The following is a 57,671-nucleotide window of genomic DNA, read 5'->3' as shown; positions in this document are numbered from 1 at the left end:
TCACTACCGCTGACTTTAATAGCCAGCGGGGTTTTAACACCGGTTGCCAGCATCTCAATGCGAGTACGAATGGGCTGAACCCAGGCGTTGGTCACGCCGGGTATCTGCACCCGTTCATCCAACTCAGCGATAATGTCGTCCACTGTTACTCCCTCACGCCATTCGCTTTCGGGTTTGAGGGTAATGCTGGTTTCTATCATCGTCATTGGTGCCGGATCGGTAGCAGTGTCAGCACGACCGACTTTACCAAACACACGCTCAACCTCGGGCTGCTCTGCAATGAGTTTATCGGTTTGCTGTAACAACTCACCGGCGCTTTCAACACTGATACCCGGCAGTGTGGTCGGCATGTACATGAGGTCACCCTCATGCAGCGGCGGCATCAGCTCGTAATTGAGCTCTTTATACGGGTGCCAGGCAGAAGCTGTGATTAGAAGGGCCAGCACAATAATGGTTTTAGGGAACTTAAGTGTAAAAGCCAGCAGTGGACGGTAAAGGGCAATTAAGCCGCGCGACAACCAGTTCTTTTCTTCGGCGGGTATTTTGCCTCGCACCAACAACGCAATAAGTACCGGTATCAGCGTTACCGCAATAATCGCGGCGGCGGCCATTGCCAGAGTTTTGGTATAGGCTAAGGGTTCGAACAGACGCCCTTGCTGGCCTTGCAGCACAAACACCGGAACAAAACTGACAGTAATGACCAACAACGAGAAGAATAGGGATGGGCCCACTTCACGACAGGCCTCATTAACGATTTTCAGCCGCGCAGAGCCTTTAGCGACTATCTGATGCCGTTCCTGATAGTTCTGCAGATGCTTATGGGTGTTTTCGATCATGACAATGGCGGCATCCACCAGCGCGCCAATGGCAATGGCGATCCCCCCCAGGCTCATAATGTTGGCGCTGATACCCAGCATGTTCATTACCCAGACAGCGAACAGGACTGATAGCGGCAAACTGATAATGGCCACCACCGCTGAGCGTGCGTGCCAGAGAAACAAAATGCACACCACAGCAACAAAAAACATTTCTTCTATCAGCTTGGTTGTGAGGTTGTCTGTCGATGCCTGAATCAGGCTTGAACGGTCATAGGTCGGAACTACCTTAACGCCCTCGGGCAGGCCTTGCTTCAACTCTTCCAGTTTGTCTTTAACTGCGGCAATGGTTTGTAGGGCATTTTCGCCATGACGCATGACCACAATACCACCCACGACTTCGCCGTCGCCATTGAGCTCGGTAATACCACGACGTACCTGGGGTCCAATACGAATATCCGCCACTTCCTCCAACAACACAGTACCCTGCTGCTCTGAGGTGAGCGGCAAGGGAATTTTGCGAATGTCTTCGACACTTTTCAAATACCCCAGGCCGCGCACCATGTATTCAGCTTCGCCCATTTCAACCACAGAGCCGCCCACTTCGTTATTGGCCTGCTGAATGCTTTGCTTTACCTGATTCAGGGTAAGGTTATAACGATGCAAGGCTTCCGGCTGCAGCACCACTTGGTAGGTTTCAACCATACCGCCGACGGTGGCAATTTCTGCTACCCCCTGCACACTTTGCAGTTCCTGTTTTAAAAACCAGTTTTGCAGGCGGGTTAGCTCGCCCAGGTTGAGCTGGTTGGTTTCGTCGACCAATGCGTATTGATACACCCAGCCAATACCGGATGCATCGGGGCCTAACTCCGGCCGAACCTGGTCCGGTAGCTGGCTTTGTGCTTGATCCAGGTACTCGTTCACACGGCTTCTGGCCCAGTAAGGGTCGGTACCGTCTTCAAAAATAACGTAAACGTAGGAGTCGCCGAAGAACGAGAAACCGCGTACGGAGGTGGCTTTAGGTACGGACAGCATCACACTCGAAAGCGGATACGTCACCTGCTCTTCCACTACCGCCGGCGCTTGTCCCGGGTAATTGGTTTTGACGATAACCTGAACTTCCGACAAGTCCGGTATTGCGTCCAGTTTGGTCTGCTGCAGCGACTGCCAGGCCCAGAAAGCCAGACCCAAGAACAGCAGTAACACCATCCACGAGTTGCGTATGGAGGTTTCGATGATACGAGCTAACATAAAACCTCCTAGTGGTTATGTTGTGGCGCAGGAGCGTCGTCGCGGCTATTCAGTCCAAGCCCTTGCAAGCTGGCCTCGGAATCCAAAAGGAACTGACCCGAAGTCACCACTGACTCACCTTCCTGCAGACCTTCTTCAATGGCAATTTCGTTACCAACCCTGAGACCGGTAGTTACTTCACGCACTTCAAATTCGCGCTCACCGAATTTAACCACCACACGATTATTCATGCCTGTAACAATTAAGCTGGCAACCGGCACAACCACAGTGTCTTTTACTGGCTTTAGTTCAATATGCGCCGTTGCCCATAAACCTTCGCGTAGCCGGTCAATGGAGTCGTTAACCGGAATGCGTACTTTGATGGTCTGGGTTACCGGGTCAACTTGTGGATAAATGTAGTCAATGGTGTTCATCCATTGGCCGCCGGGAAAGTGCTCAGAAGAAATATGTGCCATTTGCCCGGTTTTTAACTGTTTGCTGTAACGCGCCGGGACATCGGCAAAGAACCACAGCTGATTGTCCTGAGTCAGGGTCAGTAATTTTAGACCGGGTGAAACGTACATGCCTTCCTGAATATCCAGGCTGGTAATATAACCGGACTCAGGTGCGTAATAGTCCACCACATATTCGGTTTCGCCACCTTGCTCCAGCGCTTTAATCTGTGCTTCAGTCATGCCTAGCAACCTCAGACGCTGCTGCCCGCGGCGTTTAAAGCTTTGCTGACGGTCACCGTTGCGGATATCTGAGAGTGAATCAAGTAACTGCAGGTAGTCGTCCTGTGCCACAACCAAGTCCGGTGCGTACAGACTGTAGAGTTTGTCGCCCTTCTCCACCCACTGACCTTCAACGTCGGCGTGCAGTTCTTCTACCCAGCCTTCTGCACGACTATGGATATGCCGCTGCGCAGATTCCTGCCAGCGCACCTGAGCCTGCGCCATGAGTTGCGGCTGTAAGTCTTTGCGAACTGCTTTTGCGGTGGTTACCCGAATGGCCTGCTGACTCGACTCTGACACGGTGAAGCTTTTTTCACTTTTGGCCTCACTCTCATTAGCCTCGCCCTTTTCATCATGCCCGGCGTGGTCCTGTTTAGGCTCTTTCTTAACCAGATCCATACCGCAAATTGGGCAGGTTCCCGGCTCGTCACGAACCACCTGGCTGTGCATAGGGCAGACGTATTCGGTGCTCTGCTCGAACGGATTTTGATTTTCTGAATGATTATGATTGTGTTCCTGAGCCAAAGTTAGCAATGGGATCAGGATGAATATAGCTATCCAATAACGCATGGTATTTCCTCGAAAACGGTTTAAGACGTAAAAACTGGGCTTAAACTGCGTGTTTCGGCGGACGTATCAGCGTGTCAGTAATAACCGGAAGATTTGAATAAAGGGGGTCGGCAGCGTGCGTGGATTCCGCCGGCGAAAGTTGTTTAAACGGATTTATCAACGCAAGTTGACCGGCACAATGTTGTTCGCACTGCTGGCAAAAAGAGCTTTCGCTGTCGCAGTTCGACTGTTCCATCGACCTATCGGACTCATCACAGCAGTCATGCTGTGGCATATCATGAGGTAGTGAAGCACTAACGGTGTCTGACATCGGCATAGCATGAACTGCTGGTGAAGAGTAACTCCCCACCAGCAATGCTGTAACCAATATCCAGATGACCGTTAGTGTTTTCATAGCCCGCTATACTACCAGATAGTAACGCGGTTTTCAGGTGCAACGTACAATTCGTCACCTTCTTCAACATCAAAGGCTTCGTAAAACGCCGGAACGTTCACAACGGTACCGTTGACTCGATACACCGCTGGTGAATGCGGGTCACTCATAACCTGCTCGCGAATCGCGTCTTCGCGATACTTGCCACGCCATACCTGAGCCCAGCCAATAAATACGCGCTGTTCACCGGTAAAGCCATCAAGAACTGGCGCTTCTTCGCCGTCTAATGACATTTTGTACGCTTCGTACGCAATTGTCAGGCCGGCTAAATCGCCAATATTTTCGCCCAGAGTCAGGTCGCCGTTAACGTTAAGGCCGTCGATAGGTTCGTACTCGCTGTACTGTGCAGACAATTGCTGAGTCCGTTCCTCGAACGCTTTTTTATCCGCATCGGTCCACCAGCTTTGCAGGTTACCGTCGCCATCGTATTTAGCACCCTGGTCATCAAAACCGTGTCCCATTTCGTGACCGATTACCGCACCGATACCACCGTAGTTAACCGCCATTTCGGCGTCCATATCAAAGAATGGAGGCTGCAGAATGCCGGCCGGGAATACGATTTCGTTACGTACTGGGCTGTAGTAAGCGTTGACGGTTTGCGGCGTCATTCCCCAGTCTTCTTCATCAACAGGACCGCCAATTTTGGCAATTTCTTCCTGATAATTGAACTCAGCGTAAGCTTTGTAGTTAGCAACTAAGTCAGTTGACGAAATTTCCAGTTCGCTGTAGTCACGCCACTTGCTTGGATAGCCTACTTTCGGATCAAACTTTTCCAGCTTCTCTAAGGCTTTTTCTTTGGTTTCGTCCGTCATCCATTCCAGGTTGCGAATAGATTGACCGTAAGCATCACGCAGGTTTTCAATCAAACCTTCCATTTTCTCTTTCGCTTCTGGCGGAAAGTACTCTTTAACGTAAACCTGACCCAGCACTTCACCTAATACGCTATTGGTTGCGTCTACTGCACGTTTCCAGCGAGGTTCCTGCTCTGGCGTACCACGTAAGGTTTTTCCATAAAATTCAAAACGACGCTGGCTGATGTCTTCGCTCAGCGCAGAAGCGTACTCGTTCACCAGACGGAAACTTAAATAGTCTTTCCAGGCCTGTAAATCAACGTCGTTAAATAATTCACCAAACTCTTCAAAGTAAGATGGCTGACGAATTACCATTTCTTCAACGTCAGATAAGTCGGACGTATCAATGAAACGTTTGAAATCAAAGTCTGCCAACATGTCAGCAACTTCATCGGCTGATTTTTTATTATAGGTTTTATTCGCATCGCGGCTTTCTACGCGGCTCCACTGAATATCAGCCAACTGAGTCTCTAATTTAAGAATACGCTCCGCGGCGTCATCGGCATTTTCAACGCCGACCATTGTCAGAATGTCCTCGGCGTATTCCTGGTAAGCGTCACGAAACTCTTCAAATTTTTCGTCGTCTTTCAGGTAATAATCGCGGTCCGGCAGACCAAGGCCTGACTGTGAAACATACATCGCGTTAATTTGTGGGTCTTTTGCATCCGGGTAGACATAAAAGCCAAATGGAATTGAAACGCCACCACGGAACATGCGTGCCATATGTTCGGCAACTGAGTCATAGTCTTCCAGTGCCTGAATAGCGTCTAAGTCGCTCGCAATTGGCTTTGCGCCCAGCTCGTTAAGCGTTTCAACATCCATATAAGCGTTGAAGAAGTCGCCAATTTTACGCTCGTTTGTGCCTGGTTCAGGGTTGGAAGAGGCAGCTGATTCAATGATGTCGCGTAAGCGCTTCTGATTTTGTTCACGCAAATCGAAAAACGAACCTACCGATGAACGGTCAGAAGGAATTTCTGTTTTATCAATCCAGGTACCGTTTACATAACGGAATAAGTCGTTCTGCGGTTTAACGCTGTGATCAAAGTTCTCAAGTACAACGCCCGAGCTCAGTTCTTGTTTTGCTTCTTCGGCTTGCTGGGTTTGTTTTTTTGACTCTTCCTGTTGCGGAGAACAGGCGCCCAGAGTTAATGCCATAGATACGCCAAGCGCTACAGCGGTTAATTTTTTCATCGGTTATTACCCTTTCTTTAGTGTTCGTTATTTTAACCCCACTAAACTAGCGCATTGTGAAATTCAGCGCAAAAAAAACGGCTGCATTCGCGATGAATGCAGCCGTTTTACCGATGATTTATCGTAACAAAATGTTACTTCTTCTTTTTCGCCTTAGGATTCGGCATATCGGTAATTGAACCTTCATGAAGTTCTGCGGCTAAGCCAACAGATTCATGCAAGGTTGGGTGTGCGTGGACCGTCAGCGCGATGTCTTCTGCATCACAGCCCATTTCAATGGCAAGGCAAACTTCACCCAGCAATTCACCGGCGTTAGTACCACACATGGCACCACCGATAATGCGATTGCTCTTATCAAAGATAAGCTTGGTCATGCCTTGCTGTGCGTTTGACGCAATAGCGCGGCCCGAAGCTGACCAGGGGAAAGTCACTGCATCGTATTCGATGCCCTGTTCTTTCGCTTCTTTCTCAGTAACACCGGCCCATGCAACTTCTGGATTGGTGTACATGATAGAAGGAATCACTTTCGGTTCGAAGAAGTGCTTCTTACCAGAGATGACTTCTGCCGCCACATGCGATTCATGTACCGCTTTGTGCGCCAGCATAGGCTGACCGACGACATCGCCAATAGCGAAAATGTGGTCTACGTTAGTGCGCATCTGGCTGTCCACTTTGATAAAGCCACGGTCGTCAACGTTCACGCCGGCTTTGTCGGCGTCAATCTTATTACCATTTGGTGCACGGCCTACAGCTACCAGAACCGCGTCGTATTTGACCGGATCTTTTGGCGCTTTATCACCTTCAAAGGTGACGTAAACACCGTCTTTTTTCGCTTCAACGTTGGTTGCTTTAGTGCTTAACATCACGTTTTCAAAGCGGCCTTTGATCTGTTTGTTGAAGTTTTTAATGATGTCAGCGTCAGCTGGCGGTACTAACTGATCGGTCATCTCAACGACATCAACTTTAGATCCCAGAGAGGCGTATACCTGGCCCATCTCCAGAGCGATGATACCACCACCTAATAACAACATTTTCTCAGGAATTTCTTTCAGTTCCAGTGCGTCGGTGGAATCCCATACGCGGTCGTCGTCATGTGGAATGAACGGCAATTTAATGGCTTGAGAACCTGCAGCGATAATAGCGTTATCAAATTTAACTTCGGTTTCGCCGTCGTCGCCTTCAACTTTAATGGTGTTGCTGCCGGTAAATTTGCCGTAACCGTTAACCACTTTTACCTTGCGCATTTTTGACATCTGGCCAAGGCCACCGGTTAACTGGCCAACCACTTTTTCTTTGTGTTTGCGCAGTTTATCCAGGTCAATTTTTGGCTCGCCAAACTCAATACCTTCTTCCGCCAAGTGCTGAGCTTCTTCAATGTGCTTGGTCATATGCAGCAATGCTTTTGACGGAATACAGCCAACGTTCAGGCAAACACCGCCTAAGGTGCTGTAACGCTCAATCAAAACAACGTCCAGACCCAAGTCAGCCGCACGGAAAGCTGCTGAATATCCGCCCGGGCCCGAACCTAACACCACTACCTGTGTTGTAATTTTGTCGCTCATGTTAACCCCTTTTTTGTCACAGCCAGTTGAGCCACCGGCTGCGCTCAGTCAACGCTAAATGTGACGCTATTGTAGCGCGAATTTTTTCGTATTTCCTACCCCAATTGGTGCTTAAAGCACCAATTTGCGGATATCTCCCAGTACACCACTTAAATAGGCGGTGAAACGCGCGGCCTCAGCACCATCAATGACACGGTGATCATAGGACAGCGACAATGGCAGAGTCAGGCGTGGTTCAAACTCTTTGCCGTTCCATTTCGGTTTCATCTCGTTACGAGAGACCCCAAGAATGGCAACGTCGGGAGCATTCACGATAGGTGTAAAGGCTGTACCGCCAATACCACCCAAGCTGGAAATTGAGAAGCACCCGCCTTGCATATCGGTTGCTTTCAACTTACCGTCACGCGCTTTCGAGCTAATTTCCACCAGCTCTTCCGAGAGTTCGTAAATGCCTTTTTTGTCGACATCACGAATAACCGGAACCACCAGACCATTTGGCGTATCAACCGCCACGCCAATGTTCACGTACTTTTTCATGTACAGTGACTCACCGGATTCTGACAAAGACGAATTAAAGGTCGGGAACTCTCGCAGGCCTTTGGCACACGCTTTCAAAATAAACACTAACGGCGTTATCTTGAAACCCAAATCTTTCTTCTTAGCTACTTCGTTTTCTGACTTACGGAAGTTTTCCAGCTCAGTTATGTCGGCCTCATCGAACTGCGTTACGTGAGGGATAGTCACCCAGTTACGGTGTAAGTTAGGTCCAGATTTACGCTGAATGCGCGACAACTGAACTTCTTCCACTTCACCGAACTTGCTGAAGTCGACCTTCGGCGGATCAATTACCTGCAATCCACCGCCGCCCTGGCCAGTTGCGCCCGCAACGGCTTTCGGACGAGAGAGCTCGTATTTAACGAAATCTTGTACGTCTTCTTTCAGTATACGGTCTTTAGGACCTGAACCTTTAACTTGCGATAAGTCGACACCAAACTCACGCGCGACACGGCGTACCGCAGGCGACGCATGAAGAACACCTTCTTTACGGTCGCTACGCTGGCTTGGGTGATCAGGCACCGGAGGCTGGCGTTCACTGCTTGGCTTAACGCTGCTGCCACTGTCTTTCTCTTTGTCTTTTTTCTGGTCTTTGTCGTCAGACTTTTTATCCGACTTATCTGATTCTTTACCGGAGTCTTCACCAGATTCTGATTTCTCTTCTTTCGCTGAGTCTTCCTCTTCAGCTTCAGAGTCATCAGCGCCACCAGAAACTTTCAGCTTGGCAATAACCGAGCCCTGCGACACCTTGTCGCCGACTTCAACCAGCATTTCTTCAATTTCACCGTCTTCCGGGCAAGGCACATCCATGGTGGCCTTATCGGTTTCTAGTGTAATTAAACCGTCTTCAGCAGACACTGAATCGCCTTTGGACACCAGAATTTCGATGATTTCAACATCTTCTTCATCACCAATATCCGGCACTTCCACGTCTATGACTTTGCTGCTACCACCAGAAGATTTTTTCTCAGATTCAGAGTCTTTGTCTTTCTCCTCTTCCTCTTTCTCTTCCGATTCTTCAGCCTCGTCATCGGCTTCTTTATCGTCGCTTTCTTCCTCGTCGGCTTTATCGCTGGCTTCTTCAGAGTCTTCACTGTCAGAGTCATCCGACTCTTCCGAGTCACCGGAAGCTTCGATCATAGCCAGCACGTCGCCTTCACTGATGGTATCGCCAACTTTTACTTTCAGCTCGGTAATTTTACCGCCTGAAGATGCCGGAATATCCATGGAAGCTTTGTCACTTTCGACAGTGACGATACCGTCTTCCTGCTCAACGGTATCGCCTTCACTGACCAAAATTTCAATAACTTCTACTTCTTCGCCGCCCACGTCGGGGACTTTGAGTTCGATTTGATCGGCCATCTCAGTACCTCCTTATGCTAAACGCGGGTTCAGCTTGTCAGTGTCGATATCGTAGTCTTTGATAGCTTTAGCTACCACTTTCTTATCGATATCACCTTGGTCTGCCAGCTCTTTAAGTGCTGCAACCACAATATAATGCGGATTCACTTCAAAGTGCTTACGCAAGTTAGCGCGGCTGTCTGAGCGTCCAAAGCCGTCAGTACCTAATACCCGGTAAGAGGTTGGTACCCAGGCACGAACCTGATCAGCGTACAACTTAACGTAGTCAGTTGCTGCTACTGCCGGTCCTTTTGCCTTTTTCATGACTTGCGTAATGTAGGCTTCTTTTTCTTTCTTCTCAGGATTCAGCATGTTCCAGCGGTCAGTATCCAGACCGTCACGTGCCAGCTCATTGAATGAAGTTACGCTGTAAACCGTTGAGTTCACGTCATACTCTTCAGACAAGATTGTCGCGGCTTCACGTACTTGCTGCAAAATGGTGCCACTGCCTAACAACTGAACGTCGCCTTTGGCCTTATTCTTGGCCTTCACTTTATCCAGTTCGTAAATACCTTTGATGATGCCTTCTTCGACACCTTCCGGCATTTCAGGTTGATGGTAGTTTTCATTCATTACAGTGAGGTAATAGAAAACATTCTCCTGGTCGCCAAACATGCGTTTCAGGCCATCGTGCACGATAACTGCAATTTCATAACCGTATGTCGGATCATAGCTAATGCAGTTTGGCACCGTGCCAAAGTGAACCATGCTGTGTCCGTCCTGGTGCTGCAGACCTTCACCGTTAAGCGTTGTGCGACCGGCAGTACCTCCGACCAGGAAGCCGCGGGTCTGACTGTCACCTGCGGCCCAGACTAAGTCACCGACTCGCTGGAAACCGAACATTGAGTAGTAAATGTAGAACGGAATCATCGGCTCGTTATTTAACGAGTAACTGGTACCCGCTGCAATCCAGGACGCCATAGCACCGAGTTCGTTGATGCCTTCCTGAATCACCTGGCCTTTTTTATCTTCACGATAATAGGCAACCTGGTCTTTATCCTGCGGCGTGTATTTCTGGCCATGGTGCGAATAAATACCCACCTGACGGAACAAGCCTTCCATACCAAAGGTACGAGCTTCATCCGGAATAATTGGCACAATACGTTTACCAATTTTCTTGTCTTTCAGCAGCGCTGTCAGTACACGAACAAAGGCCATAGTTGAGGAAATTTCACGATCCCCTGAACCTTTCAGAACCGCATCAAAAGCTTTCAGTGCGGGCAGCTCAAGCTCAACATCGCTTTCCGGACGACGCACTGGCATATAACCACCGAGCTTCTCGCGACGCTCGTTCAAATACTTCATTTCATCGCTGTCGTCGTCAAACTTGTAGTAAGGCAGGTCTTCCAGCTCTTTGTCTTCAAACGGGATATTGAAACGGTCACGCATGTGCTTAACCGCGTCTAAATCCATTTTCTTAACCTGGTGGGCAATGTTTTTACCTTCGCCCGCAGCACCCATGCCATAACCTTTTACGGTTTTCGCTAAAATAACCTGTGGCCGACCTTTGGTATTAGCGGCTTTATGGTACGCCGAGTAGACTTTTACCGGGTCATGCCCGCCACGGTTTAAGCGCCAGATGTCTTCGTCAGACAAGTTGGCGACCATTTCTTCGGTTTCAGGGTACTTACCAAAAAAGTTTTCACGGGTGAACTTGCCACCTTTGGCTTTAAAGTTCTGGTAATCACCGTCAACGGTTTCTTCCATTAACTGCTGCAATTTACCTTCGGTGTCGCGGTACAACAGCGGATCCCAGTAGCGCCCCCAGATAACTTTAATCACTTCCCAGCCGGCGCCATGGAAGTTACCCTCCAGTTCCTGAATGATTTTACCGTTACCACGTACCGGCCCGTCTAAGCGCTGCAGGTTACAGTTAATAACGAAAGTCAGATTGTCCAGCTCCTCGCGAGCAGCCAGACCAATAGCACCTAAGCTTTCTGGCTCATCGGTTTCACCGTCACCTAAGAAGCAGTAAACACGTTGTTTTGAACAGTCTTTAATGCCACGGTCAGTCAGGTACTTAAGGAAGCGGGCTAAATAGATAGCCTGAATTGGGCCTAAGCCCATAGAGACCGTCGGGAACTGCCAAAAGTCCGGCATTAAGTTCGGGTGCGGATAAGAAGGTAAGCCTTTACCGTCGACTTCCTGACGAAAGTTATTCAATTGCTCTTCGGTCAAACGTCCTTCAATGAAGGCCCGGCCGTAGATACCAGGTGACACATGCCCCTGGATAAACAGGAAGTCACCACCATCGTCTTCATTTGGCGCACGGAAGAAATGGTTAAAGCCAACATCGTATAACATCGCCGAAGAAGCAAAACTGGCAAGGTGGCCACCTAACTCTTCGCCTTTTTGCGATGCACGCAACACCATCATGGCGGCATTCCAGCGAATGGCTGAACGAATGCGCGATTCCAGCGTCTGGTTACCCGGCATAGTGGGTTCCTGACTGGCAGGAATGGTATTCAGATATGCCGTGGTTGGCTTATACGGTAAATAAGCGCCATTGCGACGAGCTTTGTCGACCAGTTGTTCTAACAGATAGTGCGCTCTTTCCGGGCCTTCAGCCTCAAGCACCCCCTCAAGAGCGTCTAACCACTCTTGAGTTTCCTGCTGGTCGACATCTTTGTTTAATTCTTCACTCATAGCTATTCCTTACCTTTTTATCAATTCAGGAACGTCGTAGCGAACGTTGAATGCGTGACTGTTCTTTGCCTAAGTTTAACAATGTCTGTTCAATATAGGCTAAATGTTGATGACACGCATCCCGCGCTTGCTCCGGTTTACCGGCAACAATGGCACTAACCAGCTGCTGACGGTGTTGATTCAGTTTTCCCAGCAAGTCGTCACGACCCGCCAGTATTTCCAGGTTCTGCCTAATATTTTCGGCCAGTAATTCCTGCATGCCATGAATGACATGCAACAAAATAACGTTGTGCGAAGCCTCGGCAATGCGGTGGTAAAACTCCACTATTGCGTTGACCTGATCGTCGATACTGTTAGCCCGGCTATTCTCTAAGTCTTTTATACTCTCGGAAATCCGATCCAGATCGGCGTCGGTGCCTCTTAACGCCGCATAAAAAGATGAGATGCCCTCCAATGCATGACGGAACTCAAGCAAATCAAATTGCGACTCTGGGTGTTTGGCCAGTAACTCAAATAAAGGTTCGGTCAGTTGCTCATTCATGCTGTTAATAACATAAGTGCCTCCGCCCTGCCGACGCTCTAAAACACCTTTTGCTTCCAGTTTTTGAATGGCCTCACGCAACGATGGCCGTGACACATTGAACTGCTGAGCCAACTGACGTTCTGACGGAAGTTTTTGCCCGGCACCGAGCCGCCCATCCACGATCATCTGCTCAAGATGAGCGACAATAGTGTCAGATAATTTCGTTTGTTTTATGGGTAAATCCGGCATAACGGTAAATTGGTCAGACCAAATGATGCGGTTATTCTAAATCATTTACCCACTGAGCCCAAATTTTTCTCAGCTGGTACAACCTCTAGTTTACCCAACCCGTTAAGGTTAAGGCGGCAATAACACACACCCAGAAAACCTGCTGGCGACGCATTAAGCGCAACTGACAAGCAATGTGCTCGGTTCTGTCGTCGGGATGCTGAGGGCTGTCTTCTGCTTTGCTGGCGACATTAAAAAGCAGTTTATCCGGATCGGTCTGCGGGTTCAGACAGTGCTTGGCCCAAACCGGAAACGCCCGTGAAAAATGCCCCACAATTAATAAGCCAAACCCGGCTAAGCGAGCCGGAACCCAGTCTGCGAACCACATAAATTGCTGCCAGGGTTTAGCCGATTTCTGTTTATTTATTAATTGCTTCTCGGCATAACGCAGACTGGCGTATACCAGAGCGCCAAAACTGCCAAACAGCACAAAATAAAACATCACCGCAATATATTGCCGATAATTGATCCAGATTAACGTGTCACTTAACTGTTTTGGCTGATGATGCCCGGCAAATTCACTTAATGCCTGTTGATGTTCATTTACCTGTTGTTCATCGCCTCGGTTTGCCGCTTTTAAATACGCTTTATAGCTTTTGCGGGCGGGCTGGCAATTCATTGCCAGCAGTAAAGACAAAATACTGACAATGAAGGTGACCATCAGGTTGTCCAGCAACACCACCAAAAAGCCGACAGCCAAAGCAGGAACCAGCAGGCGAACCAGTTGCAGTGGCTCACTTTCCCACTTTTCGTTTGTCAGCCGTGCCGCACTCCAGTGTTGCCAGCGTTCCAGAAAAAACGACCAGTGCAAAAAGGCCGGGCTGTGATACAAACGCTCAACGCTTAAAGCAATCAGCAACGCAATGAGAACCATTCATGACTCCTTATAAGGCATTTAAATAGGTTTGCCAGTCAAATTCACTGCCCGGGTCCGTTTTACGACCCGGGGCGATATCCTGATGGCCGACAATACGCCGGCGGTTTAGATTGGGATAAGTACCGATTAACGCCTTAGTGACTGCAATTAATTGTTCGTATTGCTCTTGAGTATAAGCACTGTGGTCGGTTCCTTCGAGTTCAATACCTATACTGAAATCGTTGCATCGTCTGCGCCCGCAATAACGGGACATACCGGCGTGCCAGGCACGTTTATCAAAAGGCACGTATTGCTCCAGCGTACCGTCCCGGCGGATCACACAATGGGCCGACACCCTCAGCCCTTTCAGGATAGCAAAGTCCGGGTGCGCATCGGGTTCCAGGTCGCCCATAAACAACTGGCGAATATAAGGTGTACCATATTGCCCTTCCGGCAGGCTAATACAGTGAATGACCAGCAGACTGACTTCAGCGCTTTGTGGGCGCTCATCGTAATGCGGGGACGGATGCTGCGCCGCAGTCGTTATTTTATGATTTTTTATCGGGTCGCTTTTCACAGGCTCAACAAAACGGTAAAGTTTGCCCCCTAGTATCCGTATTGTCTGTTAAAAGGTAAAGCCATCTATGAGCCAGCCCGAGCTGCAACTTGCTATTCAGGACGGTGTGCGCGCCGCATTGAAAGAAGATTTATTCGGCGAAGATGCCCGTTTAGATATTACTGCGCAACTGATCCCGGAACAAAGCCAGTCCCGTGCCAGCATTATTACCCGTGAAGACGCTGTCATTTGTGGTTGTGCCTGGGTTGAACAGGTGTTTCGCCAAATGGGAAATCAGGTGGAAATTGAATGGCTGGTCAAAGACGGCGATAAGGTAAAAGCCAATACGGAGCTGTGCCGCTTAAAGGGCCCCAGCCGTATTTTGCTGACCGGTGAACGCACGGCACTTAACTTTTTACAGACGCTATCTGCTACCGCGACCACCACTTATCACTACAGCAAATTGCTCGACGGTTATAAAACGAAACTACTGGACACCCGAAAAACCCTGCCTGGTATGCGTTTAGCACAGAAATACGCGGTGCGCTGCGGTGGCGGTGTGAACCACCGCATTGGTTTATTTGATGCTTACCTAATTAAAGAAAATCACATTTTTGCCTGTGGTGGCATTGCTCAGGCTGTAGCTACAGCAAGACGCCTGAACCCGGGTAAAACGGTGGAAGTTGAAGTTGAGAGTTTGGATGAATTCGCACAGGCCCTGAAGGCCGGAGCCGACGTCATTATGCTGGATAACTTCAGTATTGAAGACATTCAGCAGGTGGTACAGCAAAACCATGATAATGCCGGGCACAACGCGCAACTGGAAGTCTCGGGTAATATCACCGATGAGCGTTTGCCGGAACTGGCTGCCACCGGCGTTGATTTTATCTCCTCCGGCGCTTTGACAAAGAACGTCCAGGCAATTGATTTATCAATGAGAATTTCAGAAGATAGCTAAAAAATGATCATAGATAGCCAATAACTTACAGAAAAATAGAATTTACTAATTCGCTCGGGTGAACCACAGTTCTGCTGTTCTTAAACAGGGAGCTGAATTATGCAGGAAGTACATTTTCACCGTTTGCCCGTTCGTCGTTTATCCGTTCTTCGTTTTCCAGGTAAGGGTTTTAGTCTTATTGAGATGATGGTCGTGGTGGCCATCATTGCCATCCTCTCGGCCATTGCCGTTCCGTCGTACACCTATTACACCCAGCAGGCCAAAGTCAGTAAAGCCTTAGCCCATGCTCAGCCGTTACAGTTGGGTATCGCTTTATGCTGGCAAATTGAGGGGCAGTTAAACCAATGCAATCAGGCCGGAAATAAAGGCATTCCCGGCTTATCGTCACCTTTACCCGATGAGCTCAGTGATCTCAGTCTGACCGAATCAGCCGCGGTGCGCTTAACTCTTAACTCGGTGAGTATTAACAATCAGCCACTGCAAATTGAACTGACACCCAACGCCACGAATACGCATTTAGACTGGAGCGTTTCCTGTTCCGATTACAGCGAAATGCGCTCAGTGGTGCAAAACTGTGAACAGCAGGTAAGCTACTAATGACTGATTTCGCCTGTTGTTCACTCACCCACCTGCCCGGGCAGATGAGTTCGTCGGAGAATGAGCACGACCCTTTTCTGCAGCAACATGGTTTGCTGCTGTTTGCTCAGGGGAAAACATGGCTCATTTTAGTACAACAACCCGGATTTGCACCGGTCGACGAGGTATTGCTCAGCTTTTACAGTGATAAAAAAGTATTGCTGATTCGTGGCAAAGGCAAGCGACCCGGTATTCAACTGCCAAAGGACTCGGCTATCGAGTACGTTAATCAACTGCTGCTCTATTGCTCAGAGAGAGGGTTATCTGACCTGCATCTGCAACCTCTGAATCAAGGTGTTGTTGTCAGAGGCCGCGAAGCCGGACAGCTGCGCCGTTTAGATTTTATTCCGCGAGAGTTCGCACAGCAGATTTATTCGCGCATTAAAGTGCAGGCCAACCTTGACTTAACCGAGCAACGTCAGCCTCAGGACGGACGCTTGTCGGTGCAATCCGGTGATAATATGCAACTGGAATTCAGATTAAACTGCTGTCCGGTTATCGGTGGAGAAAAACTGGTGCTGCGGTGCTTACAGCCCACACGCAACATTCCCCCCTTACAGCAAACTGGGCTGCTGGAACAACAGTATCGTTGGTTTGCCCGCTGTTTAGGTCAGAAGCAAGGCTTAATTCTGGTGACCGGCCCAACCGGTAGCGGTAAAACTTCCACGTTGTACAGCGCAATTAGTCAGCTGGATACTGAGCGCAGCAACGTTTGCAGTGTTGAAGATCCGGTAGAGGTCCCGCTGCCGGGCTGCAGTCAGGTGATGGTCAATGCGCGCCAGGGGCTGACCTTCGCATCAATTCTCCGCGCCCTCCTCCGGCAAGACCCCGATGTCATCCTTATTGGTGAAATCCGCGATGCAGAGACAGCTAAAATTGCAGTTCAGGCAGCGCAAACGGGGCATTTAGTTCTTAGTTCATTGCACACCAACAGCTGCCTGGATACGTTAAAGCGTTTGCACTCCCTGGGCGTTAACCCGCTGGATATTCGCAGCTCATTAAAGCTTATCGTCAGCCAACGCTTACTGCCGGTAGCCGAAAGCTACAACAGAACCGAGAAAAAGCGGCAGGCAGTGTTTGAGATTGTGCCCTGGTTAGATACAGCAGAAAGGCTAATTGAGACATTAACCAGCTCACGAGCCTCCATTGACGATTTGCGTCATTATCTTAGCCAGTTCAACCTTCCCGACTTTTCGCAAGCGCTACAGCATTATATCGATAGCGGCTTAATCAGCCCTGCAGAAAAGGAGCGACTCAGTTATGAAAACGCTTAATTACTGCTGGCAGTGGCAGGCTGATAAGGCGTCCGGGCTGGTTCATGCAGACTCACTTTTGCAGGCTAAACAGTTGCTATCGCAACATCATATCCGTTGTACAAAAATAAAACGCTTATCTAAGCGCCAGAGAAAACTGAATAAACCTAAATTATCGCTCTGGTACACCTTGCTGCAACAAACCGCCAGTTTACTGGAGAGCGGACTGCCACTTTCAGAAGCTCTGAGGCACAGTATTTGCGAAACTAAGTCCAGAAGCCTGCGCTGGTTAATTGAAGATTGTATTCGCAATATTGAGCACGGCTTCTCGTTCAGTCGCAATTTGGACTATTACGAAAACTGGCTTCCCAAAGCTGACATTGACGCCATAGCCTGGGCCGAACAAAACGGACAGCTTGCCGATGCGTTACAGCAGTTACAAGAACTGGAAAAACGCCAGCATCAACTGAGAAAGCAATTAACCAAAGCACTGCGTTATCCCGTCATTGTATTAATAGTGGCTGCTGGTGTTTGCTTCATGATGATGGGCTGGGTTTTGCCAGCCTTTGCTGAACTCTTTGGTGAAGGCGAACTCCCATGGCTAACCGCTGTTTTATTGAATTCATCAGCACTTTTGAAAGAGCAGGCAGTTGTCATTTTCAGTGCGATATTCGTTGCGGCAGTTACTCTTTTTGCCGTTAAAAGCAAAGCTCCCCTGTTCTTTCAACGAACACTAGCGCAATTACCCGTTATTGGGCAATTACTTCAGGATATTAGACTGCAACAACTGTTTCACCGGCTCGCGGTAGCTTTGCGAGCTGGTATTGAAACCCGGCAAGCTATTCTCAGCACCGAGTCATCTTTGAGCTGGTTACCCCATAAGGCAGCTTTGCGTCACATTCATAAACAGCTAGAGTCCGGTAATGGTTGGGTCGACAGCTTCCGCTCCAGTACGCTGAACGAACCCCGCACTCTCAGTTTTCTTAAAGTTGGCGAGCAAAATGGTAAAATCGATAACGCCTTCGCCGCACTTGCCAATTTCAAGCGACAACGTTTTGAGGAAAACTGTGAGCGCCTGGTTGCGCTGGCAGAGCCCTTGCTGATGGTCGTTTTAGGCGGCATTATAGGTACTCTTTTGATCGCTATGTATTTACCGCTGTTTTCTATGGGGCAGCAGTTTCAATAACTAAGGAATAGAAGTATGGAATACTTGCTTGCTGCCGAGTCATTACCAACGCTGGTGGTCGCGCTGGCGCTGGGCGCCGTTATCGGTAGCTTCCTGAACGTAGTGATCACCCGACTGCCAATACAACTGGAACGCCAGTGGCAACATGAATGTGCCGAAATGAACGGTACGCCGGTTACCGAGCAGGACCGCTTTTCCATCGCGTTTCCGGGGTCACATTGCCCTGAGTGCAAGACCTCTATTGCCTGGTACGATAATATTCCGCTGTTGAGCTATCTGGTTTTGCACGCTCGCTGCCGCCATTGCCAAACCCCCATTCCGGTTACCTACTGGCTGGTTGAAATTATCAGTTGCGCGGCTTTCGGTCTGATAGGCTGGCATTTCGGGTTCACGCTACCGGCGCTGGTGTATGCTACGGTCTGTTCGTTATTGATTTGCCTGTTCGTTATCGACTGGCGTCATCAGTTACTGCCCGATCAGCTCACTTACCCTTTACTCTGGGTCGCTTTGCTCTGGTCTATCTCTGACTTAAGTGACATAACTCCGGCCTCCGCAATTATTGGTGCTGTAGCGGGTTATCTTAGTCTTTGGAGCGTGTTCTGGGCCTATAAGCTCATCACTGGCAAAGAAGGTATGGGCTATGGCGACTTTAAGCTGCTGGCGGCTATTACCGCATTTACCGGCGCGACTCTGTTGCCAGTCACTATTCTTGCCAGCTCGGTTTGCGGAGCCGTAATAGGTCTGATTATGTTGCGCCGGCAAAGCCGCTCACAACCTATCCCCTTTGGGCCTTTTCTAATCGGCGGAGGCCTGCTGAGTTACTTTTATGGTATGGAGCTGTTGTTCAGTTACTGGCATTGGTTAGGAGGCGTTTAAAAATGACCTACGTAGTGGGTGTAACCGGAGGAATTGGTAGCGGAAAGTCGGCAGCCACAGCGGAGTTTGAAAGGCTGGGTATAACCGTGGTCGATGCTGATATTGTCTCCCGTCAGGTGGTGATGCCGGGCAGTCCATGCCTGCAAGCTATTGCAGAGCACTTTGGTCGCGATCTGCTAACGGATAAAGGGGAGCTTGACCGCAAAGCTCTACGCCAAAAAATATTCTCTGCCCCCGCAGAAAAAGACTGGTTGAACAGCTTGTTGCACCCAGCCATACGAGAGGAAATTCTGGTTCAACTGGAGCAGGCTAGCTCGCCCTATGTAATTTTATCAGCGCCGCTACTACTGGAAAATAATTTAGATAAGTACTGCCAGCGGGTATTAGTGGTAGATATTCCGGAAGAATTGCAACTGCAAAGAACCGTTCAGCGCGACGAGAGTCCAAAAGAGGAAATTGAGGCAATAATGAAAGCTCAACTGAGCCGTGAAACACGACGTCGTAAGGCGGACGATATTCTGAATAACGAGGGCAGTATCGATGACTTACGTCAGCAAATTAACCAACTGCATCAGCGCTATCTTGCGGCAACCATTGCACAGGAAAAGTAATCCGCTATCATAGCAACAGAGTTCAACAATCGGCAATCGCATGACATCTACTGATAACGACAACATTCTCTATGAATATCCGCTTCAGGAGCGTATGCGAACTTATTTGCGTTTAGAGCATGGCTTCGAACAGTTAAAAGCAAGCCGAACCTGTTTTGATGAACAGGCTGAGCCCTTTTTTAATGCCCTGTTTGCTGTCACCGAACTACTTGAGCGCTGTGACATTCGTACCGAACTGACGAAAGATTTAGAGCTCGACAAACAGCGTTTACAGAAATGGGAAGAACACCCCGACGTTGACCGCGACGCATTGCGAAGAACCATTAATGAAATTGAGCATTGCCTCAGCACGCTGCAGGATATTCCAAAGTACTTACGCCAGCTCAAAGACGATGCGCTGCTGGCAAGTATACGCCAACGGTTCAGCCAACCTGGCATGAGCGGCTTATTTGAATTACCGCAGTTACATTTATGGTTAAGTCAGTCTGCTGAAGAGAAGCAGCAACAATGCGAAAGCTGGAGTCAGACACTGGCTTTTGTCGAACTGGCTATTACTTTAAAACTCACCTTATTACGCGAGCAATCCGTTTTTGCGCCAATACAATTGCAAAATGGTTTCCTGCAGGAAAGTTCAGAGCAGTTACTTGCCATGCTGCGAATTAGAGTCCCCCGCTCGGCGAAGATTTATCCTGTCATCAGTGGGCATCGGCAACGATTTACGGTACGATTCATGCCCTTACCGGGGGAGAACAAAGAAACATCCCTGCACGATATTGAATTTGAACTCGCAAGGTGTAGTCCATGAGCATTAGTGTTAACTGCCCAACCTGCCAGACTCAGGTGGAATGGTCAGAAAAATCCCCTGCCAGACCTTTTTGCAGTGAGCGATGCAAGCTTATTGATTTAGGTGAATGGGCAAACGAAGAAAAAAGCATTCCGGGCGAACCCGTTGTCATAGCTAACGACGACTATAACGGTGACGAGCAGGACTATTAGTTCAGGTAATCGCTATTAGAATATGAGTTGCTGTATTAATAAGCGTTTAATGACTGCATAATGCATTCGACAATGGGCTGATTAGCTTCCGGAAACTGGAATGCATCCAGCTGGTTTTTATCAACCCAACACCAGTCCTGACCTTCTAACTGACGCGCTTCACCGCCGTAAGAAAGCACCCACCAGACATCGAGTAAAACTCGCTTGTCTTTGTACTGATGCTCTATGACGGTTAACGGTGCCATATCGGTCACATCAATACCGCACTCTTCTTTTAGTTCGCGCTGCAACGCTTGTTGGACATTCTCGCCAGCTTCGACTTTACCGCCGGGGAACTCCCACTTATCACCCTGATGTTGTTCAGGGTGACGTTGGGCGATAAAAATTTCGCCCTGCTCATTTTCAATCACGCCGACTGCCACGTGGACAGCAGGCGATTTTTGGGTTTCCATAAAAACCTATAGTTTACCGTGACAATGTTTGTATTTTTTACCTGAGCCACAAGGGCATGGTTCGTTACGGCCCACTTTTGCGCCTTTACGAACCGGTTGTCCCTGAGCACTATCAGAGCTTTTCTGAGGCTCTTCAGCTGCCGGGCCACTTTGCTCATGACGGAACTCACGTGGCGCGCTATCGGCAGCCTTACGTTGCTCGTCCACTGCATCGACATCTTCCTGAGCACGTACTTTAACCTTGCTCAGAATAGTCACAACGTCGAGCTTCAGGGCTTCCAGCATCTCGGTAAAGAGCGCAAAGGCCTCTTTTTTGTATTCTTGTTTCGGGTTCTTCTGAGCATAACCACGCAGGTGAATCCCCTGACGCAGATGGTCCATTGCCGCTAAATGTTCTTTCCAGTGTTGGTCAAGGCTCTGCAACATAATGGATTTTTCAAAGCGCCGCAGAACTTCCGGCCCTACCACCTCTTCTTTCTCCTGGTAAGCTTTAACCAGCTGCTCCAGTACTCGCTCGCGCAACACTTCCTCGTGGAAATGCTCTTCTTCGTCCAGCCATTGCTGCAATGGCAGCTCTAAATGGAAATCACCACGCAGACGCTCTTCTAAACCTTTCAAGTCCCAGAGCTCAGCCAGAGACTGAGGCGGAACGTACTCACTGATCACAGAATTGATAACGTCTTCACGTATCGCAACGATGGTTTCAGAGATATCACCTTCATCCAGCAATTCATTACGCTGGTCATAGACAACACTACGCTGATCGTTGGCTACGTCGTCGTACTCAAGCAGTTGTTTACGTACGTCGAAGTTACGTCCTTCCACCTTGCGTTGCGCGTTTTCAATAGCTCGCGTTACCCAGGGGTGTTCAATGGCTTCGCCTTCCTTCATCCCCAGACGCTTCATCATGGTTCCAATACGGTCTGAAGCGAAAATCCGCATAAGTGGATCTTCCAGCGAGAGATAGAAACGCGATGAACCCGGGTCACCCTGACGACCAGAACGACCGCGTAACTGATTGTCGATACGACGCGACTCATGGCGTTCGGTACCAATAATGTGCAAGCCGCCAGCTTCAATCACCGCGTCGTGAAGTTTTTGCCAGCCTTGCTTTATTTTTTCAATTTTTTCGTTAGATGGCTCTTCCAGCTTTTCAACTTCTGCCATCCAGCTTCCGCCCAGAACGATATCGGTACCACGACCGGCCATGTTGGTCGCAATGGTCACTGTTCCCGGACGGCCTGCCTGAGCGATAATGTCGGCTTCGTGTTCGTGGAATTTAGCGTTCAATACCGCATGAGGAATTTTCTTTTTCTTCAGCAGCTGTGACAAAAGCTCAGAGTTTTCAATAGAAACCGTACCCACCAACACCGGGCGCTTTTGCTTACGACACTCTTCAATGTCCTCAGCTATAGCTTCGTATTTTTCCAGTGTCGTCAGATAAATCAGGTCGGCCCTGTCATCACGAACCATTGGTTTATTGGTTGGCAGTACAATGGTTTCCAGACCATAAATAGACTGGAACTCGAAAGCTTCAGTATCGGCTGTACCGGTCATACCCGCAAGCTTGTTGTATAGACGGAAATAATTCTGGAAGGTAATAGAGGCCAAAGTCTGATTTTCGTTCTGAATTGGTACGCCTTCTTTGGCTTCTACCGCCTGGTGCAGACCTTCAGACCAACGACGGCCTTCCATTGTCCGTCCGGTGTGTTCATCAACAATGACAACCTTTTCGTCTTTGATGATGTAATCCACATCCTTTTGAAATAGATGATGAGCTCGTAAAGCAGCATTGATATGGTGCAATAAACTGATGTTGCCGGCAGAGTAAAGCGAATCATCCGCTTCCAACATGCCTTTCTCTTTCAGTAGCTCTTCAATGTGTTCCTGACCATGTTCGGTAAGATGCAGCTGCTTGGCTTTTTCATCAATAGTAAAATCGCCGTCACCTTGTTCTTCTTCAGTGTCTTCTTTTTCCTGACGAACTAAGTGTGGAACCAGCTCGTTCATTTTACGGTACATTTCTGAACTGTCTTCAGCCGGACCGGAAATAATCAGCGGCGTACGGGCTTCATCAATCAGAATTGAGTCGACTTCATCGACCAAAGCGTAGTTTAATTCGCGCTGGACTCTGTCCTGTGGTGCAAAGGCCATATTGTCGCGCAGGTAATCAAAACCAAACTCGTTATTGGTGCCGTACGTAATATCGGCCTGATAAGCCGCTTTTTTATCTTCAGGCGCCATACCCGGAATGTTGAACGCAACGCTCAACCCAAGAAAGTCGAATAGTGGCTGGTTGAATTCAGCGTCTCGCTTGGCAAGATAATCGTTCACTGTAATAATGTGAACGCCTTTACCCGGTAGGGCATTCAAATAAGCGGGCAAAGTCGCTGTCAGCGTTTTACCTTCACCCGTTTTCATTTCTGCAATACGGTTATCGTTCAATACCATACCGCCAATCAGCTGTACGTCGAAGTGACGCATACCGAAAACCCGCTTGCTGGCTTCACGAACCGTAGCAAAGGCTTCGGGTAAAATTTTCTCTATTTGCTCACCGCCGTTCAGGCGCTTACGAAATTCCGTGGTTTTCTCTTTTAGCTCGGCATCACTTAACGCTTCGAACTCGGGTTCCAGCAAATTAATTCGCTCAACGTCTTTCTTCATAGTTTTGAGAATGCGATCGTTGCGACTACCAAATACTTTTCGAAACAGACTGCCTAGCATGAGATTGATTTATCCTGTGTTACTTTCCTGAACAACAAAAGCGGTACTTAAAGCACCGCCTACGTTCTAATTAAATTACCGAGTTATTTTGAGTCAGCTTTACGATACACAAACTGATTAGGGTCAATTTGACGGCCGTTGCGCAAAACTTCGTAATGAACATGCGGTCCGGTCGACCGACCACTGCTGCCCATTTTCGCAATTTGCTGGCCGCGGGTAACAACATCCCCTACTGAAACTGTTAATTCGTCGTTGTGACCATAACGGGTTTTTAAGCCACCACCGTGGTCAATTTCGACTAAAGTACCGTAACCGTATCTGTCGCCGGCCCAGGTAACAACACCGGCTCCGGTAGCAATAACCTTAACGTCTTCGTTATAACTGGCAAAATCTAACCCTTTATGCATAGCGGGCGTGCCATTGAAAGGATCTTTACGAACACCATACTGCGAAGACAACCAACCGTCTGAGATTGGGCGACCTGCAATATATGCATCATTATTAAGTTGGTGATTCATCATCACAGATTCAAGTAGCGATAGCTGTTTTTGTTTGTCAGAGATCTGCGACAACATATCTTCAATTTCAGTAAGGACATCGGTACCAGAACTGTGAGGAAGTTCAGCAACTTCTAGTTCTGGTCCACCAATAGGAAGTTCCTGATTAAAGCTAAACTCACCGTTGTCCAGATTAGCAACGCCGGCTAAACGCTCACCCAAGGCGTCCAGACGACGCATTTGAGCCCTTAATTCACCCAGGTAAACCGTCATGGCACCCAAGCGCTTTTGAGTGTCTTCTTTTAACCCTTTTAGTGCCTGCTCTTGTAAAACAAGCTTTTTCTGCTCTTCCGTAATTTTGTTCTGTGCCACCGCAGGATCAATCCCCTGATACTGCCATGGCTGCCAGGTAGCAAGGCCAATAAAGGCTGCAATGCCGACAAAGGAAAAAAATCGACGTCGACTTAACCGAATACGAAAACGTATTTTGGAGCCTCGATAAAAGACTGATAAACTCATCTGAACTCTCTTAATATTTGCCTACTACGCAATTATGTCACGACACCCGAAAACACCATCAGAATGGCTTCGTTCAGGTCAAAAAACCTTGTCGTCAACATTACGACATTATGCACAGTTTGCCGCCCAACTTTCGCATTGGCAACAATTGTTTCAGCAATCCGTTGATAAAAACACCAGTCAACACTGCCAATTACTGAATATCCGCGATGGTCAAATGATCATTCAGGTGGATAACGGTAGCTGGGCAACCAGGCTAAAACTTCAGCAAGCAGCCATTATAACGCATTTTCGCAATAATGCGACGGTCCCGGTACAGAGCCTTTCAATTAAGGTGTCTCCGTCAATGAACAGTTTTGAGAAAAATATTAAAAATCAGAAAGATTCGAGCAGCGCAGAGCGGCTACTGACAATGGCTGAGGGATGTGATGAGCCGTTGAAGTCGGAATTAAAAGCGTTGGCGGCAAAATTTACCGCCAACGATAAAGGTTAAGCTGTTGTTGTTGCTGGTGACCAAAAAGCGATAGGTGCCGTAGCCTGCTCTTCGTCAAAGGTCACAAATTCCCATGCTGACTGTTGCGCTAATAATGCCTGTAATAACTGATTATTCAGCGCATGCCCTGACTTGTAAGCACGCAAGTGACCTAAAATACTGTGGCCCCCCATGTACAAATCACCAATAGCGTCCAACATTTTGTGTTTTACGAATTCGTCATCGTAACGTAAGCCGTCACTATTCAGAATGCGGAATTCGTCCAGCACCACGGCGTTATCAAAACTGCCGCCTAATGCCAGATTGTTTTCCCGTAAATACTCAATGTCTTTCATAAAGCCAAAGGTACGGGCACGACTAATTTCTTTGATAAAAGCATTCGCGCTAAAATCGATACTAACGGTCTGCCCTGTGTCTGCGATAGCCGGGTGTTCAAAGTCGATAGCAAAGTCGATACGGAAACCATCGTGGGGTAGCAGTTCCGCCCACTTATCACCGTCTTCGACACGTACCGGCTGTTTGATCCGGATGAACTTTTTCGCTGCTGACTGCTCTTCAATGCCCGCGCTTTGTAGCAGGTAAACAAACGGGTGCGAGCTGCCGTCCATAATTGGAATTTCATGCGAATCGACTTCGATAATCGCATTATCAATTCCAACGCCGGCCAGCGCAGCGAGCAAATGCTCGACGGTAGAAACGCGAACGTTTTCCTCATTGATAAGACAGGTACACAGCTGCGTATCACGCACCCAGTCGGCCCGTGCTGGAATATCCACCACAGGGTCAAGGTCCACACGACGGAATATCAAACCAGTATTGGCCGGCGCAGGGCGTAAAGTAAGGTTTACTTTATTGCCTTTGTGCAGCCCAACACCTGTGGTTGATATCGCTTGCTGTAATGTACGTTGCTTAATCATGGTACTTGCTCACCTACCTTTATATTCGGTTCGCCATGGCGAAAGCCAAAGCGGCCGCATATTATACGACATTTGTCATGGTTCGATCAAATTTTACGCAGACTTATCAAGCATTACGTCAATTTAGTCGACCTGTTTTCGCAAGAAAGCCGGAATATCCAGGTAATCGAGTTCTTTATCCTGTTTAGCTTTGGCAGCGGGCTGACGTTTTGGTTCCGCTTTTGCTTCCGCTTGCAGCTCTTCCTGCTCCTCATAACGAGGTGCTGCCGCGCCGCGGTCTATATCATTACTCCGATAAGCCGGTTGCGGTTCACGCTTAGGCGCTGTCTGGTTCGTATTATTCACCAAAGAGATATCGGGCTTACGTTCAGCGCCAATACCTGTAGCGACAACCGTTACGCGCAGCTCATCAGACATTTCAGTATCGATAACCGTACCCACGATCACTGTTGCGTTATCGGAAGCAAAGGCTTTAACCGTATTACCAACGGTGTCCAGTTCTTCAATACTCATGTCCATGCCGGCGGTCACGTTAATCAGAACACCACGAGCACCAGACAAGTCGATGTCTTCCAGTAACGGGCTGTTGATGGCCATTTCTGCCGCTTCCTGCGCACGGTCTTCACCGCTGGCAACACCGGTACCCATCATTGCAGTACCCATTTCTTTCATAACCGCACGAACGTCAGCAAAGTCAACATTGATAAGACCCGGACGAGTAATCAGCTCTGCAATACCTTGAACCGCACCCAACAACACGTTGTTTGCTGCGCTAAAGGCATCCAGCAAGCTGGTTCCACGACCCATAACCTTAAGCAACTTCTCGTTTGGTATGGTAATTAACGAGTCGACACTCTGTGCCAGTGCGTTAATACCTTCGTCGGCTACGGCCATGCGCTTTTTCCCTTCAAACGGGAAAGGCTTTGTTACAACGGCAACCGTAAGAATACCCAGTTCTTTGGCAACCTCTGCAACAACAGGTGCTGCACCGGTTCCGGTCCCGCCGCCCATGCCAGCTGCAATAAACACCATATCGGCACCTTCTAGGTGGACTTTGATGTTCTCACGGTCCTCTTCTGCCGACTGACGACCCACTTCAGGATTAGCGCCAGCGCCAAGGCCTTTCGTGATGTCCTGCCCTAATTGAATGGTGACATCTGCCGTATGATTACGCAGAGCCTGCGCATCAGTATTGGCTGCAATAAACTGCACACCTTCAATTGATTCTTTTACCATGTGCTGGACAGCGTTTCCGCCGCCACCACCGACGCCAATCACCTTAATGACGGCTTCGCTTTCATAATTGTCCATCAGTTCGAACATAATAATTCTCCCTACCTGCTTTTAACGTGCTACCCCAAGTTAAAACTCACCTTTGAACCAACTCTGCACTTTTTGCCAGAGTCCGATCACGTCAGTTTTAGAGCTTTCTTTTTGTGACACAGCGGCATCTTCCTGCCCATACCGTAACAGTCCCACCGCTGTGGCATAAACCGGATCTTCGACGTAATCCCGCAGGCCTTTCATGGCCCGAGGAACGCCGATACGAACCGGCATTTGAAAAATTTCTTCGGCAAAATCGACGCAGCCTTCCATTTTTGCGCTACCGCCAGTAATCACCACCCCGGCAGCAATCTGTTCGTCTAAACCACTTTGCTGAATTTCGTCCCTGACCAGCTCAAGCAATTCCTGATAACGCGGCTCAACGACTTCGGCCAGCGTATGACGCGACATGACTCGCGACGGGCGCCCCCCCACCGAAGGTACCTCAATAGTGTCTTCCATGCTGACCATTTGTCGCAGTGCACACGCATGCTTGGTCTTAATTTCTTCCGCGTGGTTGGTCGGCGTACGGAATATTTTCGCTATGTCACTGGTAACCTGATTACCCGCCGCCGGAATGACCGCGGTATGACGCAATACACCGCCCGCGTATAGGCAAATATCAATGGTACCGCCACCTAAATCGACCAGCGCCACGCCTAAATCTTTTTCGTCATCGGTTAATACTGAGATGCTGGACGCTAACGCTGAAAAAATCAGCTTATCCACCGACAGCCCGCAACGCTCAACCGCTTTTATAATGTTTTTCGCCATATCGTTTGCACAGGTAATAATGTGCACTTTGGACTCCATGCGAACACCCGACATGCCAATTGGGCTGCGAATGCTCTCCTGTGAGTCGATGACGTACTCTTGTGGCAAGACGTGTAAAATACGACGCTCTTTTGCAATAGGCACTGACTGTGCTGCGTGAATCACGCTGTCGACATCGTCCTGAGTCACTTCAGCGTCGTTAATCGGTACCATGCCACTTTCGTTCTGACAGGAAATATGGCGCCCGGAAATGTTCAGATACACCGAGGCCACACGACAGTCAGCCATAAGTTCAGCTTCATCAACAGCGCGCTGAACTGATTGAACAACCAGGTTAAGGTCATTCACACCGCCTTTGTCCATGCCACGCGAGGTCGCTGTACCAACACCGACAACGCTGATCTCATTATCAGGCAGCAACTCGCCAATAAGCGCTGTCACTTTGCTGGTGCCTATATCCAGACCTACAACCATATTGTGTTCCGATGTTTTTGACATAACCGTCTAACTCTCACTTTTTGCTTCACGCCAGGCCACTGCGGCCCCGGTGTCGTATCGTAAATCCACAGTATCGATTTCGTTGTTTTTACTTTTTTCGTGCTCAACGATGCTGGGAAACACATCGATAAACCGCTTAATTCTTTCTAGTGTGGCTTCCCGCCCCAATTTAATTTCAATTCCCTGTGCCAGAACGACGTTGACCGCAAAGCGTTCCGTTAATCTCAACGCTTTTATCTGAAAGCCATTAACTTCGAGCATTTGCTGCACCCGGTGAAACTCTTTCCAGGTCTCTTTAACCGCATTCTCCGGACCGAACAACTGTGGCAAACTGCTCTCTACCCTCGTTATATCAGCCCGAAAAACGTCCTGATGCTGATTGATAAGCCTATCGCCGTTCCACATGGCAACAGGTTTGTGCTCTGTCACATAAACCGATAGTTTATCCGGCCAAACCTTTCGAATAGAAACCTTTTGCACCCAGGGTAGCTGCTCTACCCGCCCTCTTAAATCATCCACATTTGCCGTGAAAAAGCTTCCTAACGGCTCCGCAGTCAGTGCCCGTCTTATCCCTTCACTTGCGGTGTAGTGCAAATCGCCTTGAACACTGAGTTCAGACAGCGGTACTTGTTGCTCGTCTGTCAGCACTTCGTTTAACTGATAGATACCAACCAGTGCCCCCGCAATAGTCAGGCATAACACCACCACACCTGACCAAAAGTTGACTGAGCGCAGGCGCTGTTCAGCGGCCATCGTTAGCGCTCCAGCGTTTGCGCTAAAATGCGCTCCACTAAGTCATTAAATTGTAAACCTGCAACTTTTGCTGCCATAGGAACCAGACTTTTCTCTGTCATTCCCGGTACCGTATTGGCCTCTAATAAGAACCACTCACCCGCGTTGTTGCGCATTACATCAATACGCCCCCAGCCGTTGCCTCCTATGGCTGCGAAAGCACGTTCAGCCAACGTTCGCAAACTTGCTTCGTCATCGTCATTTAGTCCTGCAGGACAATGATACTGGGTATCGTTTGCCTGATACTTGGCTTCAAAATCGTAAAACTCATGTGGCGTTTGCAGTCGAATAACCGGTAATGCCTTACCTTCTAATATGCCAATAGTATATTCCGCACCTTCAACCCACTGTTCGACTAAAAGGTCATCATCAAACTGTGCCGCATGCTGCAACGCTAAAGCCAGGCTTCGCCCGTTATCGGCAATGCTCATACCGATAGAAGAGCCTTCACGTGCTGGTTTTACAATCACCCGGCCACCGAGCTCCTGCAACATGGCTTCCACATTCACTTGCTCTATTTCAGCTTGCGTTACCACCCGCCAATTGGCGGTTGGCAGACCCAGTGAATGCCAAATTTGTTTACAGCGCACTTTATCCATACCCAGTGCACAGCCCAGAACATCACTGCCGGTGTATGGCATTTCCAGTATTTGCAATGCACCCTGCATGCTGCCATCTTCACCGCCGCGGCCATGTAAAGCGATAAACACGCGGTCAAACTTTTGCTCCACAAGCTCCTGCAAACTATGCGCTGCCGGGTCGAATGCGTGTGCATCGGTGCCTTTTGCAACCAGGCCTTTTAATACCGCCATTCCGGATTTCAACGAAACATCGCGCTCAGCCGACGTACCGCCCAGCATGACAGCCACTTTACCAAAGGCATTAGCTTTCATGACTCAACACCTCAGTTGCAATTCGCTTGGCCAAGGCGCCAATATTTCCAGCGCCCTGAGTTAACAGCAAATCTCCCGGTGCCAAAACCGACTCAAGCACTTCGGGCATGTCATCCACGGTTGCCACATAAACAGGATCTATCTGTCCGCGCTGGCGTATGGAACGACATAATGAACGACTGTCAGCACCGCTTACCGGCGTCTCCCCGGCACTGTAAACTTCCAGCATCAGCAATACGTCAACCTGCGACAGCACGTTAACGAAATCTTCGTATAAGTCCCGTGTACGTGAGTAACGGTGCGGTTGAAATGCCATTACCAGACGGCGTTCCGGCCAGCCTTCCCGCGCGGCCTGAATCGTGGCAGCAACTTCTGAAGGGTGGTGACCATAATCATCCACCAGCATGACTTCGCCCGGCTCTTTGTTCGTGTCTTTATCTGAGATGACAAAGTTCCCGTAATGCTGAAAACGACGGCCGATACCTTCAAATTTATTCAATGCTGACTTAATGGCTTCGTCGTTAATTCCTTCATCTGTTGCTACAGCTACTGCGGCCAGAGCATTCAATACATTATGCTTGCCCGGCAGGTTCAGGCACACGTCCAGTGGTTTCAGCCCTTTACGTAAAATGGTAAAGCAGCTCTCACTGGCGGTCTGCTTATAATTTATTGCCCGTACATCAGCAGCTTCGCTGAAACCGTAAGTCATTGTCTGACGCCCGAGTCGCGGTATTAGATCGGCCACTACCGGGTCATCGACACACATAACCGCTAAACCGTAAAATGGCAGGTTATGCAAAAATTCAACGTAGGTGTCCAATAACTTATTGAAATCACCTTCGTAGGTGTCCATATGGTCCGCTTCGATATTCGTGACTATGGCAACCATTGGCTGCAAATGCAGAAACGATGCATCGCTTTCATCGGCTTCAGCAATGAGGTACTTACTGTTACCTAAGCGAGCATTCGAGCCGGCACTATTGAGCAAGCCGCCTATCACAAAAGTTGGATCGCGATCCGCTTCGGCAAAAATACTCGCAACCAATGACGTGGTTGTGGTTTTACCGTGCGTACCGGCTACCGCAATACCGTGACGGAAGCGCATAAGCTCGGCCAGCATCTCTGCACGACGCACCACAGGTACACGCAACTGGTGTGCTGCAACCAGCTCAGCGTTATCTGTCTTTATCGCACTGGATACCACGACCACACTGGCACCTTCGATGTTATTCGCCATATGCCCCAGAACCACTGTCGCTCCAAGGCAACGCAAACGATCGGTATTGGCGTTTTCGGCAATATCTGAACCCGAAATTTGATAGCCCTGGTTTAACAGAACTTCTGCAATACCGGCCATACCCGCACCACCGATACCAACGAAATGTATTCGCTGTACCCGGCGCATTTCCGGGACGTTCACAATAGTAAATGGCTGTGCGTTGGTTGCGGTCATGCTAGTCATCGCTCTTTTTATATTCCATACATTCATTCACCAGTCGTTGCGTTGCCTCTGGCATCGCACACTGGCGAGCGAAACGCGCCATTGTCCACAGTTGTTGTCTGTCATGCAATAAACGTTTTAACTGTCGTTTCAATGCGCCTTCCATTACTTCAGTTTGCGGCAATAAAACTGCCGCACCATGGCTTTCTAAAACCTTTGCATTAGCGGTTTGGTGATCATCCACAGCGTGTGGCAATGGCACCAGAATGGACGCGACACCCATTACCGCCAACTCCGATACGGTTAATGCGCCAGCGCGGCAAATAACCAAATCAGCACTTTTAAAAGCGTCGCCCATATCTTCAATAAATTCGGTAACTTTAAGCGTTTTAAGCACCGACGTACCCTGATAAGCCTTCTCAGTTGCCGCTCCGCGTTCAGCACCACACTGATGAACCACGTTCAGTTCGACACCTTCTAATGTTTTGACGGCTTCCGGCACCGCTTCGTTCAATACCTGCGCACCTAAACTTCCGCCGACCACCAATATATTCAAGACACCGTCTGCTTTTGAACTTTCTGTCTGTTCAGCCGCTTGTGCCAATAACCCCTTGCGCAGTGGATTGCCAACAACCGGATACTGCTGCCACTGCGGGAGGGCAACCGGCAGCCCCAACATAACTTTGTTTGCTCTGGGAGCTAACAACCGGGTGGTCATGCCCGGTATGGCATTTTGTTCGTGCACCACTAAGGGAATGCCCAGCAGTTTGGCGGCTAACCCCATTGGGGCGCAGACATAACCACCAAAGGTTGCCACTACCTGTGGCTGCAGCGTCTTCAGTAAACGCCGACACTGTAAAACCGCTTTCGCCAAAGTCAGTGGCATAAACAGCTTTCTCTTCAGCCCATGACCGCGAACCCCGGTCATGCTAATGCTGTGTAAAGGAAAGTTCGCGGCCGGAATTACCCGGCTTTCTAACCGACCTTCCTGCGTACCCAGCCAGTCAACTTGCCAGCCGTTGTCGCGCAGCTGCTCCGCCACCGCTAACGCCGGAAAAATATGACCGCCGGTGCCTGCTGCTGCTATTAAGACTTTATTCATTCGGCACCTCCGCGCGGTGCCACTTTGCGACCCAGCATTCGACGTTCATGGTCTATGCGTAACAGCAACCCAACGGCCAGAGCCGAGATTATCAGGCTGTTACCACCGTAGCTTACCAACGGCAACGTCAACCCTTTGGTTGGTAGTGCTCCGGACGCAACACCGATATTCACGAAAGCCTGGATACTAAACCAAATACCAATACCGTAGGCCAGATAACCACCGTAACGTTGTTCACGCATTAAGCAGCGGCGGCCAATAATTAAGGCTCGCCATACCAGCATTAATACGGTTGCAATAACCGCCAGCACGCCAAGGAAGCCCAGTTCCTCGGCAACAACCGCCATAATAAAGTCTGTATGCGCTTCCGGCAGATACTGTAATTTTTGAATGCTATTCCCCAAACCGACACCACTGAATTGGCCCTGACCAAAGGCAATAAGTGACTGCATTAACTGATAACCAGCACCGAACGGATCTTTCTCCGGTTCCAGAAAAGTGAGCAGTCGTTGCATTCGGTATGGCTCAACGATGATCAGTAAAATTAGTGCCAGCACGCAGGTAATGAATACCGCAAAAAACTGCCATAGCCTCGCGCCAGCTAAAAACAGCATGGCCACGGTGGTTGCCGACATGACAACCACCGTTCCGAAATCCGGTTGCATTAATAGAAGCACAGCGGCAATAAACAATAGCGCCAGAGGTTTGATAAAGCCTTTAGTCGCTTCTCTAACTTCGTCTTCCCGGCGGGACAAATAACTGGCCATGTAAATACAGAAGAAAAGTTTAGCAACCTCTGCCGCCTGAAAAGTAATTGGACCGATTTTAATCCAGCGCTGTGCACCGTTAACTTCATACCCCGCAACTAAAACCATTAGCAGCATAATCAACCCGAGCAATAACAGCTTACCGCTCTGTTGATTCCAGCTATTAGCCGGTACCCGTAAAGTTGCCAACATAACGGCTAAACTAATCAGGATATAAATGCCGTGACGAATGGCAAAATGGAACGGATTACCCGTTAAACGCTCTGCCGTAGGCAAGGACGCAGACGTGACCATAACGAAGCCAAAGGCCAGTAACGCCATTGCCAGGGTAAACAGCATACGGTCGTAAAGTGGCTGACTGGTTTTTGGTTGAAACCAGTTAATCAGCTTCTGCCAACGACTACCAACGTCAGAGGTCGGTATCTCAAGATTCAACTGTTCTTCACGCACTGTCGACATCAAGCGCCTCCACTGCATGACGGAAACTGTCGCCCCGATGTTCAAAATTTTGAAATTGGTCAAAGCTTGCACACGCAGGCGATAACAGCACCATGTCGCCGGTTTGCACTAAAGATGCCGCCAGCTCCACAGCCTGCTGTAAACTATTTACCTGCCGTGAACCGTTAAACAACTGACCAATGCGGGGGCCGTCCTCACCTATTGTTAGTAAAATATCAACCCGTTCCAAAGTCGATTGCAGTTCGCGGAAATCTGCACCTTTGCCGACGCCACCCGCTATTAGCAGTAAACGCCCGTTTATCGTTGGCCTCAGGCCCTCAACCGCTGCGGCGGTCGCACCAATATTTGTCGCTTTTGAATCATTAACCCAAAACACGCCATTGTTGTTACTGACTAACTCACAGCGATGCGCCAGGCCTTTAAACTCTTTTACGGCGCTAACCGCGGCTTCAATATCAATATCTATTGCCTGACACAAAGCCAGGGCTGCCTGCACATTCACCAGGTTATGAATGCCCTGCAGTTGCAATTGATCTGCCCGCAGTACGACACTGCCACCGAAAGTCACGGCAACCGGTCCACTAACACGGTCGATATTTCCAGACAGCAAGCCAAAGTGTTTGGGGTGCGAGTCGTTACCGAAGGTCATTAACTTTCCGGTAACCGGATGTGGCCAGGTATCCTGCTGCTGACGATTCAGTATCCAGGTTTCGGCATGAGTAAAAATACGTTGTTTGGTTTTTACATATTCGTCCAGAGTGCAGTAGCGATCCATATGGTCAGCGCTGATATTCATAAGCGCTGCGGCTTTAAGCTTTAAGCTGGAAATTGACTCCAGCTGAAAACTGGAAAGTTCGAGTATCACAGCATCGGGCTGTTGATCCTCCAGCAGCAAATCGAGTACTGGTACCCCGATATTACCAGCGGCTGCCACTTTCTTGCCACAGTGTTCAGCAATGAACTCGACCATGCGAGTTACTGTGGATTTTCCATTAGAGCCGGTTACCGCCACTATCGGCAATGTTGATTCTTGTGCGAACAGCTCAACGTCACCAACAATTGGAATCTCTGCATCACGCGCCAGAACTATTGAGTCTTCACGTAAATCGATGCCCGGACTGGCAACGATTAAGTCGGCCGCCAGGGTGTCTTCTAATTCCCAATGCCGATTAAGCAGTTCGGTATCGCCCAATATTTGTTTCGCTTCTTCCAGACCCGGAGGGTTTTCACACGAATCAAAAACCTGAATTTGAACCTCAGCGAACTTCTTATCCTGCTGCCGTTTATGTTGCAAATAGCGCAGCACAGACACCCCGGTCTTTCCAAGACCAAGGACAACAATGTGTTTTGTGTTCTGCCAGGCTATTTTAGTCATTATTTTTTAACGCAACTTCAAAGTTGCGAGTCCTATCAGTACAAAAATTAGCGACAATATCCAGAATCGAACGATAACCCGCGGCTCCGGCCACCCTTTTAGTTCGTAATGGTGATGAATAGGCGCCATACGGAAAATACGCTTACCCCTCAACTTATAGGAGCCCACCTGCAACATTACCGATACCGTTTCCATAACAAACACACCGCCCATAATGAACAGCACCAGTTCCTGTCGGACCAATATCGCGATAATGCCAAGTGCAGCTCCCAGCGCCAACGAGCCCACGTCGCCCATAAAGACAAGAGCCGGATAAGTATTGAACCAAAGAAACCCAAGACCCGCACCGACAATAGCTGTGCACACCACCAATAATTCAGCGGTCAATGGTAAATACGGAATTTGCAGGTACTCAGCAAAATTCACGTTGCCGGAGACATAAGCAAGAATGCCCAGTGCTGCGGCCACCATAATGGTTGGCATAATGGCCAGACCGTCCAGACCGTCAGTTAAATTAACCGCATTACTGGTACCGACAATGACAAAATAGGCCATAAGTATATAAAGCATGCCCAACTGCGGCATCACATCTTTAAAGAATGGAACCAGAAGAGCGGTTTCGGCGCCCTGAGTACTACTCCAATAAAGGTAAACAGCGGCGACGCTGGCAATGACCGACTGCCAAAAATACTTCCACTTAGCGATTAAGCCTTTCGGATCTTTGCGTACAACTTTGCGGTAATCATCGACAAAGCCGACGATACCAAAGCCAGTCGTAACCAATAAAACGACCCAAACGTAGCGGTTATCGAGATCGGCCCACAACAGTGAAGAACCCAGAACGGCTGCCAGTATCAAAACACCGCCCATAGTCGGCGTACCACTTTTGACTAAATGACTTTCCGGGCCGTCATCCCGCACCGTTTGCCCTATCTGTAAACGCTGCAAACGGCGAATTAATGTTGGTCCTAACCACAACGACAAAACCAGTGCGGTCAAAACACTGAGTATTGCCCGCAAGGTTAAGTAGGAAAACACGTTAAACGCGCTTTCAAACTGGGTTAGGTACTCCGCCAACCAAACTAACATTCGTGCTTATCCTCTGCGCTGTCACTAACCGTGACAGCCTGCTGTATTGCTGCAACAACGCGCTCCATATGTGCAGAGCGTGAGCCTTTAACCAGCACTGTGACAGCTTGCTTGCCAGTCTGTTCTGTAAGTCTTTGTAAAACAGACTCGACCAGCGACTGTAAGCTACCGAAGTGCTTGCCTCCGTGGCCGTTAAAGACCTCGCTGGCACTTTGACTGAGCACGCCCAGGCTATATAAGTTATCAATACCGCTGCCTATAGCATGTTCACCAATGTCCTCGTGGTAAGCTCGCGCATCGGCGCCCAGCTCACCCATATCGCCTAATACAAAAATGCGATAACCCTGATAACTTCCCAGTAAGTCCAGGGCAGCTTTCGTTGAGGCAACGCTGGCGTTGTAGGTGTCATCAATAATACGTAAGTGTTCACTCACTTTTATGCTTGTCAAACGCCCTTGAGCCGGCTCTACCGTTTGCAACCCAGCAACAATGTCATTCAGCGATATACCCAGCTCACTTGCCGCAGCAGCTGCAGAAAGAGCATTAAGCACGTTGTGGCGACCGCTTAGTTTAAGCTCCAGCGGTTTTGTTTCTCCGCCTAAATGCAGAGTAAACGACGGATGCCCTTCGCCGTTCAGTGTTACGTCGCTGGCGTAAACGTCGGCGCTATCGCTCAAGCCAAAAGTCTTCCACTTCATATCGCTGCAAGCTCGTTGCCAGCAGGGATAAAATTCGGAGTCGCGGGGGGTAATGGCCGTTCCCTGGCCACCCACTCCACGGAAAATCTCAGTTTTAGCACGGGCAACCCCGTGTAAACTTCCGAAACCTTCAACATGGGCAGCGCTCACATTATTCAATATGGCGACATCGGGTTTGACCAAATCGGTGGTGTAAGCAATTTCACCCGGATGATTCGCACCCAGTTCAACCACTGCATATTTGTGTTTTTCCTGCAGGCGCAACAATGTAAGCGGCACACCAATATCGTTATTGAAGTTCCCCTGCGTGGCCAATACCGGATGACGAATAGATAAAATGGCCGCCAGCATTTCTTTTACTGTGGTTTTACCATTACTGCCGGTGACAGCTACGGTTTTCGGCGCTACCTTCGCTTTAATGGCCGCACCTAAGCACCCCAGCGCATGACGGCTGTTCTCGACAATAATCTGGCGGCACTCGCTATCCACTTGCTTTTCGCAAATAACGGCCGCTGCGCCTTTATCTATAGCCTGTTCGACAAAGTCGTGTGCATCAAAATTCTTACCTTTTAAGGCTATAAACAATGCGTCGGTTAAGTCTGTTCTAGTGTCCGTAGACACTGCATCAATTGTACAATCAGAGCCAATCAGGCGACCTTCCACCTGCTCCGCAATCCATTTCAGTGATACTGAGAGCATGCGCAGTCTCCTTGCAGCCATTCGCTGACTACCGCTCGTTCGTTATAGTCAACGCGTTGAGTACCAATAACCTGATAGTCTTCGTGTCCTTTACCGGCGAGTAATACAACGTCATCTTTTCCGGCTTCCCGCATTGCGCGTATAACAGCCTCCCGGCGACCCGGCCAAGTCTTAACTTGGGTTTTATCCGCAATACCGGTCAAAATATCTTCAATAATTTTTTCCGCGGGTTCTGTCCGCGGGTTGTCATCGGTAACCACAACAACATCAGCGTAATCCGCCGCTACTTTACCCATTTGCGGACGCTTACCACGGTCACGGTCACCGCCGCAGCCGAATACACACCATAAACGGCCTTTGCAATGCAGCCGCAGCGCACTCAATACCTGATTCAGAGCGTCCGGTGTATGCGCGTAGTCAACCACCACCAGCGGCGACTGCTTATTATGGAAGGCTTCCATACGCCCGGGAACGGGCTGCAAACTGCCACAGGCTTTGCCGATATCCGCAAGTGGTTTATTCAGTTTCAACAACACCGCAACCGCGCAAAGTAAGTTGTAAACATTGAAGCGCCCTAATAGGGGTGTTTCAATGACGCAGGATTCACCCTGCCAGTTTAAGCTGAACACCGAGCCCTGCTCATGGAACTGAACGCCAGTCGCCTGCAGGCAGGGTTCATTGGGGCTGGCATTTAGGCTAACCCATAAGTCAGCTAAATCGTCTTGCTGCCACTGGCTTAACGTGTCGTCGTCGGCGTTAACCACTCGGTTTTGCACGCCAAAATCAGCAAATAAACGTTGTTTTGCGGCCACGTAATTTTCCATGGTGCCGTGATAGTCGAGATGATCCCGGCTGATATTGGTAATAGCTGCGCCAGCAAAGTGTAAAGCTTCAACACGACGCTGTATCAGTGCGTGTGACGATACCTCCATAGCAACCAGTTCTGCACCTTCAGCTAATAGGGTGGCCAGACGTTGCTGGACGGTAACGGCGTCTGGTGTGGTATGACGCTCCGGTAATAAACGACCAATAAGTCCGCTTCCGGTTGTACCAATAACAGCCGCTTCCATACCCAGGGCTTTTGCCAACTGCGCCATAATGTGGGTCACCGACGTTTTACCATTGGTTCCGGTCACACCAACCAGCTGCATTTTTTCTGATGGATGCCCGAAAAAATTTCCAGCAATGCGTGAAAGGTGCTCGCGAACGCCACTAAAACCGACCACAACGACACTCCGGCGCTGCTCAATCGCCATTCCCGGGGCTTCAGCAATAATCGCAATGGCACCAGCATCAATGGCCGCATCAATATATGCGCGGCCGTCGGTTTCATAGCCCGGAATAGCGACAAAAACATCGCCATTAGCAACTTGCCGGCTATCGAGTTTTATCCCACTAACGGTAACATCAGGAATGGAGAACGACGCTGGCAGCATAGTTAGCAACTCTGCAAGTTTCATCATTTATCCCCCCCAAAGCCCGCAGCGTGCACCTGCGTATCATCCAGGTTGTCCGGCGGTATATTCAGTAGCCGCATGGTTTGCGATACAATTTTGGAGAACACCGGAGCTGCGGCCGTGCCGCCATAATAGTCGTCGGTACCCGGTTCGTTTATAGTCACAACCACAACCACTTTTGGGTCACTAACCGGAGCTATCCCGGCAAATAGTGCCACGTATTCATCACCGTAACCGCCTGTTGCTTTGGTTTTTCGCGTTGTCCCCGTTTTTCCGGCAATACGGTACCCAGGAACTTTTGCTGCCGTGGCGGTTCCATCGCGAACCACTTCTTCCATCATATGCATTACGGCGCGGGTGTTATCCGGGTTGAAAACTTGCTCTGCAGGTAAAGGAGATTCCTGCCTGAAAATCGTCAGCGGACGTTTTTTCCCACCATTAGCGATAATACTATAAGCATTAGCCAGTTGCAGTGTCGTTGCCGACAAACCATAACCGTAAGAAAGCGTCGCCGTTTCAAACTCAGACCAACGTCTTCTGTCACCCAGTATGCCGATGCTCTCACCCAATAAGGCGACACCTGTATCATTACCAAAGCCTGCGTCAGCATAGGTTTGCAGTAATGAGTCAATGCCTAAATCCAAGGCTATTTTAGTGACTCCAACGTTCGATGAATGTTTCAGAACTTCAGTCAATGACAGCTCGCCATAATTACGGGGGTCACTTACGCGACGTCCACCAATTCTTAACCAACCGGGACTGGTATCAATGCTATCGCCCGCTTTGTGCCGACCGTTTTCAAGTGCACTGAGAACCACCAACGGCTTCATTGTTGAACCGGGCTCGTAACTGTCGGTAATTGCCCGGTTTCTCATCCTGAAAGACTGCAAATCCGAACGATTGTTAGGGTTGAAGGACGGGCTATTGACCATCGCCAGCACTTCACCGGTTTCAACATTAAGCACTACCGCCGAGCCTGAAGTTGCCTGATTGTAGCGCACGGCTTTTTTCAGTTCGGTATAAGCAGTTGCCTGAACACGTTGATCGATACTCAGTGTCAGCTGTTTTGGTTGTTGTGCATCTGTCTGGCTAATTTCTTCAACAACCCGTCCTTCTGCGTCCTTGCGATAAACTCGTTTACCCGGCGTACCGGTTAAATGTTCGTCGTACAGAAGCTCCAGACCTTCCTGTCCGGCGCCGTCAATGTCGGTTAAACCGATTAAGTGAGAACTGATCTCTCCGGTAGGGTAATAACGACGTGACTCTGTTTTTAAATACACACCGGGAATTTTCAACTGCTTCACGTAATCCGCTTCTGATGGCGTCACTTTGCGTTGCAGATAGACAAAACGTTTTGAGGGGTCGTCCACCTTACTGACCAGTTCATTACGGTTCATGCGAAAAGTTTCAGCCAGAGCCTGCCAGCGACGCTCGTCTGCTAAAGCCTCGCGTTCGGCAATACGTTTGGGGTCGGCCCATACGGTTTCTACCGGGACGCTAACCGCCAATTCCCTTCCGTTACGATCAACAATCGTGCCTCGCTGAACCGCAACACTGGACGCCCGTAAACTGCGCATATCGCCTTGTAATGAGAAGGCATCGGGGCTTATCACCTGGATATAGGCTGCGCGTGCAATTAACACAGAAAATACACCGAACAGTAAGAATACTGCGGTGTAAAAGCGCCAACGCGTACCGGCTGGCTCAGTGTGCTTCTTGCGACGAGTCACTGCCATGAAACTAACACCTCCTGCTCTGGCTCAACGTCTCGCATACCCAGTTGTTCCTGTGCAATACGTTCAACCCGGCTGTGTTCAGTCAGCGCGTTTTGTTCCACCACAAGGTGCCGCCATTCACGGTCCAGAGTGTCCCGGTGCGACAATAAATCATCACGTTCGCTGGTTAACTGCCGATTCAAATGGGCGGTATAAACAATACCTAACGCATTACCAATAACCACCACACTGAGAAGCAAAACCCATTTGTGCTGCAATAAATCCTGTAGCAACATTTTCATCAGGCTGGGATAACGCTGCTTAGTCATTACGGATCCTCTTTGCTATGCGCAGCACAGAGCTGCGCGAACGAGGATTAACCTGCACTTCAGCTTTACCCGGCTTAATCGCTTTGCCGACTTTATCCAGCGCTTTATCTTTATTGCGTTCAGCTTCAGTTACCGGCAAGCCCGGAGGTAACTGCTTTCCTTCGCTGTGCTTGCGAATAAAACGTTTTACTAAACGATCTTCCAGACTATGAAAACTAATAACCACCAGTCGGCCGTCTTCTTTCAGACCCGACAGAGAAGCTTCCAGCGCTTGCTCTATTTGCTCCAGTTCGCGGTTAATGTGAATGCGAATGGCCTGGAAGGTCCGCGTTGCCGGGTGCTTATGCTTTTCTTTTACCGGACTGACGCGGGCAATCATCTCCGCCAGCTGCCTTGTGCGGGTAAAAGGCTTTTTCTCGCGATCCATCACAATAGCGCTGGCTATACGGCGGGCAAAACGTTCCTCGCCATACTCTTTAAGAACCCAACTGATGTCATCCTTTTCTGCACGATTAAGCCATTCGGCCGCGGTTTCGCCGCTGGTGGTGTTCATCCGCATATCCAAAGGGCCGTCTCGCATAAAACTAAAGCCGCGTTCAGCGTCATCTAATTGTGGGGAAGATACGCCAAGGTCAAATAGAATACCGGTCACTTGCCGATTCAACTGCAGATCGTCAAGCACTTGTTGCAGGTTTGAGAAAGGGGTGTGGATAATTTGAAAACGGGGATCGTCGGCAAATGCAGCAGCCGCAGCAATAGCTTCAGGGTCCTGATCCAGAGCAATAACGCGGGCATCGTCACCTAATTTATTGAGCAGCGCGCGCGTGTGCCCACCACGGCCAAATGTGGCGTCAATGTATGTGCCTTGCGGATCAGTCGCTAATGCTTCTATCGACTCTTCCAGTAGCACCGAAACGTGTTGCGGTGACGTTGTAATCATTATAATGAAAAGTCTTCTAGTCGTTCGTTGAGAGTAAAGTCACCTTCGCGTTCAACATCCATGTCCTGCGCCACTTGTTCGTGCCAGGCGTCTTCACTCCAAACTTCAAATTTATTCAGCTGCCCGACAAGCATCAGTTTTTTCTCTAAACCGGCGTGTTGTCTTAACGGAGCTGACAGGAGCAAACGACCGTTTTTATCCATTTCACAGTCGTCAGCGTGGCCTAAAAGAAGTCGCTGTAAGCGACGTTCTGCAGGGTTCATACTGGATAATCGAGTCAGCTTTTGCTCAATGATTTGCCACTCGGGGAGCGGGTACAGCAACAGGCACGGTTGCTTAATATCAATCGTGCAGACCATTTTTCCTTCACAGTCTAATGACAACGCATGACGGTATTTAGCCGGTATGGCTAACCGCCCTTTGCTATCCAGACTTAATGTTGTTGCACCTCGGAACATGATCCCACCTGATCATTGCGATCCACTATTATCCACAAATCCCCACAATGCTACAGTCTAGGTGTCTCTCTTTCCTACTGTCAAGAAAAAAGCTCTCTATTTGCCAGGCCCTGACGGTAAATTTACATTAAGCGATTGATGCAACGCGTAAAATTACTTTTCCGTTAGAGCTCGTATGATTTTTGTGCGATACTCAATTCAGTTTTGGTGAGCAATGGTACTTAATGAAACGCTACTTATTCGTTATTTTTATCAGCTTCTGCGTTCTGGTAACCGGCGTTATCTGGTTTGCTGAGAATCAGCACTCGCAGGTGGTAGAGTCACGCAAACGAGTAGCTACCGAACGCTTAGGTAAACTCCGCGCCGCGCTGGAAGGTCAGATCAATTCCTCGTTAGCCACGGCTCGTGCGCTACAAGCCGAAATTAAGCTCTCGCCAGACATTTCCTCTGAACGTTACCGGCTGCTGATGCAAGAATTGATTAGCGGTGATGCACCAATACGCCATGTGGCGTTAGCACCTAATTTGATCATTGAGTTTGTCTACCCTCTGGCTCCGAATAAAGCCGCTTTGGGTTTTGACTACCGCACTTCCCCGGCGCAGTTCGAAAGCGTCCGGGAAGCCATTCAGAAAAAGCAAATTGTTGTCGATGGCCCGGTTAACTTAATACAAGGAGGTTGGGCGTTAATTGCCAGAGCCCCCGTTTTTATGAATGACAATAAGCTGTGGGGCACGATTGCCGTGGTCATTGATATAGGAGACTTGCTTGCCAGTAGTGGCCTGGACTCCGTCGACGACTACCTTTTCGCGTTAAAGAGAGAAGACGCCAATGGCGACCACCTGTTTGACTTCGGCGATGTGTCAATCTGGAACGAAGATTACGTCGCCATTGACGTGGCGGTTTCAACCGGCAAGTGGATATTAGCGCTGGCTCCCAAAAATACGGTTTGGGCAGGTCGCGGTAACATTTATTGGATCATTATTGTGGCCGGACTGCTTTTGTCCTTTTTAATGACCGCCTTTATGTACAATTTGGTGACGACGCAAAGCAGACTTCGCTCGGCTCTGGTTACCATTGACCATCAGGCGCATTTTGATTCGATTACTGACTTACCGAATCGACGTGCTTTTGTCGACTACCTTAACCAGTTAACGCAGAAAGGCCGGGAGCAGCACTTTGCCATTCTGTTCATCGATCTTGATCACTTTAAAGAGGTTAACGATAACCTCGGCCATGATGCCGGCGACGAACTTTTAGTCTCGGTTTCTGATCGTTTAAGAAACCAATTGCGGGGCTCAGATTTTATTGCCCGTATTGGCGGTGATGAATTTGTTGTCGTTATTAATCGCTTTACGTCGCATCAAGTAGTTAATGACCTTGCCGGCCAAATTAACCGACAGTTAAGTGAGCCTTTTAACTTACGCCAGAACCAAATTCAAACCACCTGCAGCATAGGCATTGCTCTTTACCCTGATGACGGCATCAAAGCATCTGAACTATTAAAAAACGCGGATCTTGCCATGTACGCTGCAAAAACCGCAGGGCGACGCACTCATTACTTTTTTAATGACGAATTAAGAGAACAAACTGAACGGCAGAATGCCATTCATAAACGCATGCGTGAAGGTCTTAAGCAGCATGAATTTTCTTTGGTTTATCAACCCATCATCGACTTCAGTAGCGGAAAAATCAGTAAATGCGAAGCTCTGTTGCGCTGGAAAGATGGAGACGGAAACATGATTTCGCCCGCTGAATTCATTCCGGTTGCTGAACGTACCGGGCTTATTCATGAATTAGGGCAATTTGTTCTGGAACAAGCCTGCGTTGACTGGGCGGTCGTACACAAGTCAGGTTATCCCATTGAGGTCTCTATTAACCGCTCTGAACGTGAACTTAACGATATGGAGTCAGCCAAACGATGGTTGTCCTGCATTAGTCAGCATGGAATACCGAATACCAGCATAACCTTTGAAATTACCGAGTCGCTGTTAATGAGTAATAAACAACGACAATTGCAAATTTTGCACTATTTGCGGTCTCAGGGAGTGCAGTTGGCAATCGACGATTTCGGTACCGGCTATTCCAGTATTAATTATCTGCAGCGGTATCCTGTCGATTATATAAAAATAGACCGTAGCTTTTTACATCAGGCACCTCAAAACAAGGTGCAAGTAGCACTGCTGGATGCGTTGTTGCAGGTAGCCAGGGCTTTGGATATTAACGTTATTGCCGAGGGTGTTGAAACCCGGCAACAATGGGAGTTACTGCAGCAACAACGATGCGATTTTGCACAGGGCTACTTTATTAGTGAGCCATTGCCGCTCAATGAATTATTGAAGTTTCTAAAAGACTGGCAGTTTTAAAACCCTAAAAAGGTGGAGAGCCGGCCGATAAGCCGGGTTCTGTCGTGGACAATCATTCATCTAGTGATCAGGTTGCCCTGACCCTCAAGCAGTCTACCCGGGTTCAACGCGGGCCGCGCCAAAGAACCCCTATTTGACCTTGCTCCGGGTGGAGTTTACCGTGCCACAAACTGTTACCAGTTGCGCGGTGCGCTCTTACCGCACCCTTTCACCCTTACCTGTGCTGCAAGCAGCCATCGGCGGTTTACTCTCTGCTGCACTAGTCGTCGGCTTACACCGCCCAGGCGTTACCTGGCACCCTGCCCTATGGAGCCCGGACTTTCCTCCCCCTGTAAACAGGCGGCGATTGTCTGGCCAGCTCTCCGCGGGGGATTCTACGCTGCAGCAGGCATTAACTCAATCTTTGTTTCACTCATTATTTTTATTCTCAAGCGCCCACTGATAGAGTTCATTTTTCCGCTCATCATGAATTTTTGCGGTCATGGCTGCCGCTTTCTTTAACGGTAACTCTTCTAATAACAGCAGCAACGTGCGCTTAGCCGCTTCTCCCGGACCGTCACGGACATCAGTTTCTGACTGCGCAGGGGCTATAAGCAAAACCATTTCGCCGCGCTGTTGGTTTGTATCGTCGGTTAAAACCTGCAGTAGTTCAGCCGCAGTGCCGCTTAAGTACGTTTCAAACTGCTTAGTCAGCTCGCGTGCCAGAACCACCTGCCGACCACTGCCTAAAACTACGTTCATATCAGCCAGCGTATGCAAAATTCGATGAGGGCTTTCATACACCACAACAGTCCGCGGCTCTGGTTTCAAAGCTTCCAGTTTGGCTCGACGTTGCTGAGGCTTGGATGGCAAAAAACCTTCAAACGCAAACCGGTCTGTGGGTAGTCCAGCCGCAGACAACGCAACCGTAACAGCGCAGGCACCGGGTAACGCGATAACTTTAAGTCCTTGCTCCCTGCAACGATGCACCAAAACATAACCCGGGTCATTAATAAGTGGCGTACCCGCATCACTGACTAATGCCAGCGAGTCACCTTGCTGCAGACGTTCGATAACCGCTTCTACACGCTGTGTCTCATTATGTTCATGCAGCGCGAATACATCATTCTGTATGCCATAGTGCTGCATGAGTTTGCGCGTGTGTCTTGTATCTTCTGCAGCAATGGCTGCAACTTCGGCCAATGTCTTAACTGCTCTTTCCGTTATATCGCCTAAATTACCGATAGGTGTCGGTACAATATAAAGAATGCCCTGCTCTGCCATAATCAGTCTCTGTTTGTTTCCAACGTCAATGCCGTTTATAGTATCACCGAACAGGCACCAAAGCGGAACCTTACAGTGTTTAGAACTCATTCATTTGTACTTTTAGCTCTAATGGCATTACTGGTATTAACCCAGTGTACCTCGGCCCCTGAGCGTTCAGTGAAGGATCCTGCAAAGGCGGTAGGGGTTGCTGACCAGGAATTAAGCTTAACAGAAGAGAATTCAGCCAGTGACTGGTTACAGGAAGCCGATGCAGCAGCAAATGAAGTTGAGCAACACTCGGCTTTAATAAGAGCCGCTAATGCTTTTCAAAATGAACAACAGTGGCAACAGGCGGCCGCTATTCTTTCGCAGTTAAGTGCGCAAAAAATTACCCGTCACAGTCAAAAGTATTACCGCCTTGCGAGTGCCCGCTGGGCCGCAGAACAAAAATTTTGGTCAAAAGTAATAAAAGAACTGGAAAGTGTCGCCACTCAGTTTAATCAAAGAGAATTTCGCGCTCTTAGCCTGCAACTACTCTCACAGGCGGCCTATCAACAACAAGACTACTGGCAGTCGCTAGTCTGGCAAGTTGATGCTCAACGCTTTGCGGAACAGCCAAATACAGATACAGTCTGGTCCATTGCCCGACGGATTAAACAATCAGAGCTGCCGCAGCAGCGGCCTAATGACTTAGCCCTGGCAGGTTGGTGGCGCCTGGTCGATTATCACCGTCAGGCGATGGCTTCACCGGGCAGTCTGGAGTCTTACTTAAAGCAGTGGCAGCAAAGTTTCCCAAACCACGATGCTGCTACTCTGGTCGACGCTTGGCTTGAACCATCATTAAAGCCGTCAGAAGATGAACCGGAAGCCGGGCAGTCATCCCCTGAGCCCAGCCTTGCAATATTACTGCCGTTATCCGGACGCTATAAACAGCAAGGCCATGCTGTGCGTGACGGAATTATCGCCCGCACCGGTGAAATGAAAAATCTAAGAGTTGTTTTTATAGACAGCGAAACAGGCGATATTGAGTCTCAACAAAAACAAATACAAGAACTGAGCCCGGTTGGAATCATTGGCCCACTGCTAAAAGACAAAGTAGCAGCTTGGGTAGAGCAACCTCTTACGGGAATTCCTCAGCTTTACCTTAATCAGATAGACGATGAAGCGGCACAAAATTCACTAACCAATGTCTTTTTCGCACTAAGCCCTGAGAGCGAAGCTCAACAAGCTGCGCAGAAAATTAACAAGCAACTTCCCGGCCCAAGAAGTGCGTTGGTCATTACTGCCGATGGCTCCAGCGGGCGCAGAATGGTTGATGCATTCACCTCCAGTTGGGACCATGAACAAGCTAACCAGCCCACTGTCTCCTACTTTTCTGAACGCGAAGATATGAAGGCTACGGTCGAGAAATCGCTGGGGTTAACGGACAGTCAACAACGTATTCGCGCAGTTAAAATTGCCGCCGGGAAAATTATTGTCGATGCGCAGGAGCGCAGTCGAAGAGACATTAGTGCTATTTACCTGCCGGGTAATCTACAACAGACACGTCTGTTAAAACCCTTTATTGATGTCAGTGTTTCCCCGTTTGCGAACCCCATTCCTGTTTATGCCAGCTCTGCTACCCATGAACTCAGGAATCGTTTAGGTGACTCAGATCTTAATGACATCATTTTTTCAGACATTCCCTGGTTAATTGAGAGTCAAGGTAAAAACAGGCTTCTAAGTCAATGGCTTGAGTTACGAAATGGGTGGGATCTGTCGCTGGCTCGTTTAACCGCAATGGGTTACGACAGCGTCGCCCTGATTCAACGACTTGAGATGATGCAGCGCATGCCCGGATTGGTTTGGTCGGGTTTAAGTGGTGAACTGCACATTGATAATTCAGTGGTTCAGCGAAAGCTTATTTGGGCTACCTTTAGTAAAGGAGAAGTCACCTTAGCTAAGGAAGCAGACAATGCAGGAAGTCGTTACCGGTAAGCGCGCTGAATTGCTCTCAGCCGAGTTTCTGAAGAAGAATAACCTTACCATTATTTGCAAAAATTACCGTATTGACGGTGGAGAAATTGATATCATAGCCCGAGACGGTCATTACTGGGTTTTTTGCGAGGTGAAATTCCGGGACGATGAGAGTTTTGCAGCAGTTATTGAACAGATTCAGCCTCAGCAATGCCGCCGGATTCGACTTACCGCTCGTCACTACTTACTCAGTAATAATATCGATGAACATACTGCAGCTATACGTTTCGACGTAATTGCAATAGTAGGTCAGCCAACAAAAATTGAATGGTTTAAGGACGCATTCTGATTATGAATGACGAATTGATTAAGGCACTTTTTACAGAAAGTATACAAACACAAATTTCAGCGGTAGAGAGCCTGACCGATGAAATGGCCACAACAGTTGAACTGTTAGTTGCTAACCTGTTGAATGGCCAACGTGTCTTCTGCTGTGGCGATAGGACGACAAGTATCGTTGCACAGCACTTTGCAAACCTCATGACCGAAGGCATGAAACTCGAGCGCCCTCCCTTTCCAGTACTGGCATTGGCTCTTGGTAAGCAGAAGCAGCTTGCAGCCCTTGGGCAGGCGGGTGATATTTTACTGGTCATAGCAGATAATCAGGGAAACGAGGAGCTGGCATCCCTAATGGAAACCGCTATCAGCCGCGATATGCTTATTATTGCTTTAACCGGCGAGGGTAACGACTCTGTTTCGGGACTGTTAGGTGCTAACGATATTGAATTAAGAGCACCCAGTTTAAATCCGGCTCGTATACTCGAAACTCAGTTGTTTATTGTCCACGGCTTATGTGAACAAATTGAAAACACGATCTTTCCGCAGGAGCACTGAAGCATATGACGTTATCAAAAACCGCTTTACCCGTCGTTTTTATCAGTTTATTAAGTTTACAGGGTTGCGCTGCGGTTGCTGTCGGAGCAGCAGCCGTAGGAATATCTTCAGCTACTGATCCGCGGACAATTGGAACACAAGTGGATGATCAGACTATCGAATTGAAAGCTAACGCTAAACTGGGAAATGACGAACAACTTGACGATGCTCGCGTAGTCGCTATCAGCTACGATACCAATGTTCTTTTGGTCGGCCAAGTTCCAAGCGAAGCACTGAAAAGAAGAGCTGAAGACGTTATCAAAGACACGAACGGCCTCAATAAAATTTTCAACCAGTTGCGCATTGGCTCTAAAGCATCAGCGGCTGTGCGCGCCGGAGATAGTTGGATAACCAGTAAAATCAAGCTCAAGTTCGCTAATAATAAGTCTATAGATGCCGCTAACATTAAAGTAGTGACAGAAAACGCTGAAGTATTTTTGCTGGGCCATGTGAGCCAGGCTGAGGCAGATGCTGCGGTAGAGGTTGCGAGAAACGTAGATGGCGTTGAGCGGGTAATTAAAGCACTAACCATTAAGCGTTAGTGCTTTGTATTGTTACTTAACAACTTTCAAGTTGGGCTTTTTCTTAGCTGGTTTTTGTTCAGCGTCATCGCCGACCGGCTCTTCTTCCTGGAGCTCGGGCATTTTATCCAGCTCGGGTTCCGCCTCAAACATCGCTCCGGCACCGTTCTCGCGGGCATAAATAGCTAAAGCCGCCGTCATAGGCACAACAACTTGCATTGGCTGCCCACCAAAACGTGCGCTAAAGCGCACTTCATGGTCAGCCAGCTGCAACCCCTGAACCGCTGTCGGAGAAATATTAAGTACGATTTGCCCTTCACTAACAAAGTTCTGAGGCACAACAGTTCCCACAATAGTTGCATCAACTACCAAGTGTGGTGTCAGGTCGTTATCAACTATCCACTCGTACAATGCACGCAGTAGATACGGTCTTTTCGGCGTCATAGTAAAACTCCTCGACGTCGATTAAATTAATTACGCGCGAGCTCTTTCTCTTCTTCTGTTAAAGAACCCTGGAACGTTTTACGTTCAAATAGGCGTACCATATATTGCTTAATTTCTTTTGCGCCCTGGCCTTCTAAATTAATACCATAGGCTGGTAGACGCCAGAGTAAAGGAGCCAGATAACAGTCAACCAGACTGAACTCTTCACTCATAAAATACGGCGTATCTGCAAAAATAGGTGCCAGAGAAAGAATGCCTTCTTTCAATTCCTGCCTTGCCTGAGCGTCACCTTTTTGAATTTTTTCAGCCAGACTATACCAGTCGCGTTCTATTCGGTACATCATTAAACGGCTCGTGCCACGGGCAACCGGATAAACCGGCATTAAAGGAGGATGCGGGAAACGCTCATCCAAGTATTCCATAATAATTTGAGCGTTATAAAGCACAAGCTCACGGTCAACCAGAGTGGGTTTAGCCTCTGGGTACGGATTAAGCTGTAACAGATCCTCCGGCGTATGCTCGTCGGTCACATAGGTAATTTCGACACCAACACCTTTCTCAGCTAACACCAGGCGTACCTGATGACTTTTTAAGTCATCCTTTCCTGAATATAACGTCATTACTGAGCGTTTATTTGCTGCAACAGCCATTCCTTTCTCCAGATAATATCAACGGCAAAAGGGTGGCAAGCCACCCTTTCTTAAGTCGTTGTCTAACAGACTGATAAGACTCGATTATTTGAGGTCTTTCCAAAACTCTTTTTTCAGTAGCCATGCCAAAATGGTGAATACCAGCAGGAAACCAAAAACAAACCAACCAATGCGACGTTGTTCTAACAACATAGGCTCTCCGGTATAAACCAGAAAAGCGGTTAAGTCCAACATAGCTTGATCATATTCACTTTCGGATAGACGGCCGCTGCCATCGGTTTCAATACCGACGTACACTTCTTCCATTTCACCGTCTATCAGGCGCTCTTCATAGGTCTTCTCAGGAAGCCCCTGAAGCTCTTGCAATACATGAGGCATTCCAACATTTGGGAACACCGCATTATTGACACCGAAAGGACGGCTGTCATCTTTATAGAATGAACGTAAATAAGTGTAAATCCAGTCGGCGCCACGCACACGGGCAACGTTGGTTAGATCGGGTACCGCGGTACCAAACCAGTTCGCTGCTGCTTCAGGATTCATATTATTGGTAATTCTGTCACCGGGTTTGTCGCCGGTAAACTGCAAGTTTTCTTCGCCTAACTCTTGCGGAATACCAAGATCCTCAAAAGTGCGGTTATAGCGATGGTACTGCAGTTGGTGACAACCCAGGCAATAGTTCATGTATAACTGCGCGCCACGCTGCAGTGAGGCTTTATCGTGTAAGTCGACTTCGGCCTTGTCCAAAGGAACTTCAGGGCCCGCCGCAAATACCAGCGACGGAACCAAAGTTAGAAGAGCGATTAACAGTTTTTTCATTTCGACGTCACCCTTTCTGGTACCGGTTTAGTCTTCTCGCGCTTACTGTAGAACCAGAGCAGCCCGAAGAATGCAAAGTACAGGAACGTAAATATCTGCGCGAACACGGTCGCAACAGGTGTTGCTGGTTGCGTTCCCAGATAACCCAGTACAACAAAGCTGATAGCGAACACAGTCAAGTTCAGCTTATGCAACAGGCTACGATAGCGAATAGAACGTACTCGTCCACGGTCTAACCAAGGCAACAGAGCCAGGAAGACAATAGCAGCGAACATCAAAATAACACCAAATAGCTTGTCAGGTACCGCACGTAAAATTGCGTAGAACGGCGTGAAATACCATACAGGAGCAATGTGCTCTGGTGTCTTCAACGGGTTCGCCGGCTCAAAGTTAGGCGGCTCAAGGAAAAAGCCTCCCATTTCCGGATTGAAGAAAATAACGTAGCAGAACAAGAACAAGAACACACCGAACCCGAACATATCCTTAATGATGTAATAAGGGAAAAACGGAATAGAATCGACAATGTCTTTCTTGTTTGTAAAGCGCTCGTGGAACTTAAACTTCGGCTTTTCTTCGTCTGGCACAGAGCCTTTAGGTTTCTTAGTATCGATACCGTCAGGGTTGTTTGAGCCAACCTCATGCAGAGCAACAATATGCAGGAACACCAAAATAACCAGTACCAGCGGCAACGCAATAACATGCAGCGCAAAGAAACGGTTTAGCGTAGCCCCGGAAATAACGTAATCACCACGTATCCATAAGGTTAAATCATCACCAATGACCGGAATGGCACCGAACAATGAAATAATAACCTGTGCACCCCAGTAAGACATTTGTCCCCAAGGTAGCAAGTACCCCATAAAGGCTTCGGCCATCAGTACCAGGAAGATGAACATACCAAACAGCCAAATGAGCTCACGAGGCTTCTGGTAAGAACCGTACATCATACCGCGGAACATGTGCAGATAAACCACGACGAAGAACGCCGAGGCACCGGTGGAGTGCATATAACGCAATAACCAACCGTATTCGACATCACGCATGATGTATTCGACCGAGGCAAACGCGCCTTCGGCACTTGGCACGTAGTTCATGGTTAACCAGACACCAGTCAGTATTTGGTTAATTAATACGATGGTTGCCAAAAAACCAAAAACGTACCACATATTGAAGTTTTTTGGAGCCGGATACTGCGCCAGGTGGATGTTCCAGGTTTTGGTCATGGGGATGCGGGCATCCATCCACTCTACAAATCGCTTAAACATTATGCTTGCCCCTTATCTTCACCCACCAAAATGGTGTTATCGTCGATAAAATAATGTGGCGGCACGACCAAGTTCAGTGGTGCAGGAACACCTTGGAATACGCGCCCTGCGACATCAAACTTAGAACCATGGCATGGGCAGAAAAAGCCAGCCTCGACCCCTTCAACGTGCTCACCCATTCCACTAGAAAGATAAGATGGAGAGCACCCCAGGTGGGTACAAATACCGACCGCAACAAAGAACTCTTCTTTAATTGAGCGGTATTGGTTTTGTGCGTATTCTGGTTGTTGAGGTTCTTCAGATTCCGGGTCACGAAGTCTGTCTTCGATACTTCCCAGCTCTTCAAGCATATCTGGTGTACGACGTACTATCCAAACGGGCTTGCCGCGCCATTTCACGCGGATTATCTGACCAGGTTCAGCTTTGCGTATATTTACTTCTACGGGCGCTCCCGCGTTTTTCGCTTTCGCACTTGGGTTCCATGATGCTATGAAAGGAACGGCTACTGCAACCGCTCCGGCACCACCTACCACTGAGGTTGCGACAGTCAAAAAACGACGGCGGCCTTTATCTACAGGCGCATTGCTCATCCATCTATTCTCCAGTTTTGGACGCTCCACGATGCGTTGTCGCGAAGTCGGGAATTAGCTGCTGCTTTGTCCGCTTGTGCGGATTACAGAAAATGCTTTGAGATGATAATGAAAAGACACACTTTTTACAAGCTTAATAGCCGCCCTAATTGGTCTATTTCCATTTATTTTTGACATAAAAAAACCCAGCCGAAGCTGGGTTTTGCCACAAAAAACAAAGACGAATTAACGCTTTGAGAACTGTGGACGTTTACGTGCTTTGTGCAAGCCGATTTTCTTACGTTCAACTTGACGAGCGTCACGAGTAACGTAACCTTCTTTACGTAATGGACCACGTAAAGCTTCGTCGTATTGCATTAATGCACGAGTAATACCGTGACGAATTGCGCCCGCCTGACCGGTAGTACCACCACCATTTACGGTAATGTACATGTCAAACTTTTCAGTCATTTCAACTAACTCTAATGGTTGACGAACAACCATTTGAGCCGTTTCACGACCGAAGTACTCGTTCAGTTCACGGTTGTTAATTTTGATGTTGCCGCTACCAGGACGCAAAAATACGCGAGCCGTGGAGTTTTTGCGACGACCAGTACCGTAGTATTGATTATCTGCCATAGTGTTCTTGCTCCGTATTATATATCCAGTTGTTTAGGTTGTTGAGCAATATGGTTATGCTCAGTACCTGCGTACACTTTCAGTTTACGGAACATGGCACGACCCAATGGACCACGGGGTAACATACCTTTCACCGCTTTCTGAATGACCATTTCTGGTTTCTTAGCAATCAGTTTTTCAAAGCTGATTGATTTGATACCACCCGGAAATCCAGTGTGCGAGTAGTACATCTTGTCCTGAGCTTTGTTACCGGTAACGGCAACTTTTTCAGCGTTAATGACGACGATGTAGTCGCCGGTATCAACGTGAGGTGTGTACTCAGGCTTGTGCTTGCCGCGTAAACGACGAGCGATTTCAGTAGCTAAACGACCTAAAGTTTTGCCTTCAGCGTCTACTACGTACCAGTCGCGTTTTACCGTTTCTGGCTTGGCTACAAATGTTTTCATTGTATAAAACCTACATTTTAAAAGTTCACGGACAGTAATTCCGGGCTTCCCCGCGAATCACAACAATAAAAAAACGATAAAAATCATTTAGTTATCTGCTGCGACCGCTGCATTACGTTATGTAACACAACGGACTGTAACGTGGGCTGCGCGGATTATAGGAAAAACGCGGTTAAAGATCACGCATTTTCTGAAATTTATGCTTTATGAGCCATTGCCAGATATTCCTGACTTTGCATTTCCTGCAATCGGCTAACACACCGACGAAATTCAAAACTCAATTGGCCCTCGGTATATAACGATTCAATTGCTACTTCGGCAGATAAAATTAGCTTCACCCGACGCTCATAAAACTCATCCACCAATGCAATGAAACGCCGCGCAGTATCGTCCTTGCCCGCTCCCATTTGTTCGACATTGCTGATAAGAACAGCATGGTAAAGACGAGCTATCTCCATATAATCGTTCTGGCTGCGAGCGGTTTTACAAATGGAAGTAAAGTCAAAGAACACCACATCGTCACATTCGGCTCGTACGTCAATATCCCGCCCTTCTATCTCAATAGCTTCTGACAAATACTCGTCTTTACACTCTGGAGCCAGTTCCGTGAAGTACTTCCATAAATTTTTATCAGCCTTTTCATCCAGTGGCGAATGAAAAATTTCCGCCCGCGTAAGCGTTCTCAGGCGATAATCAATGCCGCTATCGACATTAACCACTTCGCAGTGCTGATTGATAAGTTTTATCGCCGGGATAAAACGCGCGCGTTGCAGCCCATTTTTATAGAGATCGTCAGGAACAATGTTTGACGTCGCTACCAGCACAACTCCCCTCTCAAATAGGTACTCGAACAGCTTGCCCAGCAACATGGCATCGGTAATGTCCTGCACGAAAAACTCATCAAAGCAGACAACTTGTGCTTCGCCGGCTATGTTATCCGCCACAATGCGCAACGGATCGCTCTGTTTATCCAGTTGCTTAAGTTCATTGTGAACCCGGTGCATAAAGCGATGAAAGTGAATCCGCCATTTGCGCTCAATTGGCAAACCGTCGAAGAAAGTGTCAACCAGATAAGTTTTGCCACGGCCGACACCACCCCAAAAGTAAATACCCTGAGGCCTGCTCGGTTCTTTATTAAACCACTTTTTCCAGCCTGGCAGAGTCTGATACTGATACCACGCAATAAGCTCATCATGCAGCCTTTGCAAATGTTTAACAGCGTTAAGCTGCGCTGCATCTTTCGAGAAATCATTGTGTTCTATATCATACTGATAACGTTCTATTGGAGACATTTGCTGTTTGGACACTACCACTTCACCTCAGTTGGGATTATCCTATAGGCTGATATGTTATCATGAAGGTGAAGCGCAGCAATCATTCGCCGCTGCGACAGCTTGTTCAGGAGTTACTTATGAGTTGGATTATTGGAGTTCTGTTGGTCATTGCCGGTGCCGTCATTGGCTTTTTTGCGGCTCGTTACAGTCAGTCAAAAGGCCAGTCAGGCGATCTAGAAGAGCAAGTACAGCAGAGTCAGCAGCGTTTAACTGACTATCAGCGCGAAGTGGCCGAGCACTTTGCCACTGCAAACGCTATGGTCGAACAGTTAGCAGATACCCAGCAGCGTTTACAAAGCTACTTAAACCAAAGTGCCGAGCTACTGGAGAAAAGCGAGGGACAAAGTGATCTACCCTTTTTTGCAGAAGACACAATCAAGCAGTTGCGCGTAGCAAATTCGTTAAATAAAGATCATCGCTCTGGCCGTGACAGTTATAATGCCAATGATATGCCCCGCGATTATACCGAGGGCTCTAGCGGGCTCTTTTCGAGTAATTACGAACCAGAGCAAGAAAAACAATCCTCAAAAACCTCTTGAAACATTTTTAGAGTGAACTCATATAGCTAACAAGCGGTCTTAACTCACGACCGCTTGTTAGTGCTTTATTAAGGAGTCACTCAAATTATGAAAAGAGTCTTAGCATTATTCAGTTTACTCTTTGTTTTTAGCTTTACCCCAATAACGTCAGCTCAGGCTGGTATTCCTTTTTTTAGCAGTGACGACGAGCAACCCACTTTAGCTCCTATGCTTGAGGATGTTACCCCTGCCGTCGTTAATATATCGGTTAAAGGTAAGCGAGAAGTAAGACAGCGCTTACCAGACGCCCTGCGCTTCTTTTTTGGCCCGGACTCGCCACGTGAACAAGTCCGCGAAAGACCGTTTCAAGGGTTAGGTTCCGGCGTCATTATTGATGCCGACAAAGGCTATGTGGTAACGAACAACCATGTTGTAGACGACGCTACAGAAATTTTGGTTACCCTCAAAAATGGTCGTGAGTTTGACGCCAAAGTCATAGGCACCGATGCTCGTAGTGACGTGGCATTACTTAAAATTGAGGACGGAGAAGACCTTACCGCAATTGAGCTTGGTAAATCATCCGAGCTGCGGGTGGGAGACTTTGTTGTTGCCATTGGCAACCCCTTCGGACTCGGTCAGACGGTCACCTCGGGTATTGTCAGTGCTCTGGGGCGTGGTGGTCTTGGCATTGAAGAACTGGAAAACTTCATCCAGACCGATGCTGCTATTAACAGCGGCAATTCCGGCGGCGCTCTGGTCACGTTAGACGGAAAACTCATCGGAATTAACACCGCAATACTCGGTCCTAACGGCGGCAATATCGGTATCGGT

General features: G+C 48.6%; 54 protein-coding genes and 1 other RNA gene (2 of these 55 cut by a window edge). 16 read left to right on the top strand and 39 right to left on the bottom strand.

What is annotated here, in order from left to right; genetic code table 11:
* The 10 genes from Q5L94_RS07855 to ampD form a co-directional block, all read right to left on the bottom strand.
* A protein-coding gene (locus Q5L94_RS07855; protein ID WP_317497886.1) for a CusA/CzcA family heavy metal efflux RND transporter crosses the window boundary here: on the bottom strand, positions 1-2,066 show its 5' portion. Its footprint begins 1,036 nt before the window's first position; only the first 2,066 of its 3,102 coding nucleotides appear in the window; the start codon lies at positions 2,064-2,066; its stop codon lies beyond the left edge, outside the window.
* 8 nt (positions 2,067-2,074) lie between these two features.
* On the bottom strand, positions 2,075-3,349 hold the full coding sequence (locus tag Q5L94_RS07850; RefSeq protein WP_317497885.1) for an efflux RND transporter periplasmic adaptor subunit: 1,275 nt from the start codon (positions 3,347-3,349) through the stop codon (positions 2,075-2,077).
* A gap of 40 nt (positions 3,350-3,389) precedes the next feature.
* Complete coding sequence (locus tag Q5L94_RS07845; protein WP_317497884.1) at positions 3,390-3,743, bottom strand: hypothetical protein; 354 nt, start codon at positions 3,741-3,743, stop codon at positions 3,390-3,392.
* Positions 3,744-3,754: 11 nt separating this feature from the next.
* Positions 3,755-5,824, bottom strand: a complete 2,070-nt coding sequence (locus Q5L94_RS07840) for a M13 family metallopeptidase (RefSeq protein ID WP_317497883.1) — start codon at positions 5,822-5,824, stop codon at positions 3,755-3,757.
* Between the two features lie 134 nt (positions 5,825-5,958).
* Complete coding sequence (gene lpdA / locus Q5L94_RS07835; protein WP_317497882.1) at positions 5,959-7,386, bottom strand: dihydrolipoyl dehydrogenase; 1,428 nt, start codon at positions 7,384-7,386, stop codon at positions 5,959-5,961.
* Between the two features lie 111 nt (positions 7,387-7,497).
* A complete protein-coding gene (aceF, locus tag Q5L94_RS07830; RefSeq protein WP_317497881.1) occupies positions 7,498-9,303 on the bottom strand; it encodes a dihydrolipoyllysine-residue acetyltransferase in 1,806 nt (601 codons plus the stop codon).
* Positions 9,304-9,315: 12 nt separating this feature from the next.
* Positions 9,316-11,988 (bottom strand): pyruvate dehydrogenase (acetyl-transferring), homodimeric type, encoded by a 2,673-nt coding sequence (gene aceE, locus Q5L94_RS07825; protein ID WP_286823013.1) that lies wholly within the window; start codon positions 11,986-11,988, stop codon positions 9,316-9,318.
* A 25-nt stretch (positions 11,989-12,013) separates the two neighbouring features.
* Positions 12,014-12,760, bottom strand: coding sequence for a pyruvate dehydrogenase complex transcriptional repressor PdhR (gene pdhR / locus Q5L94_RS07820; RefSeq protein WP_317497880.1), 747 nt, complete (start codon positions 12,758-12,760; stop codon positions 12,014-12,016).
* An 85-nt stretch (positions 12,761-12,845) separates the two neighbouring features.
* Entirely contained in the window at positions 12,846-13,673 is an 828-nt protein-coding gene (gene ampE, locus Q5L94_RS07815; protein WP_317497879.1) for a beta-lactamase regulator AmpE, read from the bottom strand.
* A gap of 10 nt (positions 13,674-13,683) precedes the next feature.
* Complete coding sequence (gene ampD / locus Q5L94_RS07810) at positions 13,684-14,232, bottom strand: 1,6-anhydro-N-acetylmuramyl-L-alanine amidase AmpD (protein ID WP_317497878.1); 549 nt, start codon at positions 14,230-14,232, stop codon at positions 13,684-13,686.
* Between the two features lie 67 nt (positions 14,233-14,299).
* Here ampD and nadC point away from each other — a divergent pair, with 67 nt between their 5' ends.
* The 8 genes from nadC (at position 14,300) to yacG (ending at position 20,727) form a co-directional block, all read left to right on the top strand.
* Positions 14,300-15,169: a carboxylating nicotinate-nucleotide diphosphorylase gene (nadC, locus tag Q5L94_RS07805; RefSeq protein WP_317497877.1), complete on the top strand. Its 870-nt coding sequence runs from the start codon at positions 14,300-14,302 to the stop codon at positions 15,167-15,169.
* Between the two features lie 99 nt (positions 15,170-15,268).
* A complete protein-coding gene (locus tag Q5L94_RS07800; RefSeq protein WP_317497876.1) occupies positions 15,269-15,766 on the top strand; it encodes a prepilin-type N-terminal cleavage/methylation domain-containing protein in 498 nt (165 codons plus the stop codon).
* Positions 15,766-17,079 carry a GspE/PulE family protein gene (locus Q5L94_RS07795; protein WP_317497875.1) on the top strand — a complete coding sequence of 438 codons (1,314 nt, stop codon included), beginning with the start codon at positions 15,766-15,768 and terminating at the stop codon, positions 17,077-17,079. Before Q5L94_RS07800 ends, Q5L94_RS07795 begins: the two co-directional genes overlap by 1 nt.
* Positions 17,066-18,244, top strand: a complete 1,179-nt coding sequence (locus tag Q5L94_RS07790; RefSeq protein ID WP_317497874.1) for a type II secretion system F family protein — start codon at positions 17,066-17,068, stop codon at positions 18,242-18,244. The genes Q5L94_RS07795 and Q5L94_RS07790 overlap by 14 nt, the downstream gene beginning before the upstream one ends.
* Positions 18,245-18,259: 15 nt before the next feature.
* Positions 18,260-19,120: an A24 family peptidase gene (locus Q5L94_RS07785; RefSeq protein WP_317497873.1), complete on the top strand. Its 861-nt coding sequence runs from the start codon at positions 18,260-18,262 to the stop codon at positions 19,118-19,120.
* Positions 19,121-19,122: 2 nt separating this feature from the next.
* Entirely contained in the window at positions 19,123-19,731 is a 609-nt protein-coding gene (gene coaE, locus Q5L94_RS07780) for a dephospho-CoA kinase (RefSeq protein ID WP_317497872.1), read from the top strand.
* Positions 19,732-19,771: 40 nt separating this feature from the next.
* On the top strand, positions 19,772-20,536 hold the full coding sequence (gene zapD, locus Q5L94_RS07775; protein ID WP_317497871.1) for a cell division protein ZapD: 765 nt from the start codon (positions 19,772-19,774) through the stop codon (positions 20,534-20,536).
* On the top strand, positions 20,533-20,727 hold the full coding sequence (gene yacG, locus Q5L94_RS07770; protein WP_317497870.1) for a DNA gyrase inhibitor YacG: 195 nt from the start codon (positions 20,533-20,535) through the stop codon (positions 20,725-20,727). The genes zapD and yacG overlap by 4 nt, the downstream gene beginning before the upstream one ends.
* 35 nt (positions 20,728-20,762) lie before the next feature.
* Here yacG and mutT read toward each other — a convergent pair whose 3' ends face one another.
* From mutT to Q5L94_RS07755, 3 genes are all read right to left on the bottom strand, one after another.
* Positions 20,763-21,179 (bottom strand): 8-oxo-dGTP diphosphatase MutT, encoded by a 417-nt coding sequence (gene mutT, locus Q5L94_RS07765; protein WP_317497869.1) that lies wholly within the window; start codon positions 21,177-21,179, stop codon positions 20,763-20,765.
* Positions 21,180-21,185: 6 nt separating this feature from the next.
* Positions 21,186-23,903 (bottom strand): preprotein translocase subunit SecA, encoded by a 2,718-nt coding sequence (gene secA, locus Q5L94_RS07760; protein WP_317497868.1) that lies wholly within the window; start codon positions 23,901-23,903, stop codon positions 21,186-21,188.
* 83 nt (positions 23,904-23,986) lie between these two features.
* A complete protein-coding gene (locus Q5L94_RS07755) occupies positions 23,987-24,919 on the bottom strand; it encodes a peptidoglycan DD-metalloendopeptidase family protein (protein ID WP_317497867.1) in 933 nt (310 codons plus the stop codon).
* An 88-nt stretch (positions 24,920-25,007) separates the two neighbouring features.
* Here Q5L94_RS07755 and Q5L94_RS07750 point away from each other — a divergent pair, with 88 nt between their 5' ends.
* Positions 25,008-25,412: a DUF721 domain-containing protein gene (locus Q5L94_RS07750; protein ID WP_317497866.1), complete on the top strand. Its 405-nt coding sequence runs from the start codon at positions 25,008-25,010 to the stop codon at positions 25,410-25,412.
* Here the strand turns inward: Q5L94_RS07750 and lpxC are convergent.
* From lpxC to mraZ, 16 genes are all read right to left on the bottom strand, one after another.
* Entirely contained in the window at positions 25,409-26,329 is a 921-nt protein-coding gene (gene lpxC / locus Q5L94_RS07745; protein ID WP_011233703.1) for a UDP-3-O-acyl-N-acetylglucosamine deacetylase, read from the bottom strand. The genes Q5L94_RS07750 and lpxC overlap by 4 nt on opposite strands.
* A 123-nt stretch (positions 26,330-26,452) precedes the next feature.
* Positions 26,453-27,652: a cell division protein FtsZ gene (gene ftsZ, locus Q5L94_RS07740; RefSeq protein ID WP_317497865.1), complete on the bottom strand. Its 1,200-nt coding sequence runs from the start codon at positions 27,650-27,652 to the stop codon at positions 26,453-26,455.
* Positions 27,653-27,691: 39 nt separating this feature from the next.
* Positions 27,692-28,924 (bottom strand): cell division protein FtsA, encoded by a 1,233-nt coding sequence (ftsA, locus tag Q5L94_RS07735; RefSeq protein WP_317497864.1) that lies wholly within the window; start codon positions 28,922-28,924, stop codon positions 27,692-27,694.
* Positions 28,925-28,930: 6 nt separating this feature from the next.
* Positions 28,931-29,677 carry a cell division protein FtsQ/DivIB gene (locus tag Q5L94_RS07730; protein ID WP_317497863.1) on the bottom strand — a complete coding sequence of 249 codons (747 nt, stop codon included), beginning with the start codon at positions 29,675-29,677 and terminating at the stop codon, positions 28,931-28,933.
* Positions 29,678-29,679: 2 nt separating this feature from the next.
* Positions 29,680-30,609 carry a D-alanine--D-alanine ligase gene (locus tag Q5L94_RS07725; protein WP_317497862.1) on the bottom strand — a complete coding sequence of 310 codons (930 nt, stop codon included), beginning with the start codon at positions 30,607-30,609 and terminating at the stop codon, positions 29,680-29,682.
* Positions 30,599-32,071, bottom strand: coding sequence for a UDP-N-acetylmuramate--L-alanine ligase (murC, locus tag Q5L94_RS07720; RefSeq protein ID WP_317498021.1), 1,473 nt, complete (start codon positions 32,069-32,071; stop codon positions 30,599-30,601). Before murC ends, Q5L94_RS07725 begins: the two co-directional genes overlap by 11 nt.
* Positions 32,064-33,152, bottom strand: a complete 1,089-nt coding sequence (gene murG, locus Q5L94_RS07715; RefSeq protein WP_317497861.1) for an undecaprenyldiphospho-muramoylpentapeptide beta-N-acetylglucosaminyltransferase — start codon at positions 33,150-33,152, stop codon at positions 32,064-32,066. Before murG ends, murC begins: the two co-directional genes overlap by 8 nt.
* Positions 33,149-34,378, bottom strand: a complete 1,230-nt coding sequence (ftsW, locus tag Q5L94_RS07710) for a putative lipid II flippase FtsW (RefSeq protein ID WP_317497860.1) — start codon at positions 34,376-34,378, stop codon at positions 33,149-33,151. Before ftsW ends, murG begins: the two co-directional genes overlap by 4 nt.
* Positions 34,362-35,753 carry a UDP-N-acetylmuramoyl-L-alanine--D-glutamate ligase gene (gene murD, locus Q5L94_RS07705; RefSeq protein WP_317497859.1) on the bottom strand — a complete coding sequence of 464 codons (1,392 nt, stop codon included), beginning with the start codon at positions 35,751-35,753 and terminating at the stop codon, positions 34,362-34,364. Before murD ends, ftsW begins: the two co-directional genes overlap by 17 nt.
* A 6-nt stretch (positions 35,754-35,759) precedes the next feature.
* On the bottom strand, positions 35,760-36,842 hold the full coding sequence (mraY, locus tag Q5L94_RS07700) for a phospho-N-acetylmuramoyl-pentapeptide-transferase (RefSeq protein WP_317497858.1): 1,083 nt from the start codon (positions 36,840-36,842) through the stop codon (positions 35,760-35,762).
* A complete protein-coding gene (locus tag Q5L94_RS07695; protein ID WP_317497857.1) occupies positions 36,836-38,239 on the bottom strand; it encodes a UDP-N-acetylmuramoyl-tripeptide--D-alanyl-D-alanine ligase in 1,404 nt (467 codons plus the stop codon). Before Q5L94_RS07695 ends, mraY begins: the two co-directional genes overlap by 7 nt.
* The gene (murE, locus tag Q5L94_RS07690) at positions 38,221-39,702 is read right to left on the bottom strand and encodes a UDP-N-acetylmuramoyl-L-alanyl-D-glutamate--2,6-diaminopimelate ligase (RefSeq protein ID WP_317497856.1); all 1,482 of its coding nucleotides are present in this window, start codon (positions 39,700-39,702) and stop codon (positions 38,221-38,223) included. The genes Q5L94_RS07695 and murE overlap by 19 nt, the downstream gene beginning before the upstream one ends.
* The gene (locus tag Q5L94_RS07685) at positions 39,699-41,432 is read right to left on the bottom strand and encodes a peptidoglycan D,D-transpeptidase FtsI family protein (protein WP_317497855.1); all 1,734 of its coding nucleotides are present in this window, start codon (positions 41,430-41,432) and stop codon (positions 39,699-39,701) included. The genes murE and Q5L94_RS07685 overlap by 4 nt, the downstream gene beginning before the upstream one ends.
* On the bottom strand, positions 41,423-41,740 hold the full coding sequence (gene ftsL / locus Q5L94_RS07680) for a cell division protein FtsL (RefSeq protein WP_317497854.1): 318 nt from the start codon (positions 41,738-41,740) through the stop codon (positions 41,423-41,425). Before ftsL ends, Q5L94_RS07685 begins: the two co-directional genes overlap by 10 nt.
* Positions 41,733-42,680: a 16S rRNA (cytosine(1402)-N(4))-methyltransferase RsmH gene (rsmH, locus tag Q5L94_RS07675; protein ID WP_317497853.1), complete on the bottom strand. Its 948-nt coding sequence runs from the start codon at positions 42,678-42,680 to the stop codon at positions 41,733-41,735. The genes ftsL and rsmH overlap by 8 nt, the downstream gene beginning before the upstream one ends.
* Positions 42,680-43,138, bottom strand: a complete 459-nt coding sequence (mraZ, locus tag Q5L94_RS07670) for a division/cell wall cluster transcriptional repressor MraZ (protein WP_317497852.1) — start codon at positions 43,136-43,138, stop codon at positions 42,680-42,682. Before mraZ ends, rsmH begins: the two co-directional genes overlap by 1 nt.
* Before the next feature lie 224 nt (positions 43,139-43,362).
* On the opposite strand from mraZ, the gene Q5L94_RS07665 reads away from it, so the two are divergent.
* The gene (locus Q5L94_RS07665; RefSeq protein WP_317497851.1) at positions 43,363-45,501 is read left to right on the top strand and encodes a putative bifunctional diguanylate cyclase/phosphodiesterase; all 2,139 of its coding nucleotides are present in this window, start codon (positions 43,363-43,365) and stop codon (positions 45,499-45,501) included.
* Positions 45,502-45,513: 12 nt separating this feature from the next.
* Here the strand turns inward: Q5L94_RS07665 and rnpB are convergent.
* An RNA gene (rnpB, locus tag Q5L94_RS07660) (RNase P RNA component class A) lies at positions 45,514-45,863 on the bottom strand.
* A 46-nt stretch (positions 45,864-45,909) separates the two neighbouring features.
* Entirely contained in the window at positions 45,910-46,764 is an 855-nt protein-coding gene (gene rsmI / locus Q5L94_RS07655) for a 16S rRNA (cytidine(1402)-2'-O)-methyltransferase (protein WP_317498020.1), read from the bottom strand.
* Between the two features lie 75 nt (positions 46,765-46,839).
* Here rsmI and Q5L94_RS07650 point away from each other — a divergent pair, with 75 nt between their 5' ends.
* The 4 genes from Q5L94_RS07650 to dolP are packed head-to-tail and all read left to right on the top strand — an operon-like array spanning position 46,840 to position 50,177.
* Positions 46,840-48,723 (top strand): penicillin-binding protein activator, encoded by a 1,884-nt coding sequence (locus Q5L94_RS07650; RefSeq protein WP_317497850.1) that lies wholly within the window; start codon positions 46,840-46,842, stop codon positions 48,721-48,723.
* On the top strand, positions 48,701-49,051 hold the full coding sequence (locus Q5L94_RS07645) for a YraN family protein (protein ID WP_317497849.1): 351 nt from the start codon (positions 48,701-48,703) through the stop codon (positions 49,049-49,051). Before Q5L94_RS07650 ends, Q5L94_RS07645 begins: the two co-directional genes overlap by 23 nt.
* 2 nt (positions 49,052-49,053) lie before the next feature.
* On the top strand, positions 49,054-49,596 hold the full coding sequence (locus tag Q5L94_RS07640) for an SIS domain-containing protein (RefSeq protein ID WP_317497848.1): 543 nt from the start codon (positions 49,054-49,056) through the stop codon (positions 49,594-49,596).
* A gap of 5 nt (positions 49,597-49,601) precedes the next feature.
* Entirely contained in the window at positions 49,602-50,177 is a 576-nt protein-coding gene (gene dolP, locus Q5L94_RS07635) for a division/outer membrane stress-associated lipid-binding lipoprotein (RefSeq protein WP_317497847.1), read from the top strand.
* Between the two features lie 12 nt (positions 50,178-50,189).
* Here the strand turns inward: dolP and Q5L94_RS07630 are convergent, their stop codons facing one another.
* From Q5L94_RS07630 to zapE, 8 genes are all read right to left on the bottom strand, one after another.
* On the bottom strand, positions 50,190-50,600 hold the full coding sequence (locus tag Q5L94_RS07630; protein WP_317497846.1) for a ClpXP protease specificity-enhancing factor: 411 nt from the start codon (positions 50,598-50,600) through the stop codon (positions 50,190-50,192).
* Positions 50,601-50,626: 26 nt separating this feature from the next.
* Positions 50,627-51,250, bottom strand: coding sequence for a stringent starvation protein SspA (gene sspA, locus Q5L94_RS07625; protein WP_317497845.1), 624 nt, complete (start codon positions 51,248-51,250; stop codon positions 50,627-50,629).
* Positions 51,251-51,334: 84 nt separating this feature from the next.
* On the bottom strand, positions 51,335-52,069 hold the full coding sequence (locus Q5L94_RS07620) for a cytochrome c1 (protein ID WP_317497844.1): 735 nt from the start codon (positions 52,067-52,069) through the stop codon (positions 51,335-51,337).
* Positions 52,066-53,334, bottom strand: a complete 1,269-nt coding sequence (locus Q5L94_RS07615) for a cytochrome bc complex cytochrome b subunit (RefSeq protein WP_317497843.1) — start codon at positions 53,332-53,334, stop codon at positions 52,066-52,068. Before Q5L94_RS07615 ends, Q5L94_RS07620 begins: the two co-directional genes overlap by 4 nt.
* A complete protein-coding gene (gene petA, locus Q5L94_RS07610; RefSeq protein ID WP_317497842.1) occupies positions 53,334-53,924 on the bottom strand; it encodes a ubiquinol-cytochrome c reductase iron-sulfur subunit in 591 nt (196 codons plus the stop codon). The genes Q5L94_RS07615 and petA overlap by 1 nt, the downstream gene beginning before the upstream one ends.
* Before the next feature lie 225 nt (positions 53,925-54,149).
* The gene (gene rpsI, locus Q5L94_RS07605; RefSeq protein ID WP_317497841.1) at positions 54,150-54,542 is read right to left on the bottom strand and encodes a 30S ribosomal protein S9; all 393 of its coding nucleotides are present in this window, start codon (positions 54,540-54,542) and stop codon (positions 54,150-54,152) included.
* A gap of 17 nt (positions 54,543-54,559) precedes the next feature.
* A complete protein-coding gene (gene rplM, locus Q5L94_RS07600; protein ID WP_054489830.1) occupies positions 54,560-54,988 on the bottom strand; it encodes a 50S ribosomal protein L13 in 429 nt (142 codons plus the stop codon).
* A 197-nt stretch (positions 54,989-55,185) separates the two neighbouring features.
* On the bottom strand, positions 55,186-56,280 hold the full coding sequence (zapE, locus tag Q5L94_RS07595) for a cell division protein ZapE (RefSeq protein ID WP_317498019.1): 1,095 nt from the start codon (positions 56,278-56,280) through the stop codon (positions 55,186-55,188).
* 119 nt (positions 56,281-56,399) lie between these two features.
* Between zapE and Q5L94_RS07590 the strand changes: the two genes are divergently transcribed.
* Complete coding sequence (locus Q5L94_RS07590) at positions 56,400-56,861, top strand: YhcB family protein (protein WP_317497840.1); 462 nt, start codon at positions 56,400-56,402, stop codon at positions 56,859-56,861.
* An 87-nt stretch (positions 56,862-56,948) separates the two neighbouring features.
* Positions 56,949-57,671 carry the 5' portion of a DegQ family serine endoprotease gene (locus tag Q5L94_RS07585; protein WP_317497839.1) on the top strand. Its footprint extends 633 nt past the window's final position, so the window shows 723 of its 1,356 coding nt (coding positions 1-723); its start codon is at positions 56,949-56,951; its stop codon lies off the right edge, out of view.

This window comes from Idiomarina sp. Sol25, assembly GCF_033052775.1.
In the GTDB taxonomy this organism is placed as follows: domain Bacteria; phylum Pseudomonadota; class Gammaproteobacteria; order Enterobacterales; family Alteromonadaceae; genus Idiomarina.
This window is presented reverse-complemented; position numbering and strand designations above follow the sequence as displayed.

What these genes read in the sequence shown, in the direction of transcription:
- lpxC (WP_011233703.1), bottom strand. Translation starts at nt 26,329, where the DNA reads ATGATTAAGCAACGTACATTACAGCAAGCGATATCAACCACAGGTGTT.
- Q5L94_RS07845 (WP_317497884.1), bottom strand. Translation starts at nt 3,743, where the DNA reads ATGAAAACACTAACGGTCATCTGGATATTGGTTACAGCATTGCTGGTG.
- Q5L94_RS07840 (WP_317497883.1), bottom strand. Translation starts at nt 5,824, where the DNA reads ATGAAAAAATTAACCGCTGTAGCGCTTGGCGTATCTATGGCATTAACT.
- pdhR (WP_317497880.1), bottom strand. Translation starts at nt 12,760, where the DNA reads ATGCCGGATTTACCCATAAAACAAACGAAATTATCTGACACTATTGTC.
- Q5L94_RS07850 (WP_317497885.1), bottom strand. Translation starts at nt 3,349, where the DNA reads ATGCGTTATTGGATAGCTATATTCATCCTGATCCCATTGCTAACTTTG.
- aceE (WP_286823013.1), bottom strand. Translation starts at nt 11,988, where the DNA reads ATGAGTGAAGAATTAAACAAAGATGTCGACCAGCAGGAAACTCAAGAG.
- murC (WP_317498021.1), bottom strand. Translation starts at nt 32,071, where the DNA reads ATGACTAGCATGACCGCAACCAACGCACAGCCATTTACTATTGTGAAC.
- Q5L94_RS07695 (WP_317497857.1), bottom strand. Translation starts at nt 38,239, where the DNA reads ATGCTCTCAGTATCACTGAAATGGATTGCGGAGCAGGTGGAAGGTCGC.
- Q5L94_RS07725 (WP_317497862.1), bottom strand. Translation starts at nt 30,609, where the DNA reads ATGAAAGCTAATGCCTTTGGTAAAGTGGCTGTCATGCTGGGCGGTACG.
- zapD (WP_317497871.1), top strand. Translation starts at nt 19,772, where the DNA reads ATGACATCTACTGATAACGACAACATTCTCTATGAATATCCGCTTCAG.
- yacG (WP_317497870.1), top strand. Translation starts at nt 20,533, where the DNA reads ATGAGCATTAGTGTTAACTGCCCAACCTGCCAGACTCAGGTGGAATGG.
- lpdA (WP_317497882.1), bottom strand. Translation starts at nt 7,386, where the DNA reads ATGAGCGACAAAATTACAACACAGGTAGTGGTGTTAGGTTCGGGCCCG.
- Q5L94_RS07685 (WP_317497855.1), bottom strand. Translation starts at nt 41,432, where the DNA reads ATGGCAGTGACTCGTCGCAAGAAGCACACTGAGCCAGCCGGTACGCGT.
- ftsZ (WP_317497865.1), bottom strand. Translation starts at nt 27,652, where the DNA reads ATGTTCGAACTGATGGACAATTATGAAAGCGAAGCCGTCATTAAGGTG.
- mraY (WP_317497858.1), bottom strand. Translation starts at nt 36,842, where the DNA reads ATGTTAGTTTGGTTGGCGGAGTACCTAACCCAGTTTGAAAGCGCGTTT.
- coaE (WP_317497872.1), top strand. Translation starts at nt 19,123, where the DNA reads ATGACCTACGTAGTGGGTGTAACCGGAGGAATTGGTAGCGGAAAGTCG.
- Q5L94_RS07615 (WP_317497843.1), bottom strand. Translation starts at nt 53,334, where the DNA reads ATGTTTAAGCGATTTGTAGAGTGGATGGATGCCCGCATCCCCATGACC.
- rsmI (WP_317498020.1), bottom strand. Translation starts at nt 46,764, where the DNA reads ATGGCAGAGCAGGGCATTCTTTATATTGTACCGACACCTATCGGTAAT.
- Q5L94_RS07590 (WP_317497840.1), top strand. Translation starts at nt 56,400, where the DNA reads ATGAGTTGGATTATTGGAGTTCTGTTGGTCATTGCCGGTGCCGTCATT.
- murG (WP_317497861.1), bottom strand. Translation starts at nt 33,152, where the DNA reads ATGAATAAAGTCTTAATAGCAGCAGCAGGCACCGGCGGTCATATTTTT.
- Q5L94_RS07785 (WP_317497873.1), top strand. Translation starts at nt 18,260, where the DNA reads ATGGAATACTTGCTTGCTGCCGAGTCATTACCAACGCTGGTGGTCGCG.
- rpsI (WP_317497841.1), bottom strand. Translation starts at nt 54,542, where the DNA reads ATGGCAGATAATCAATACTACGGTACTGGTCGTCGCAAAAACTCCACG.
- ampE (WP_317497879.1), bottom strand. Translation starts at nt 13,673, where the DNA reads ATGGTTCTCATTGCGTTGCTGATTGCTTTAAGCGTTGAGCGTTTGTAT.
- secA (WP_317497868.1), bottom strand. Translation starts at nt 23,903, where the DNA reads ATGCTAGGCAGTCTGTTTCGAAAAGTATTTGGTAGTCGCAACGATCGC.
- Q5L94_RS07790 (WP_317497874.1), top strand. Translation starts at nt 17,066, where the DNA reads ATGAAAACGCTTAATTACTGCTGGCAGTGGCAGGCTGATAAGGCGTCC.
- Q5L94_RS07800 (WP_317497876.1), top strand. Translation starts at nt 15,269, where the DNA reads ATGCAGGAAGTACATTTTCACCGTTTGCCCGTTCGTCGTTTATCCGTT.
- petA (WP_317497842.1), bottom strand. Translation starts at nt 53,924, where the DNA reads ATGAGCAATGCGCCTGTAGATAAAGGCCGCCGTCGTTTTTTGACTGTC.
- sspA (WP_317497845.1), bottom strand. Translation starts at nt 51,250, where the DNA reads ATGGCTGTTGCAGCAAATAAACGCTCAGTAATGACGTTATATTCAGGA.
- rsmH (WP_317497853.1), bottom strand. Translation starts at nt 42,680, where the DNA reads ATGATTACAACGTCACCGCAACACGTTTCGGTGCTACTGGAAGAGTCG.
- rplM (WP_054489830.1), bottom strand. Translation starts at nt 54,988, where the DNA reads ATGAAAACATTTGTAGCCAAGCCAGAAACGGTAAAACGCGACTGGTAC.
- Q5L94_RS07640 (WP_317497848.1), top strand. Translation starts at nt 49,054, where the DNA reads ATGAATGACGAATTGATTAAGGCACTTTTTACAGAAAGTATACAAACA.
- ftsL (WP_317497854.1), bottom strand. Translation starts at nt 41,740, where the DNA reads ATGACTAAGCAGCGTTATCCCAGCCTGATGAAAATGTTGCTACAGGAT.
- Q5L94_RS07665 (WP_317497851.1), top strand. Translation starts at nt 43,363, where the DNA reads ATGAAACGCTACTTATTCGTTATTTTTATCAGCTTCTGCGTTCTGGTA.
- Q5L94_RS07645 (WP_317497849.1), top strand. Translation starts at nt 48,701, where the DNA reads ATGCAGGAAGTCGTTACCGGTAAGCGCGCTGAATTGCTCTCAGCCGAG.
- Q5L94_RS07730 (WP_317497863.1), bottom strand. Translation starts at nt 29,677, where the DNA reads ATGGCCGCTGAACAGCGCCTGCGCTCAGTCAACTTTTGGTCAGGTGTG.
- nadC (WP_317497877.1), top strand. Translation starts at nt 14,300, where the DNA reads ATGAGCCAGCCCGAGCTGCAACTTGCTATTCAGGACGGTGTGCGCGCC.
- mutT (WP_317497869.1), bottom strand. Translation starts at nt 21,179, where the DNA reads ATGGAAACCCAAAAATCGCCTGCTGTCCACGTGGCAGTCGGCGTGATT.
- aceF (WP_317497881.1), bottom strand. Translation starts at nt 9,303, where the DNA reads ATGGCCGATCAAATCGAACTCAAAGTCCCCGACGTGGGCGGCGAAGAA.
- Q5L94_RS07795 (WP_317497875.1), top strand. Translation starts at nt 15,766, where the DNA reads ATGACTGATTTCGCCTGTTGTTCACTCACCCACCTGCCCGGGCAGATG.
- dolP (WP_317497847.1), top strand. Translation starts at nt 49,602, where the DNA reads ATGACGTTATCAAAAACCGCTTTACCCGTCGTTTTTATCAGTTTATTA.
- Q5L94_RS07755 (WP_317497867.1), bottom strand. Translation starts at nt 24,919, where the DNA reads ATGAGTTTATCAGTCTTTTATCGAGGCTCCAAAATACGTTTTCGTATT.
- mraZ (WP_317497852.1), bottom strand. Translation starts at nt 43,138, where the DNA reads ATGTTCCGAGGTGCAACAACATTAAGTCTGGATAGCAAAGGGCGGTTA.
- ftsA (WP_317497864.1), bottom strand. Translation starts at nt 28,924, where the DNA reads ATGTCAAAAACATCGGAACACAATATGGTTGTAGGTCTGGATATAGGC.
- zapE (WP_317498019.1), bottom strand. Translation starts at nt 56,280, where the DNA reads ATGTCTCCAATAGAACGTTATCAGTATGATATAGAACACAATGATTTC.
- ftsW (WP_317497860.1), bottom strand. Translation starts at nt 34,378, where the DNA reads ATGTCGACAGTGCGTGAAGAACAGTTGAATCTTGAGATACCGACCTCT.
- Q5L94_RS07620 (WP_317497844.1), bottom strand. Translation starts at nt 52,069, where the DNA reads ATGAAAAAACTGTTAATCGCTCTTCTAACTTTGGTTCCGTCGCTGGTA.
- murE (WP_317497856.1), bottom strand. Translation starts at nt 39,702, where the DNA reads ATGATGAAACTTGCAGAGTTGCTAACTATGCTGCCAGCGTCGTTCTCC.
- Q5L94_RS07630 (WP_317497846.1), bottom strand. Translation starts at nt 50,600, where the DNA reads ATGACGCCGAAAAGACCGTATCTACTGCGTGCATTGTACGAGTGGATA.
- murD (WP_317497859.1), bottom strand. Translation starts at nt 35,753, where the DNA reads ATGACTAAAATAGCCTGGCAGAACACAAAACACATTGTTGTCCTTGGT.